The organism is Neisseria sp. DTU_2021_1001991_1_SI_NGA_ILE_055, assembly GCF_032342915.1.
Lineage (GTDB): Bacteria > Pseudomonadota > Gammaproteobacteria > Burkholderiales > Neisseriaceae > Neisseria.
This window is the reverse complement of record NZ_CP135440.1, coordinates 749731-807401: the sequence shown is the minus strand read 5'-3', so window position 1 is coordinate 807401 and position 57671 is coordinate 749731. Positions and strand designations below refer to the sequence as shown.

Genomic DNA, 57671 nt, shown 5'->3' with positions numbered 1-57671 from the left:
TCGTTCAGGGTTGCATCGGCACGTTTTTGTTCAATCAAGGTCAGGGATTGCGCCAAGCCGTCTACCGGTACGAGTTCTGCGCCTGCCGCTTTGGCTTTTTCGCCATAGTTGCTGGTCAGGGATTGTGCGGTTTTCACGCCTTTGATGTCGTCGATGGATTTGATGTTGCTGTCTTTGCGCGCAACCAAAACGGCACCGCTCCAGCTGTAAGGCTCGGATTTGTCAAAAGTCGCTTGACGCTCAGGGCTGGTCAGGCCGACTTGGTTGGCAACCACGTCGAAACGGCCGGCTTTCAAACCTGCCATCATGGAGTCCCATTGTGTTTCTTTAAATTCGACTTTTACGCCCAGTTTGTCGGCAACGGCGCGGGTAACTTCGACATCGTAGCCGGTCAATTTGCCGTCTTTATCATGGTAGGTGAAGGGTGCGTAAGTACCTTCTGTGCCGACAGTGATGGTGCCTTTGTTGTTGATACGCTCAATCAGTGAGCCGGAGGCCGCGCCGGATTGGGCCGATGCAGAAGAAGCTGAGTTGCTGCCTTCGCCGCCGCAAGCAGCCAAAACTACTGCAGCGATGGTGCCGAGTACGAATTTTTTCAACATGGATTTTTACTCCTGATTTTTAGTGTGTCATCTAGTATTAAAGCATGCATTCTAAGCGAAACTGCCCAAAATACAAAATACATCTTAGTTTCTTAAAAGGCCGTCTGAACGCTGATTTGTTCAGACGGCCTTGAGTGGTGTATCAAAATTTCGGCTTATGCAATTTCAAGCCACATGACTTGATAGGGTTGCAGTACCAAATCCTGATTCAGGGAAACGGTTTGACCGCTGATCAAATCGTGCGCTTTAAACGGCATGGCCTGCAGCGTATGCGCACTGATGGTTTGCGGATGTTCGCTGAAGTTGCCGAATGCCAAAAGCGCGTTGTTGCGCATATAGCCGATGATGTGTTTATTGTTGGTATTGAAGGTAACCAACTTGCCGCCGTCAAAGCGCGGATTGCTTTGGCGGATGGTAATCATATGGCGCAAACCTTGGAAGATTTGACCGGCAGTGGTCGAGCTGTCATGGCGTTGGTTGTACAACTCTTCATTATAACGAGGACGGTGTGCCCAGCGGCTGTCGTCACTCTTATTGCTGTCTTGCGACCAGTCGTCATCATTGAGTGTACCGACTTCGTCGCCCAAGTAAATCAGCGGCAGACCGCCGGTACTCAAAGCAATGCTGTACAAAAGTTTGATGCGGTCAACGGCGTACGGGTCATTTTGAGCCAAACCAACCAATGCTGCGGCTGTACCGCTGACACGGCAGTCGCCAGTGTTGGGGTTGTATTGGAAGGGGACGCCGCGCGCGAAGCTGCCGTCAAAATGGTTGACGAAGAAACGGTTGAGGAATTGTCGGTGGTCGTAGCCGTGGATGCCGAACTGCCATGCGTCTTCGTCGGCAAAGGTCCAGCCGATGTCGTCATGGCTGCGGACGTAGTTAACCCATGCTGTGTGGTTGGGCAGGTTGTGGCGGTAGGTCAATGCCTGATGGAGCAGGTTGACTTCGCGCGTGGCAAGCGTGTTCCACAACAATGCCATTTGCAATGGGTTGTAGCCGATTTGGCATTCATCTTGGCTGATGTATTGGACAACTTGGTCAGGATGGACGATGGCTTCGGATTTGAAGAACACGGCCGGGGCGGCAATACGCATTACGGAGTTAAACGCACGAATCAGAGCGTGTGCCTGAGGCAGGTTTTCGCAGCTTGTGCCCATTTGCTTCCAAATAAAGGCAACGGCATCCATGCGCAGAATATCAACGCCCAAGTTGGCAAGGAACATCATTTCGCCTGCCATAGCGCGGAATACCCACGGGTTGCTGTAATTCAAGTCCCATTGGAAGGAATTGAACGTTGTCCATACCCAGCGTCCGTCTTCCAGTTGGGAGAAGCCGCCCGGGTGTTGGTCGGGGAAGATTTCACGCAGGGTGCGGTCGTATTGGTCGGGCATCCAACGGTCAGGGAAAATGTAGTAGAAATTGTCGTAGAGCGGATCGCCGGCGGCGCAGCGTTTTGCCCATTCGTGTTCGTTGGAAGTGTGGTTGAAGATGAAATCGACAACGGCGGAAATGCCTGCTTCGTGCAAAGCGGCAATGACATCGCGTAAGTCGTCTATCGTACCCAAAGCCGGATTGACATCGCGGTAGCTGCTGACCGCATAGCCGCCGTCGCTTTTGCCTTCAGGACATTTAAACAGGGGCATCAGGTGCAGATAGGTCAGGCCCAATTCTTGGAAATAAGGAATTTTGGCTTTCAAGCCTTGCAGATCGCCTGCAAATAAATCGACGTAGCACACGCCGCCGACCTGTTTGTTGGACAAAATCCAGTCAGGATCGTTTTCGCGCGCGATATCAATATCTTTTAAAGATGCGTTGCGTTGGGAATAGCTTTGCCATGCTTGGGCAATCAGTTGCTCCAGCATGGGGAGGACGGCTTCGTTGTTGTTGTAAACGTTGTCCAGCTCGTGCATCAGTTTGGGAAAGTGTTCTTCAAGCCGTCTGTCAAACTGTTTCCAGTCTTCAGATGCCTCGATGCTTGCACGCTGTTCGGGAGTGTATATCGATAGGGTGCGTTCTTTAAGGTGATGCAAGGTCAAATCAACCTGTTGAGTCTGGGTCAACATAATGCCTACTCCGAAATTAAGGTGAAATTGTTTTGAAGCTTGGTTTCACTTCTTTTGCAAATCCATGCCGATTATGGGCGGCCAAGACTGTAATTTTGCGTCAAGAAACTGCCTCAATGATACTGGAAGTGCTTGAGTGTGCCTAGGGTTTTCAAGGTTATTGAACAGGATTTTTCAAGTGTTTGATTTTGATTGAAAGTAAGGTTGAATAAAAAGAATATGGCCTTTTGCCGCAGTCATGTTTCAGACGGCCTGAACTTTTAAGAAAAACTTTTATTTTTATTGCCTTAGATATCCTTTGTTCTCATATGGCCGTCTGAAACATAAGCACGGCATAGAGGGTCATCTGTCTTCTCGAAATTTGGGAAATATCGATTATTTTCATGACTTCTGATGTAAATCAAGATTGTATGGTTGGCAGGGTATCTTATTGCAAAGAAGAAACTCAAGAAGATGCTTGTTTATTATTGAATGAATCCATAATTTATCTTATTGATATTGGTTATTATGTAGATTATCAAGTTAATAAGGGAAAGCCCTCTGTCTGATTTGTCATGCTTGTTTAATATTATTTTTTAAAATTAGACTTGACCCGTTACAAGCAATTACTTAAAGTACCCATCTTAATTTTTACACAAGAAAACGGGTTGTCCCGTTCCAAAAAAATGAGCGCAATCAAACCACCACAAATCACTGTATACGACAGCAAGCCGACCGATGTTTATTTCTTCGGTACTTGCGTTCTCGATATCTTTATGCCGGAAGCGGGTATGGATGCCATCACCTTAATCGAGCAACAAGGCATCCGCGTCCATTATCCAATGGAGCAAAGCTGCTGCGGCCAACCTGCCTATTCGTCCGGCCATCCGAAAGAAGCTTTTGATGTGGCCAAAGCCCAATTGGATTTATTCCCGGAAAATTGGCCGATTGTCGTACCGTCCGGTTCTTGCGGTGGCATGATGAAACACCACTGGCCGACTTTGTTCAAAGGTACCGAGTACGAGCAAAAAGCCATTGATTGCGCCAACCGTATCATTGAATTTACCCACTTCCTGCTGGCCATCGGCTACAAACCTGAAGATAAAGGCGAGCCGGTTAAAGTGGCCGTTCATACTTCTTGCGCGGCGCGTCGTGAGATGAATGTCCATTTGTCAGGCTGGCAGCTGATTGACGGCATGGAAAATGTCGAGCGTATCGTTCACGACCATGAAAGCGAGTGTTGCGGTTTTGGCGGTACATTCTCTGTCAAACAAGCCGATATTTCCGGCGCAATGGTAACCGACAAAGTTGCCGCGCTGAAAGAAACCGGCGCGACTGAAATCATCAGCGCGGACTGCGGCTGCATGATGAATATCGGCGGCAAAATCGCTAAAGACGAACCGAATATGCCACGTCCGAAACACATTGCATCCTTCCTGTTGGAACGCACCGGAGGTAAAGCATGAGCGCGCGCGAAAATATTTTGGCGAAATTGAAAAAAGCCGATGCCTTACCGATGGAAGAGCCGCCGGTTTTCGATTATTACCGTGAAATGGGTGTTTCTTGGGCAAATGATGTCGAACGCTTGAAACATTGGGTGGCTGCCATGCGTGCCGTTAAAACAGAAATCTATTGGGTTACTAAAACCAACTGGCCGCAAGTATTCCGTCAAGCAGCCGAAGGCAAAGGCTTGAAAAACATTCTGTTGCCATTGGAAACAGAACACGGACAGCTGGCTCGTGCAGCTTTGGCCGATACCGATATCGAACCGCGCGGTTTTGAGCGAAAAATCGACGACTGGAAAAACGAATTTTTTGCCGATATTGAGGCCGGATTTAGCGGCTCTAAATGCGGTATTGCCCGTACCGGTACGATTATGCTGGAATCCAGTCCTCTGGAGCCGCGTAGTTTGAGTTTGGTACCGCCTGTGCATTTCTGCCTGTTTGACACCAGCAAAATGTACAACGAATTCCATAATGCTGTTGAAGGCGAAAAACTGGTAGAAAAAGGTATGCCTACCAACGTTATTTTGATTTCCGGCCCGTCTAAGACTGCCGATATCCAATTGACTTTGGCCTATGGTGCACACGGCCCGCGTGATTTGGTGGTTTTGGCCGTCCTGCCTGATCATATTTCCCCTGCCGATTTGGAGGAAAAAGCATGAGTTCTCAAACCATTAAATTCCATATGAAGCCGGAAACGTTCAAGCGAAACGCCGCGATTTCTTTGCAAGACAAGCCTCTGCGTAAAAGCTTGCGTACGGCGATGGATATGCTGATGACCAAGCGCAAAGCCGTTTTGACAGATGAAGAAGAGCTGCAAAGCCTGCGTGACTTGTGTGAGCACGTCCGTCAACGTTCGTTGTCCAAATTGCCTGCATTGTTGGAGCAATTGGAAGCAAACCTGACCAAGCTGGGCGTTAAAGTCCACTGGGCGGAAACACCGGCCGAAGCCTGCCAAATCATTCACAACATCATTACCGATAAAAACGGTAAGCTGATGGTGAAAGGCAAATCTATGGTCAGCGAAGAAATTGAGTTGAACCATTATCTGCAAGACCGGGGCATCAAAGCGATTGAAAGCGACTTGGGCGAGTTTATCGTACAAATGGCCGGCGAGAAACCAACCCATATCGTGATGCCTGCCATTCACAAGACCAAAGAGCAGGTGAGCGAGCTTTTCCATCAAAACCTCGGTACGCCGTTAACTGACGACGTGGACCAACTGACCGGATTTGCGCGTAAAGCCTTACGCGATATTTACAGCACTGCCGACGTCGGTTTGAGTGGTGTGAACTTTGCCGTTGCAGAAACAGGCACTTTGTGTCTGGTTGAAAACGAAGGTAACGGCCGCTTGAGTACCACTGTGCCGCCTGTGCACATCGCCATTACCGGTATTGAAAAAGTGGTTGCGAAACTGTCGGATGTGCCGCCTTTGTACAGCCTGTTGCCACGCTCCGCCATCGGTCAGAACATTACCACTTATTTCAATATGATTACCGGTCCTCGCCGTAGCGAAGAACTGGACGGTCCTCAAGAAATGCACTTGGTACTGCTCGACAACGGCCGTAGCCAAGCGTATGCAGAAGACCAAATGCGCCGCACCTTGCAATGTATCCGTTGTGGCGCGTGTATGAACCACTGCCCGGTTTACACCCGTATCGGTGGCGCGGCTTACGGAACGACTTATCCCGGTCCGATTGGCGAGATTATCTCTCCGCATTTGTTGGGCTTGGATGCGACACGCGATCTGCCGACTGCATGTACCATGTGCGGCGCCTGTGTCGAAGTTTGCCCGGTACGCATTCCGATTACCGAACAAATGCAACGTCTGCGCGTTGAAGCACAACGTTCGCCAACAGAAACCGTTCCTCATCCTATCCGTGGTCAAGGCGCATCGCATACCTTCGGCGAGCAAATGGCGTGGCGTACGTTTAACGGCATTTTTAGCGGCAGTAAGGCTTATCGAGCATTCGGTTGGGCGGCTACCAAATTCCGTGCATTGACGCCAAGCAAGCAGTTAAGCTGGACCAATAACCATGTTCCGATGAAACCTGCCAAGCAAACATTGCATGAGATGATGGCAGAAAGAAAACGTCAGCAAGAAAAAGCATAAGGCTTGATAAATAAAACCTGGGGGATAAAAGCCTCAGGTTTTATTTTTTATTAAATATTACTGGTGTTGAATGAATGATAGTAATTGATTTCATTAGCTTATTTTTATTTCTATTAAATAAGAGGCCGTCTGAAAATGAATTTCAGACGGCCTTGTAAATATCAATATTCTACTTTTCTAAATGAACATTCTCATAAATCTGTTTTGCCAAGCGGCGACAGACTTTATGTTTAATTTGTGGGTTATTCAGTACTTTAGCTACACTTTCACCAAATTGCTCGAATAGTCCAACCAGTAAATCATCAATCCTTGTATTGAAATAATCCATAAAGGATGACAGTGGATTGTTGTTGGCAGCATCGACAATATCCGGATTCTCGCGGGCAAATTTTTCGACAGACTCAAAAAATAGTTGATCTGCTAATGTAAACTCAGTTGTAAAGGCTTCGTTCAGTTCTTTGATGAGTTTATCTAATTCTTCAGTAAGACTCACTTGGCCTGTACCTACATCAGTAGAGCCTTTTTGCGGCTCCGCTTCGCCTTTGTTCAGCTTGATAGAGCCTTCGCCGATTTGTTGCAAGCGGTAGTATTGCAAAATCGCCATTTTGGATAAATCCAATTTTTCGCTTTGCTTGCCTCGCGGGAGTTTCATCATCAAGGCTTTGAGATAGACATAGCGTTTTTCATGAATAGAATCAGCATAGGGCAGAATCTGCGAAACAAACAAATAGAGATTCAAATAACTTTGAAGCTGGCTTTTAAAGAGCTTTTGCTGCTCTTCATTATGCTCGGGGTCGTCTGAAATATGCTGATATTTCTCAATTGCCTTATCAATGATCGCATTAAGCCTTTTATGCTCGTTATTGGTAGGCGTTGTTCGTCCGCTAAACCAAATATTTGCAAATTCATCAATATCACTTTGCGTATAAATTTTCCATTCATCCAACGTGTTGCCTAAACTGGCCAGCTTCTCATCACTCGGGATATCGCCTAATGCTGTGCGTTGGTAATAAGGTTTAAAGGCGTCATAGATTGCTTCATGATCATTGACAAAGTCCAGTACAAACGTATCTTCCTTACCTTTTGCCGTACGGTTTAAACGAGAAAGCGTTTGTACTGCCTGTACGCCAGACAACACTTTATCGACAAACATGGTGTGCAATAAGGGTTGGTCAAAGCCTGTTTGATATTTATCGGCAACCAAAAGCACCTGATAATTATCGCTGTCAAACTGTTCCGGCAACTCCGTTTCTTTAATACCGCCATTCATGCTTGGTTCAGAATATTCTTTTTCGGTTTGTTCCGGCAGAATCACTTTGCCGGAGAACGCCACCAGTGATTTGATCCCTTCATAACCTTTTTCAGCAATATACTCATCAAATGCCAATTTATAGCGAACGGCAGCTTCACGCGAACTCGTGACTACCATCGCTTTAGCATAGCCACCAATTTTATGGCGGGTTACCGATTGGAAATGCTCAATAATAATTTCCACCTTCTGACTGATCACGCTCGGATGCAAATTCACAAAACGCATCAGCTCTTTTTTTGCTTTATGCTTCGGAAGCTCGATATCGCTATCAGCAGTCCGCAATAAACGGAAATATTGTTTATAGGTCGCATAATTTGCCAATACATCCAAAATAAAACCTTCTTCGATCGCCTGTTTCATGCTGTAGCTATGGAATGGGGTTTCACCTTGCTCGTTCGGCTCATCAAACAACGCCAAGGTTTTCCATTTTGGAGTAGCGGTAAAGGCAAAAAAGCTTAAATTATTTTGGCGACTGCGTTTGAATTGTTCGCGCAGGATATTTTTTTGCACTTCAATATCGGCTTGTTCATCTTCATCCAAATCTAAAAATTCAGCAGCAATCGCGGCTTCAATCCCACTTTTATTCAAGACTTGACGCAATTCGCCGGCGGTTTCGCCGGTTTGCGAACTGTGCGCTTCATCCACGATGACCGCAAAGCGTTTGCCCTCGGTATCAAGTGAAATATGTTCGCCCTGTTTTGCTTTGGTTTGAATGCTGTGCATCACATAAGGGAATTTTTGAATCGTCGTGATGATAATCGGCACATTTGCAGCCAGGGCTGCCGTAAGCTGATGGGTATCTTTATCAATTTTTTGCACCACGCCATCGGTTTGCTCAAATTGCGCGACGGTTTCTTGCAACTGTCTGTCCAATACCACGCGGTCGGTAACGATAATCACCGAATTAAAAATCTTTTCATCATCGGCATTATGCAAAGAAGCCAAATGATGCGCCAGCCATGCAATCGTATTGGATTTACCGGAGCCTGCCGAATGCTGAATCAGATAGTTTTTCCCTGCGCCGTGCGTTTTAGTATGGGCAATCAATTTTCTTACCGCATCAAGCTGATGGAAACGCGGAAAAATCATACTTTCACTGGTAATATAGCGAAAACCTGAATCCGTGCGGATTTTTCGTTCTTCACGGCTCAAATGTAAAAAACGTCCAATCAATTCCATTAAACTATCTTTACGCAACACCTCGCGCCACAAATAAGCGGTTCGCACATCGTTTTCAACTGGCGGATTCCCTTTACCATCGTTAAAACCACGGTTAAACGGCAAGAAGCGCGTATTCTCGCCCTCAAGCTTGGTGGTCATATAAACTTCTTGTGTATCCACCGCAAAATGCACCAACGCGCGTTTTTTAAATTCAAATAACTTGCCTTGAGGATTGCGCTCTTTACGGTATTGATACTTTGCATCTTCCACCGTCCAGCCGGTTGCCGACATCTCGTTTTTCAGCTCAATCGTGCTGACAGGAATACCGTTTACCGAAATCACCATATCAATCCGCTCATTATATTCAGTGATGACTTGGCGGGTAATTTTGACGATATTCGCATCGTATTGCTGTTGTGAGGTTTCATTTAAAGTGGAATTGGGGGCAAAATACGCCATTTTTGCCGTGCGGTTTGCCACGCGGAAACCATTACGCAGCACATTCAGACTGCCTTTAATGTTTAATTCTTGATTCAGCGCTTTGATCAGCTCATCTTGCGCTTTATCTTTAAACAGCATTTCCAAACGCGCCCATAATTTTGGTTGGGTCGTCTGAATAAATGCCACTACATCAGCCGGGAAAAGAGCGGTCGATTTTTCATAATCTTTTGCCAAACCCTGTTGATAACCGCCTTCCGTTAACAGGCTGTGTTCGATTTCATTTTCAAAGTGTTGTTCGGTGTGCATCCGTTTGCTCCCATTTTATTGATTGCGAGGTGGGCTTGAATCCACCTAGATCCTTTATTCATCGGTAACTTTAATTTTCCCGGTTACCGCCTGCGTAATTAACGCCGTGCGGTATTCTTTCAGACGGCCTATGGTTTGATTGACCGTTTCACACAAGCGGTCGATTTTGGCGGTTTCTTGGTCTAGGTATTCTGCAATGGAAGTTTGTTCAGCCTTAGGGGGAGTAGAGATTTTTAACATTGCAAATTTTTCTCTTGGTAATTCCATGAATGTTGAACCTTGACCAAAACTATTTAATGTCGTCTTATTGGCATATAACCAATAATATAAATAATTCACATCATTAGGAGCTAATACTTCCAATAAAAAACAGCCTTGATTAACTACAGCAGGAAGCAACGTAATTGCTAAATGCCCAATTGGTGCACGTTTGGATAAAGCAATACTTTTTGCAGGAGCCAATGAAACACCACAATTTTCATACCCTTCCTTTGTGATCATTTTCAGACTGGTTGAAATTTCCTTGTTTTGGTTATCTCCTAAATCTTTTGGAGTAAACCACACGATTTCATCTCCCCAGTAATCAGGCTCAGAAGTTTTTGGTGTTGCTCCGTTATGAATCTTGAAAATTTGGTTGCTATGTTTTATATCCCAATGTGCCGGCACATCCCCCAACCATTCCACGCCGCTTTTTTTCATCGGGGCTGCAGGGTTTAAGCCTTTGGTTACGGCATGGGTAATCACGGCGGTGCGCTGTTCCGCGAGCTTTTCAAGCAGCGTTTGCTGCTTGTCAATCAGCGCATCGATTTCACCGAGTTTGGTGTCAAGGTAGTGGGTGATGGCGGTTTGTTCGTCAGTTGGTGGCACTACTACTCTTATATTGGATAAGATACCCATTCCAATATTCTGTTGCGTTCCCATATTCCATTTTAGTTGAACAGAGGTATTAAAATAATCTGACTTAATTGCATAAAATAAAAAGTCTGTAGAAATTCTATTTTTATTAGGACGCATTACAGCCAATGGTGACCAAATATTAAAGACTTCGTCAGTCTCAACCTTTGCTACATTTCCTGTCGTTGCACCTGATTTAACCATATAAATATCACCTTTTTGAGGAGAATATTTTCTAGAAAATCTTGCATTATCCTCTTCCGAAATATAACCACGCTTTTTATTAAAATCTAATTTATCATTTTTGACAGCTTCTGCTGAAATAAATGGGACTCCGTCTGATAAAATCTCAGGCGTTTCATGCGGACCATCTGTTATCGGCATTGCCAGTGAAAATTTTATTGGCATGATTATCCAATGCTCCGGCACTTCCCCCAACCAAGGAATACCGCTGTCTTTGTATCTTTCGTATCTGTTCATTTTTATATCTCGTTGTCGATATCATCGTAGGACGGTTTCCACTGTCCCTACGATGATATTTTGCAAAATCCGGAAAATTTCCGACCGCTTGTTATTGCAAATTCCCCAGCATTTGCATGATTTCTTGTTCCAAAGCGTTGATTTCGGCTTTGATAACCGCTAAATCACGCGGCGGCTGGTATTCATAAAAATGACGGTTAATCGGAATTTCAAACCCCAGTTTGGTTTTGCTTTCATCCAACCACGCATCCGGCACATGCGGCAAGACTTCGGCTTTCATATACTCTTGCACGGTTGGACGAAGTGCGGTCAATAATTCGTCCAAATTCGTTTCGTTGTCATAGCCCAAACTTAATGGGAATGGCATTTCAGACGGCATCGGTACTAATTCGGTATCGCGCAGTTGTGAATCGGCCTCTTTATTGCCTTTACTGTCTGTGCAGATATCAGCGGTTTGGTCACGCTCGCTTAAGGCTTCTAAAATCGCTTTTTTCAGCGGTGCGCCAATGGTGAAATCCAAGGCTTTTAACGCCGGATTCAACACTTTTAAAAATGCCTCACGATTTTTATATAATTCATCGCCCAAGCCATTTAATGCGGCAATAATGGCTTGTTGCTGCGCTGCGCCGATGGCTTCATCGGCTTTAATCTGCGCTTCGTCTTTGAGTTTTTTGCTTTTGGCTAAATTTACAAAGGCGGTTTGTTCCCACAGTTTTTCAATGCGTTCTGCGCTGGCTTGGAAATTGAGGCGCAGCGGACGTTCTACCGTGATTTTCAAATAAGCAAAATCTTGGTTGCTAAAAATCTTGCTGTCTTTGGTTTCGGCAAAATTGGCATACAGTTTGGTAATCTCTGCTATATGCTGTTCTGATAATTCGTTGCGTTTATTGCCGAGCGATTTTTGCATTTTTTGGAAATACTGCGTGGCGTTAATCAACTGCACTTTGCCTTGTCGTTTCGCGCTTTTCTTATTCGATAAAATCCAAATGTAGGTATAAATGCCGGTGTTGTAGAACATTTGATCCGGCAGCGCGATAACGGCTTCAAGCAGGTCGTTTTCAATCACATAACGACGGATATTGCTTTCACCGCTTCCGGCATCACCGGTAAACAACGGCGAGCCGTTAAATACTACGGCAATTCGCGAGCCTTGACCGTCTTTTTCAGGCTGCTTCATTTTGCTCATCATGTGTTGCAAAAAGAGAAGCGATCCATCGTTGATACGCGGCAGACCAGCGCCGAAACGCCCGTTAAAGCCTTTATCGGCGTATTCTTCTTTGACGTAATCTTCTTGGATTTTCCATTCCACACCAAAAGGCGGATTGGCAAACATATAATCAAAACGTTTGCTTGGGTGTCCATCATGCGGGGTAAAGCCGTTTCCTTTATCTTTGGCATTTTTTACCCCTAAAGTATCGCCGAAAATAATGTTCTCAGCAGGTTCATCTTTAATCAACAAATCAGCACAACAGATGGCATAAGATTCGTTGTTATATTCCTGCCCGTATAAGCCCAGATGGATTTTTTGATTGAATCCTTTCAAGGCTTTTTCAGATTCGGAAAGCATACCGCCGGTACCGCAGGTCGGGTCGTAGATTTCGCGGTACACGTTGGGTTTAGACAATTCTTGATGATCTTCTTCAAACGCAATATTGACCATCAGTCGGATGACTTCACGCGGGGTAAAGTGATCCCCTGCCTCTTCATTTGCTTGTTCGTTAAATTTACGAATCAATTCTTCAAACAAATAGCCCATTTGCGTATTTGAAATGACATCCGGCGACAGTGTTAATCCGTGCGATTGCAAATCGCCGATAAAGGTTTGCAAAACTTTATACAGACGATTGGCTTCATCGAGTTTGTCGATTTCTTTTTCAAATTCAAATTTGTCAAAAATATCTTTGGCTTTGTAAGAAAAACCGTTGATGTATTGAATTAAATTAGTACGGATGTGGTCCGGGTCATCCAATAAACGAGCAAGATTAAAACCGCTGACGTTATACAGCGTTTGATTGCGGTTTGAACCAATAATTGCGGTAAGTTTTTTATCTAATAACGTCTGTGGGAGCTTAACTGTTTCGGTTTTCTGCTGGTTTTCATCAAATAAAGCCTTCATCGCATCTGTATGCTTGCTCAAAATCGCATCAAAGCGGGCAAGCACAATCAAAGGCAGCATCACGCGGCGATATTGCGGCGGACGGTAAGTCCCGCGAAGACCATTAGCGATGTTCCAGATAATTGAAACAAGAGTACTGTGATGAGGGTGTTGTTGGATATTTTCAGTATTCATGATAATTCCTTAATTTAGTTTTTCATTAAAAGTTGTTCGGCTAAAGCATTGTTGTATTCATGACGTAGTTGAATCAATTGCTCTAAGTGTTGTTTTTCTTTCTGCATGTGCAAGTGGCGATAAATAATCTCTTGTTGCTGGGCTAATGGAGGTACTATTACAGGAAGCTCTTTCAAAGCTCCGATCGTGGTAATAGGCAACGAGCTTCCTCGGGAGACTGAGTTCAAATAATTTTTAGCCGTTATCGCATTATTAAGATACCAAACCATGAATTCAGGCAAAATTGTCTTATCGTTCAAGTAAATAATAATAAAAGGATTACTTGCTACCACTTTTTCATTTATATCGCCTGTAAAAAGATAAGCGGCAGGTTCACCACGAGAAACAAATAAAATTGCATTATGCGATAAATATTGTGGTTTAGAGTCATATCGCCACTCAATATCTGTGAGTAAATCAGTGTTGATTTGGTGGCTATGCTTAGGTAAATCTTTTATTTGAACAGCTTTAACCTCACCAACATCGAGAAAATCCAATGATTCTCTTATGGTAAAGCCAGAACTCAACTGAGCCAAATATTTTAGTGCTATGGCTTTCATATAAAAATATCCTTTCTAAAAATATAGTTGAATAAACAAGAAATAAGCAGATTAAATTCCCCTTGACTATTTCTTGTTTCTAAAAATCATTTCATCTTGCAGTAGGTGAAAAAATGAAATTTAATCGAATAATATATTCAATCTGACTTTATGTCAACTCATTTTTTATTCTACTGCAAATTTTAAATTCTATGTGTATATAATGAAAAAACTGTCTGAAAATCTTCCAGACGGCTTGTGAGTAAAGCCATTTGAATGTTATGTGCTTGAATTTGTTGAAAGCCGTAAACAGGTTAAGTACGCCCGTTTATACCTAAAAACAGCCCGGATACCTGATTATCGGGTATCCGGGGAGGATTAATGGGGGATTTGGAACGGAAACAGCTGAAAATCTGAACTTGTATTTCGGATGTCGGGTAAAAGGGCTTTTTGCAAAAGCCTCAGCCGGCAAAGTCTTCAGCCGCCAAAGGTTTTCTGCCCAATAAAGCTGCAAAATTAGAATAATCGGCGCATGAACCTTGCTTGAGCAGGGCAAAGCTGTCGCGGCTGATGATGCCGTTGCTGAGGAGGTTGGCCAACGGCAATGCTGGGTCAATCAGGCGTAGGGGGAAAGACAGAATACATTGTGGCGGTTTGTGGTGCAGGGTTTGGCGGAGGGTGGTCAGGTATTCCGCCAAGGTCAGGGTTTGGCTGCCGGTCATGTTAATGATGCTGTGGTCGATGTCGGGTTGAGCGGCAAGTTTTGCCAAGCCTTCGGCAACATCGGCAAGATGGACGGGCTGCAAATGAAAGCGGCCGCCTTCCGGCAGGGGAAGCAAAGGGAAGCGGGCTAATTTGATGAACAATTCGCAGCTGGTTCCCCCTCGTCCGTAAACGACGGATGGTCTGGCTATGGCAATCGGTATGCCGCTTTGGGCGACAGCATCATCTCCACGTCCTTTGCTGCCAACAAAGTTGATGGATTGAGATGGGTCGGCACCCAGTGCGGATAGTTGCACCCAGCGTTTGATGTCTGCTGCTTTCGCCCATACGGCGAGCTGTTTGGGTGTGTGGTGGTGTACGGTTTCGAGTATTTCGGCATGACGGCTCATGATGCCGATGCAGTTGATGAGGACGTCTTGCCCCTCTAATAAACGGCGTGCTGCTGTTTCATTGGGATGAAGAAAGTCGAAGGCGCGGCGGTCGGGTGTGCAAACTTGGTGACCTTGTTCTTTGAGGATTTGAACGGTACGGCTGCCGATAAAGCCGCTGCCTCCGAAAATGATGATGTTCATATGTTTTTCTTTATATTGTTGCTGAGGCCGTCTGAAAACCTTTAAATCGGTTTCATCACCATTAGGAAGTAAATCACGATAGTGGCGCAAAAGGCGGGATAGCCCAGCAATTCCCAGCGTCTGGCATAACGCCAATAGGGCTCAGGAATGGTGTCTGCGTTTTCTTTATGCGCTTTTTCGGCAATCTTGGCCATGCGGATTTGCAGCCAGACAACGGGCAGCCAGCAAATGCCTGCAAGAATGTATAAACCGAGTGTTATCCATACCCAATTTTGTTCCAGCATGGTGGAAACGGTATAGCCACGTTCGTAAAGCATCCATAAACCGGACAAGGGTTGGAAAATGACGGCGGGTGTCGTAAACCACCAATCTGCTTTGATGACCCAATGCGAGACCACCGACTGCGCGGCGACCGAACCGCTGCGGTTTGCCCAAAAGAGGTAAAACGCTGTACCAAAACCGGTGCCGACCATTAAGGTAGCCGAGATGATGTGCAAGGTTTTAACGATTAAATAGGTGTTCATTTTTTATCTCCTACGGATTGATACAGGAAAAATAAAGTAGCCATAATCGGCAGGTTTTTTACCAAAGGCGCAAACGGATGCGCCCACATTTCAGGCAGCCTGAAGGCAATAATCAGGCTGTATGCCGCGACGGTTATCAATTGCAGCAGCCATATTGCGGAACGGAAGCGAAAGCGGCTGAAGCATAAAAAGGCAAAACCGATGTCCAACAGTGAAGCAGAAATCAATGTCGGCCATTGCAATGGATCGGGAATGCCGACCGAACGCAGCAAATCCAAAGACATTTCAGGCATGAAAAACAGAGGTTGGGTACCGCTCCAAAGCCATAGCAGCCCCATTGAGAAAGACAAGTAGGTGGAAGGAGGGCGTTTAATATTGTCGAGCATACCGAGCTCCTATTTCATCAGTTAAGCCTGTTTAATCTTTAATTTCTAAAATTTCTGTTGAAAGAGAAATTTTAGGGTAAAAAATTTTGGTTATACATGCCCATGTAAAACCAACATGAGCATGTCTCCATATTTCTAAATAGCATCGGCTGCATTTATTGAACAAATGCCCATTGCCATTAACGGAAAAATTTTTGTATTCCTGCGCCGACTTTCAAGATTTTTACCATGGTTGAAGTAGATAGCTTCAGCATTTCATTTGCCCATATAGTCAGCGTACTGATGAAATCATGGGTTTGTTGGATTCGCTGCTTGGCGGTTTCATTTTCCTGGCCAAATTCTGGGCTGTCGATCAAGCTTTGCAAAAATTGCCGCGTCGGTTCGATTTCGCGCTGCATACGCACTTCAGCAATGGTGCGGAACAAAGTCCAGACATCATTCGAAGTTTCAAAATGATCGCGCCTGTCGCCCAAAATATGTACGGTATGCACCAGTCTCAGATTTTGCAGCTCTTTAATACTGTTGCTGACATTGGAGCGCGCCACGCCGAGCGTTTCGGTAATTTCCTCAGCATTCATCGGCCTGCCTAAGATATAGAGCAGGGCATGGATTTGCGCAACGGTACGGTTGACCCCCCATTTGGTACCCATTTCGCCCCAGTGGAGGATAAATTTTTCAGTGGTCGGATTTAGTTTCATAGTGATGGTATTCTATTTTTATCTTTTATTTCTGTCAATACAGAAATAAAGAAATTTTAGCGTATGAAGTAAAAATGTTTAGACGGCCTTTTGAATCAACCTTTTTTCTATATATCCTCTCAGAATCTCTAGACCTTATCAGTCATGATTTCTTATGAGGAAAAGATGTTGTTCGTAAACCGGTATTTTTTGAATAAAAATTTATCCGTACAATCTGCCGTATTAGATAGCGAGGAGTAAATCATGAAAAAAATGCCTGTATTGTTTGTCGGGCATGGCAGCCCGATGAATGTGTTGGATAAAGAAAACCTGTTCAATCAGAATTTCAGCCTAATTACGCAAAGGTTTGCCAAACCAAAAGCTATTTTGATGATTTCAGCGCATTGGTACAGCAGCCGTTTGCAGGTAACTTCAGGCGCGCATCCTAAAATGATTTACGATTTCTACGGCTTTCCAGATGAACTCAGCCAAGTGCAATATCCTGCGCCCGGTTCGCCTGAGCTGGCGGCGCAAGTGAAGTCATTATTACAGCCGGAAAATGTCGAGCTGAACCCAACGCGTGGTTTTGATCATGGCGCTTGGACAGTGTTGAAATATCTCTATCCCAATGCCGATATTCCTGTGGTGCAACTTAGCCTTAACCGTTTGCAATCGGCAGAATGGCATTTCAATTTGGCGAAAAAGTTAGCTGCTTTGCGCGAACAAGGCGTGTTGATTATCGGCAGCGGCAATATTGTGCATAATCTAAGGGCGATAAGCTGGGAACATATCGATCAAATCGGTGCGGGGTATGAATGGGCGTTTGCATTTCGAGAAACGGTCAATCAAGCGATTGCAACACGAGATGATGAAACCTTGGTACATTATCAGCAACTAGGCGAAAAAGCCGAGCTTTCCGTGCCAACACCGGATCATTACTTGCCCTTGCTTTACATCATAGCATTGCGCGAACCGCAAGATCAGGTTACGTTTTTCAATGATAAGCTGCTTGCAGGCTCGCTCAGCATGACGTCGGTTTTAGTGGGGTAAAAAGGGAAAAATATAGTAAAAGAAATTATCTTTTATTGGCTTTATCTGTTTAAGACGGCGTTTTATAGCTATATAAACCATAACCTATTCAGCAAAGATGAGATTGAGTTTATAATCTTCAAATATAAATAATTCGAGCATAGCAAGTGATTAAAGCTGAATTTTATTTGCAGTTGGGATGATTAGGTGGGAATGGTTTGATTATATTATAGATAAAAGTTATATCTAATAAAGTAGAGGACCATGGTATATTATTTATGAAATTTTATATTTTTTTTAGGTACATAATTTTTTTATTACTATGTGTATTCTCTTTTTTCCTTAGTAAGCAAAATTTCTATATTTCAGATTATATTGTTTACGGGGATGTCTATAAGTTATCTGAGCTACAGGGCGAGATAGAGGGTAATGAAGTTTTTATGAAATTATTTTTTATTTTGAATAATATTCCTATTTTGCTTTTTCTACTCAATAGGAAAATAATTGGATTGAGACCTTTGCAAAATTCCCCAAAATCCCCTAAATTCCCACAAAGACATTTAGGGGATTTTTCATGAGTACCTTCTTCCAGCAAACCGCACAAGCCATGATTGCCAAACACATCGACCGCTTCCCGCTATTGAAGTTGGATCAGGTGATTGATTGGCAACCGATCGAACAATACCTGAATCGTCAAAAAATCCGTTACCTCCGAGACCACCGCGGCCGTCCCGCCTATCCCCTGTTGTCCATGTTCAAAGCCGTCCTGCTCGGACAATGGCACAGCCTCTCCGATCCCGAACTCGAACACAGCCTCATCACCCGCATCGATTTCAACCTGTTTTGCCGTTTTGACGAACTGAGCATCCCCGATTACAGCACCTTATGCCGCTACCGCAACTGGCTGGCGCAAGACAACACCCTGTCCGAACTACTGGAACTGATCAACCGCCAACTGACCGAAAAAGGCCTAAAAATAGAGAAAGCATCCGCCGCCGTCGTTGATGCCACTATTATTCAGACCGCCGGCAGCAAACAGCGCCAGGCCATAGAAGTCGACGAGGAAGGACAAGTCAGCGGCCAAGCCACACCGAGTAAAGACAGCGATGCCCGTTGGATAAAGAAAAACGGCCTCTACAAACTCGGTTACAAACAACATACCCGTACCGATGCGGAAGGCTATATCGAGAAACTGCACATTACCCCAGCCAATGCCCATGAGTGCAAACACCTGTCGCCTTTGTTGGAAGGTCTGCCCAAAGGTACGACCGTCTATGCCGATAAAGGCTATGACAGTGAGGAAAACCGGCAACATCTGGAAGAGCATCGGTTACAGGACGGCATTATGCGCAAAGCCTACCGCAACCGTCCGCTGACGGAAGCGCAAACCAAACGTAACCGATATTTGTCGAAGACCCGTTATGTGGTCGAACAAAGCTTCGGTACGCTGCACCGTAAATTCCGCTATGCGCGGGCAGCCTATTTCGGGCTGATCAAAGTGAGTGCGCAAAGCCATCTGAAGGCGATGTGTTTGAACCTGTTGAAAGCCGCCAACAGGCTAAGTGTGCCTGTTGCTGCCTAAAAGGCGGCCCGGATGCCTGATTAATCAGGTATCCAAGGGGGGATTAAGGGGGGATTTGGGTAGAATCAGTGGATATTTGAAACAAAAACAGCCGAAAATCTTTGTTTGGATCTCGGCTGTCGGAAGGAAAGGAATTTTGCAAAGGTCTCGGATTAATATTCTTAGCTTTATTTTTATATTTTATCCATAAATTAGTAGGATTAGATCTATTTTTTATCATTGTCTTCAGTACAATAAAAGCAGGTAATTATGGATTAATCATTATATTTTTCCTATATGTGATACTTTTGTTAAGTAATATATATTTTTATCTTTGCACACATAAATTGAGATAAGTATGTAGTTTAGAGAAACCCGAATAAGAAAGGCCGTCTGTAAGATATTCAGACGGCCTTTGCAGTTGTCTTATTTTGCGATTCAGTTGCGCTTTCATGGTATGAATATGATAATGAACACATATTCCAGATTTTAGAAAGCTAGTTTCTCATGAAAGATTTTGCCCGCTTGCTCAACCATCCCGATATTTCCTTTTCTCCGATTCCAGAAGCCATTAAAGTTGATAACCCTGCAACAGGTGAGGCTTTGGCGTTTGTCCGTAAGACCGATTCAGACGGACTGAAGCTTTTGATTCAAAAGGCGGAGGCGGCACAAAAATTGTGGGCGGCAAAAACTGCGTTGGAACGCGCCGATGTGTTGTGGCGCTGGTATTTTCTGATTAAAGAAAACAAAGAAGAACTGGCGCGCATCATGACGATGGAACAGGGCAAAAGCTTGACCGAGGCGCGCGGCGAGATTGATTATGCGGCTTCGTTTGTGCGCTGGTTTGCGGAAGAGGCGCGGCGGATTGACGGTGATGTGCTGACAAGCGTGAAGGCGTCGCAAAAACTGGTCGTGTTGAAACAGCCTGTCGGCGTTACCGCTGCGATTACGCCGTGGAACTTCCCGTCCGCGATGATTGCGCGCAAGGCCGCGCCTGCTTTGGCGGTGGGCTGCGCGATGATCGTCAAACCCGCGTCGCTCACGCCCTTGAGCGCGTATGCGCTGGCGCTATTGGCTTACGAAGCGGGTGTGCCGCAGGATTTGCTTCCCGTCGTCAGCGGTAGCGCTTCGGAAATCAGCCATGAATTTGCTACAAATCCGATTGTGCGCAAAATCAGCTTTACCGGCTCGACCGAAGTCGGCGCTAAAATTTTTGCCGACAGCGCGGCGGACATTAAAAAACTCAGTTTGGAACTGGGCGGCAACGCGCCGTTTATCGTGTTTGACGATGCCGATTTGGACAAAGCCGTCGAAGGCGCGCTCGCCAGCAAGTTCCGCAACAGCGGCCAGACCTGTGTCTGCACCAACCGCGTTTACGCTCAATCCGGCATTTACGACGAATTTTGCCGCAAATTAAGCGAAAAAGTAGCCGCGCTCAAATTGGGCAACGGCTTGGATGAAGGCGTGAACCAAGGGCCGCTGATTGAGGAAAAAGCGGTAGAAAAAGTTGAGCAACACATCGCCGACGCATTAGCTAAAGGTGCAAGTTGTCTGACCGGCGGCAAACGCAGCGCATTGGGCGGAACGTTTTTCGAGCCGACCGTCTTAAGCGGCGTTACGGCGCAAATGGCGGTGGCGCGCGAAGAAACCTTCGGGCCGTTGTGTCCGGTGTTCCGTTTTGAAACCGAAGCCGAAGTCATCGAGGCTGCGAACAATACGGAATACGGTTTGGCAGCTTACCTTTTCACCTCCGATACCGCCCGCCAATGGCGCGTCGGCGAAGCCTTGGAATACGGTATGGTCGGCATCAATACGGGCTTAATCAGTAATGAAGTAGCACCGTTTGGCGGTGTAAAACGCAGCGGTTTGGGACGTGAAGGCAGCAAATACGGTGCGGACGAATATTTGGAATTGAAATATTTGTGCATTGATGTAGCGGAATAAGGCTGCACAGTAAAGGCCGTCTGAAATTCGGTTTTCAGACGGCCTTTTTTAAACGCAGAAAAGGTATTGGATAATTTTCATATTGTGAGAACGATCTTTATAAAAAAGCAAAACCATAAGAAACAAAGTTGCAAAAATTTTGTCACATGTTTATAAAATTAGTTTGATAACTATTTTGATGTTTTTAATCTTGTTGGATGTGTATTTCAAGTTTCTAGCTGTAGTTTTTTGAGTGATGGCAGCGGAAATTTTGGATAATACAACCGTGAGCAAGGAAGGATTGTTTTTTTGCTCACACAGTGTGGCTCATATCGATAGCGTGGGAACTTTATCTAGGCTGCAATTTTGTGGTGTGACTTTTATAAAAAAGGTGATGTGAATGTTGAAGAAATTTTTAATCCTGTTTTGCATAGCTTTTATCGGCGCATGCAGTTCCTTTAATGGGGACGGTTTGTCAAATGGCTCATATTCTCAAGGGAAACGGCTTGATCCGAATTGTGATCATTATGCTGTCGGCGGTAGTGGCGGCGGTTGTACACCGGCAGGTCAATGGCATCTTAAAGATAAACAAGGACAAAGAGTTCCATTCTAGCTTTTAAAAATGATTGTAGAACGGGCATTTAATTATTTAGGCCGTCTGAAATTTGGTTTTCAGACGGCCTTTGTTTTAGAGTAGATCCTGGATGGCTGAACGTTCTTCTTCCAATTCGGCCAGTGTGGCGGCAATACGGTTTTGGCTGAATTCGTCTGACAAATCTAAGCCTTGGACGATGCGGTAGCTGCCTTCGTCACAAATGACGGGGAAGCCGAAAATCAAACCTTCGGGAATGCCGTAAGAGCCGTCTGACGGAACGCCCATGGTTATCCATTTACCGCTGCTGCCGAGCAACCAGTCGCGCAGGTGGTAGATGGCGGCATTGGCGGCGGAGGCTGCGGATGATGAGCCGCGCGCGGCGATAATGGCGGCACCGCGTCCGGCGATTTTCGGCATGAAGACTTCGGTGTTCCAGTCGGGTTCGGTAATCATGTCTTGGACGGACTCGCCGTTGCTGGTGGCGTAGCGGTAGTCGGCGTACATGGTCGGGCTATGGTTGCCCCAGACGCACATTTGCTCGATGGAAGTAATCGGGCGGTTGATTTTTTCGGCAATTTGGCTGACGGCGCGGTGGTGGTCGAGACGCATCAGGGCGGTGAAGTTTTCCGGCGGGATGTCGGGTGCGGACTTCATGGCGATGTAGGCGTTGGTATTGGCCGGGTTGCCGACGACGAGGACTTTGACGTTGCGATGGGCAACTTTGTTCAACGCCGCGCCTTGTACTTTGAAAATTTCGGCGTTGGCGTGCAGTAAGTCGGCGCGTTCCATGCCTTGCGTACGCGGACGTGCGCCAATCAAGAGGGCGATGTCGGCATCTTTGAAGGCGACTTCGGGGTCGTCTGTGGCGAAGATATCGGCTAGGAGGGGAAAGGCGCAATCCTGCATTTCCATAATCACGCCGCGCAATGCTTGTTGCGCCTGCGGTAGGTCGAGCAGTTGCAGGATAACGGGTTGGTCGCGTCCGAGCATGATGCCGCCGGCGATACGGAAGAGGGTGGCGTAGGCGATTTGGCCTGCTGCGCCGGTTACGGCGATTCGGACGGGTGGCTTGAGGGTCATATTTTTCCTTTTGAAGTCGTTGTTTTACTTGGTTTTCGGATTATAGCAGTATTATGTGGCGAATGATGTAGTAAGACCGTCTGAAATTTGATTTTCAGACGGCCTTCAGTGTTTGAAAAGATTATTCGCCGTTTTTCTTTTCAGCTTGTTCTTCTGCTGCTTCATAGGCTTCGACGATTTTCTGTACCAAAGGATGGCGGACAACGTCTTCGCTGGTGAAGGTGTGGAAATACAGGCCTTCTACGTCGCGCAGCTTTTCGCGTGCATCTTTCAAGCCGGATTTGATGTTGCGCGGCAGGTCGATTTGGCTGATGTCGCCGGTAATGACTGCTTTGGCACCGAAGCCGATACGGGTCAGGAACATTTTCATTTGTTCGGGGGTGGTGTTTTGTGCTTCGTCCAAAATGACATATGCGCCATTTAAGGTACGGCCGCGCATATAGGCCAGCGGTGCAATTTCAATTAAACCTTTTTCCATCAGTTTGGTCACGCGGTCGAACCCCATCAAGTCATAAAGCGCATCGTAAAGCGGTCGCAGGTAGGGGTCGACTTTTTGCGCTAAATCGCCCGGCAGGAAGCCTAATTTTTCGCCTGCTTCGACTGCTGGGCGCACCAAAACGATGCGTTCGATTTGGTGCTTTTCCATGGCATCGACGGCGGCAGCAACGGCAAGATAGGTTTTGCCCGTACCGGCAGGGCCTAAGCCGAACACGACATCGTGGTTGAGCAAGGCGCGGATATAGCCGTTTTGGCGCGGGGTACGGCCGCCGATGCTGCCGCGTTTGGTGCGGAAATAGTATTGTTGGTCGTGGTGTTTTTCTTCGTGTTTTTCATCTGCGGTTTTGGCTTCAACGGCCGCGAGGCTGATGGCGTTGTCGTCCAAGTCGCCTTTTTCTGCGGCTTCTGCAAGCGATAGCAAGGCACGGCGGCCGGCATGTGCCAGTTCGCCCATGAAGGTGAAATGTTCGAAGCGGCGGCTGATTTGGATATCAAGGGCTTTGCCTAAGGCTTCGAGATTGCTGTCGAGTGCGCCGCACAGGCGTTGCAACACGGTATTGTCAATTTCTTCAAACTGCAGATGGACGGTGTGGGTCATATCGGTTTCCGTAATAAATCTATTTTTCCGTATTATACCCTTGTTCAGACGGCATGCTTTATAATACGTCGCTTCTTTTTGATAAACCGTTTCAATTAAAATGAATCACACTGCTTCTCCCCAATCGGAATTTCTGCGCGGTATCAAAGAAACCTCGCCCATGTTAATCGGCCTGTTGCCGTGGGCGCTGATTTTGGGTATGCAGGGCGGGCAGAAGGGCATGAGTTGGCTGGAAATGCTGCTGATGACGGGCATGAACTTTGCCGGAGGCTCGGAATTTGCCGCAGTCAATTTGTGGGCAAATCCTTTGCCGATTCTGCTGATTGCAACGGTAACGTTTATGATCAATTCGCGCCATATCCTGATGGGTGCGGCGATTGCGCCCTATATGAGGGATATACCGCTGAAAAAGGCGATGCCTGCGCTGTTTGTGATGTGTGATGAAAGCTGGGCAATGGCGTTTGCTGAAATTCAAAAGCGTAAGGCGGCAGGTTTGCCTGCGTTCAACATGCCGTTTTATGCCGGTGTGTGTTTTATTTTGTATGTAATGTGGATTGGTTTTGCGGCGTTTGGCGCGGCAGTCGGTCCGATGTTTGGCGATGTGGCGGCTTGGGGCTTCGGCATGGCGTTTCCTGCGGTGTTTTTGGTGTTGCTGCGCGGTATGTGGAAGAGCTTTGCGGCTTCACGCCCTTGGTTTGTCAGCCTGATTGTGGCGTGCGTAACCTATTTGACCGTGGACGGCGCATGGTATGTTCCGGCCGGAGCGTTGTCGGGTTTGTTGGCGGCGTATTTTTGGGGAGAGCAAAAATGAAGGATTTGTTGTCGCTGCAATCGTTTTTGCTGTTTTTGAGTATGTTGGCCGTTACCTATTCGACCCGATTAATCGGCTTTTTTGCATTGCGCAACCGTACGTTAAGCCGTCGTGCGCAAGTGGTGATGGAGGCCGCACCGGGCTGCGTGTTGATTTCCGTGATTGCGCCTTATTTTGTATCGGACAAACCGCATGAGCTGATTGCCATTGCTTTGACGGTATTGGCCGCCAGCCGGTTTTCGATGTTGGTGACGGTATTAATCGGCGTTGGTACTTCGGGCATACTCGGTTATTTGATGAAATAAAAAATTTTCAGACGGCCTTACTTGTTATAATGGCCGTCTGAATTTTTTGATAAAGCAAAAACATGACAAACCAACGACTCATCTATGGCTTTCACGCTGTCAATGCCCGTTTGTGGCAAAACCCGAAATCGATTACCGAACTCTATATCCAAGAGGGCAAATCCGATGCACGCACCCGCGATGTATTGGATAAAGCGGCCTCTGAAAACGTACGCGTGCATTTTGCCGATTCCGACCGCCTGAATGCCATCAGTAAAGGGGCGCGTCATCAGGGCGTGGTCGGATTTATCGATGCTTCCAAAAACCATGTTCACTTGGAAGATGTATTGGAAAACCTGAGCGAACCGCCGTTTTTGCTGGTATTGGACGGCATTACCGATCCGCACAACCTCGGCGCGTGTCTGCGTACTGCCGATGCGATGGGTGTACATGCCGTGATTGCACCCAAAGACAAAAGTGCCGGCCTGAATGCGACCGTCAGCAAAGTTGCCTGTGGTGCGGCGGAAACTGTGCCGTATATTACTGTAACCAATCTTGCCCGTACTTTGCGTGAGCTGAAAGAATACGGCATTTGGATTGTCGGCACGGACATGGGCGGCGACTCTGACCTTTACCACTGCGACCTGCCCGACAGTGTGGCCTGGGTAATGGGCAACGAAGGCGAAGGCATGCGCCGTCTGACGCGCGAACATTGCGATATGCTGGTATCGATTCCGATGTTTGGCACAGTTGAAAGCATGAACGTTTCCGTCAGTGCAGGCATGGTATTGAGCGAAACCCGCCGTCAACGCGTGTTGAAATCGGAAAAATAAAAAGTGTAATTAAAAGGCCGTCTGAATGTTTTTCAGACGGCCTTTTTCAGGTTTATTCTTTAACCAAAGGACCTGATTGCTTTTCATTACCGGCGGCAATGCGAACCAATTGGAGAAATTCCGATTTCAGCTCAAACGGATCGTCGCCTTGGACTTGCTGTACCATTTTTTCAATGTCGCTCCAGCCAAGTTTGCCGTTGTATTCGCCGCCGCGCAGGGCTTGGGCATAGGAAGCTGCGGCAAGGGCGAGAAGGGTGTCTTTATCGGCTTGTTCCAGCGGTTTGCTGCCAACGGGAATTGCGTGTTCCATCAGCTTGCTGTCTTTTTTTCCAGGCAGTTTGTAGCGTACTTTGACAAAGGCGTATTCGTTTTTACTGCCTTTGGCGGCCGGGGCTTTTTGATAGCGTGATTCGTTCAGCCAGCCGTTTTTGCCTGCCGGAATGATTTCATAGATGGCGGTCACGCTGTGGCCTGAGCCGATATCGCCCGCATCTACTTTGTCATTGTTGAAGTCTTCATTGCGCAGGGTACGGTTGGTGTAGCCGACCAAGCGGTATTCTTTGACGGTGGCAGGATTGAATTCGACTTGGATTTTGACATCCTGCGCAACGGTGGCGAGTGTGGAGGTCAGCTGCTGTTGCAGGACTTTTTTCGCTTCTTTTTCGTTGTCGATGTAGCTGTAATTGCCGTCACCCGCATCGGCGATTTGTTCCATCATGTCTTCGTTGTAATTGTCCGTACCGAAGCCTAGCGTACTGAGTGAAACACCGGTTTTACGCTTTTCGGCAACCATGGATTTGAGGGTTTCGGTATCAGATACGCCAACGTTAAAGTCGCCATCGGTCGCCAGCAGGATACGGTTGATGCCATTGGGTACAAAGGCCTTTTGTGCTTCTTCGTAGGCCATGCGTAAAGCGGATTCGCCCGAAGTCGAACCTTCGGCTTTCAGTTTGTCGATGGCTTTCAGGATGGTTTCTTTATCTGAACCTGATGTGGGCGGAAGCACCAGCTCTTCGCCTGATGAATAGGTAATCAGGGTAACCTTGTCTTGCGGGCGTAATTGTTGGGTCAAGATACGCAACGTTTTTTGAACCAACGGAAGTTTATTTTCTTCATCCATACTGCCGGATACGTCCACGAGGAACACAAGATTGGCGGGCGGCAGGTCTTTCTTTGCCGTGTCTTGTGCTTGAATGCCGATTTTGATCAGCTTGGCTTCCGGTTGCCATGGAGAATCAATAGTTTCAGTGTGAACGGCAAAGGGACGACCGTCAGTAGGCAGTGGATAGCTGTAAGGGAAATAATTGACGATTTCCTCAATGCGCACGGCATCTTTGGGCGGCTGTTTGCCGCTGTTCAGAAATCGGCGGACGTTGGCGTAGCTGCCGGTATCGACATCGATGCTGAATGTGGAAACAGGTTCTTGAGCAACGGATTTGACCGGTTGGTCAGGTTGGTCTTGGTAGCGTTCGGTGTTTTCTGTAAGAGACAGATTTTCTTCAGCAACGGCAGTAGCAGGCAATGCTGAGTCCGGTGCGCCATGAAGATTTTCGGTTGACGAGTCTGATCGGTCGAGAGGACCGGAACACGCGGTCAAAGCTGCCAAAGTGAGTATGGAAACGGTTTTTAGGAAGAAACGGGGCATGATTTAAGCTCCAGGGAAATATCATATGCTGATTATTAAAAGTGTTGATGGCAGTGTATTGGCAGAGTTAACGCTGGTGCTGAGTCACTTTTTTTGAATTTTAATGTGTGAATAGTGGGTTAAGTTTAAATCAGGACAAGGCGGAGCAACGCGGTACTGGTCTAAACTTAACCCACTATTTTTATGACTTAGGCAAGATTTTGTCGGGCTGAGACGATTTTGTAAAGGCCTCAGCCCCGATTTATCTTACATTAACTTTTCTTCCGGCGACGTTCGCCCGGCAGCAGCATATCCGCCCATTTGATGATGTTGGCGACTTCTGCCGGATTGAGTTCGTAGAACTGGCCGCGTTTGAGGCGGTTTGGCAGGCCGATGGGGCCGAAGCCTACGCGGACGAGGCGGCTGACGGTCAGGCCTTGGCTTTCAAAAATGCGGCGTACTTCGCGGTTGCGGCCTTCTTTGATGACGACGTTGTACCATTTGTTTGCGCCTTCGCCGCCTTGTTCGTAGATGCGTTCTACTTTTGCCAAACCGTCTTCGAGCATGACGCCTTCTTCGGTCAGGACGCGCATTTGTTCGGTGGTCAACTCGCCCAATACGCGCACGGCGTATTCGCGTTCGACTTCAAAGCTGGGGTGGGCGAAGCGTTGAACGAGTTCGCCTGAAGTGGTCAGGATCAACAGGCCGCTGGTATTGATGTCCAAACGGCCGATGGCTACCCAGCGGCTGCTGGCTGCTTGCGGCAGACGGTCGAAGATGCTGACGCGGCCTTGCGGATCGTCGCGGGAAACGATTTCGCCTTCTTGTTTGTAGTAGAGGATGATGCGTGGCAGGCGGTCGGCCCATTTGAGTTTGATGATGCTGCCTTTGACGGTAACGTGGTCGTCGGGCGTAACTTTGTCGCCCAGTTGGGCGACGCGGCCGTTGACCGTTACCCAGCCGTTGCTGATCCATTCTTCCATTTCGCGGCGTGAGCCGACGCCGGATGCGGCCAGGACTTTTTGCAGGCGCTCGGGTTCGAAGCGAGAAAGGTCGCTGCGGCGTTCTTTCAAATCACGGGCATGCTCCATGATTTTTTGGTTGGGGTTGCGGACAACCAGTTTTTTGGCTTTGGCGGCACGTTGTTTTGGCGTGGTATTTTGAGCTTTATGGCCGTCTGAAACTTTTTGGCCGTAAGGTTTGCCAGATGTTTTGCGTTCGTCGTCAGGACGTTTTTTATTGGCAAAGGCTTTGGCCGGTTTGGAAGGTTTCTTGGCGGTAGATGATACGCCGTCGCGCCATTGGCGTTTGCTGGAAGGCTGTTTAGACATGATTTTTCCTAACTCGCTTGAAAAAGCGGTTCTTCTGCGGCAGTTGCGGCAGGGGTTGGATTGGGGGAAAAGGCCGTCTGAAAATCAGATTCAGACGGCCTGCCGATGAAAGCTTGTATTGTAACTCAACCAGTAATTTTTTGTTTGAAAATCCGAAAATTATGGTGAAAGGCGTTCGCGTATCCAGTTGCCGTCAACCAGGCGGTATTGGATGCGGTCATGCAGGCGGCTGGGGCGGCCTTGCCAGAATTCGATGCGGTCGGGAATAACGAGGTATCCGCCCCAATGCGGCGGGCGGGGAACATGCAGGGGATGTTTGACACCGACGGCTGCGGCTTTGGCCACCAAGACGGCTTTGCTGGAAATCACTTCGCTTTGTTCGCTTGCCCATGCACCGATACGGCTGGTGTAGGGGCGGCTTTCAAAATATTCGTCCGAAGCGGCGGCGTCGAGTTTTTCGATGCGTCCTTCAATGCGCACTTGGCGCTCGAGTTCCGGCCAGAAAAAAGTCATGGCGGCAAAAGGGTGTGCCGTATAGGAGCGGCCTTTGCGGCTGTGGTAATTGGTAAAGAAAACAAAGCCTTTGGGGTTGACTTCTTTCAGCAGCACCATGCGGCTGTTGGGTCTGCCGTCTTCACCTACGGCGGCAACGTTGACCGCAGTCGGCTCGTTGACTTCGGCGTGAATCGCTTCGTTCAGCCATTGCTCGAATTGGACAATCGGGTCGGCATGGCACTCGGCTTCAGAAAGCTCGCGTTTGCTGTAATCTTCGCGGATATTGTGTAAATCCATGATTTTTCTCCTTAGGTTTGACCGAATCATACTCCGTTTTTTCAGACGGCCTCAAGGGCATTGTGTATAATCGTAGCCCTTTCTAATTTAGAACCATACGGAGTCCTGTCATGCAAACCGAAGTTGAACTGAAAATCTTAAATCCGAAAATGGCCGATTCCCTGCCTGCTTATGCAACGCCCGGTTCTGCCGGTTTGGACTTGCGTGCTTGCTTGGATGAAGCCGTTGTATTGCAACCGGGCGATGTGTATCTCGTGCCGACCGGTTTGGCGGTGCATTTGGCCAACCCTGCTTACGCAGCCGTTTTGCTGCCGCGTTCCGGTTTGGGTCATAAACACGGTATTGTTTTGGGTAATTTGGTCGGTTTGATTGACTCGGATTATCAAGGCGAATTGAAGGTTTCTTTGTGGAACCGTGGTAAAGAAGCGTTTACCATCGAGCCGATGGAGCGCATTGCGCAAATGGTGATTGTGCCGGTTGTCCAAGCTGCGTTTAAGGTTGTGGACGAGTTTGCCGCCAGCGAGCGCGGTGAAGGCGGATTCGGCAGCACCGGCAAAGCCTGATGATTTGAAAGGCCGTCTGAAACAGGATAAATTGAAATATTTGATTTCGGTTTGCTGTTGTTCAGACGGCCTTTTTGTTGTGCCAACCTTTGCATAATCACACACAAGATTGCATTTTTATATCTTGTCTGTATGACCGGCGCACCCAATAATACAGGCCGTCTGAAACCTTTACGGAGCGTTGTTATGTCCCGTCCTTCACTTTTTCTGCCTTTATTTTTGATTATCTTTGGCGCAGTTTGGTTTTTACGCGCCACGGATATTTTACCTGCGACATCGACCATGATTGCCGGCGCATTAATTATTTTGGGCTTTGCCGTGTTGATTATGGACGGCATCAACAAACAGTCCATCGTTTCCGGCCCGATGCTGGTTTATATCGGTACAGCCATTTATCTGCACATGAGCTACTGGATTTACCTCTCGCCGTTGCTGGCCATCGGCATGGTGGTGTTGGGTTGCTTGCTGTTGCTCTCGCGCAGCAATATGATTCCTGATAAACACACAAAATAGAAAGATGAGAGATTTGGGTTTTACCCTATAAAGGCCGTCTGAACAATGGTATAATTCGCCGATTCAGACGGCCTTTTTTATTGTGGTTTAAATTTGAAATTTACCCTCCCGGCCGCACCGTTTTCTTACATTTTGCAAAGTTTCCGCCATGACCCAAGACAAAATCCTCATCCTCGACTTCGGCTCGCAAGTTACCCAGCTGATCGCCCGCCGCGTGCGTGAAGCCCACGTTTACTGCGAACTGCATTCTTTCGACATGCCTTTGGAAGAAATCAAAGCCTTCAATCCGAAAGGCATCATTCTCTCCGGCGGCCCTAATTCCGTTTACGAATCCGATTATCAAGCCGATACCGGTATTTTTGATTTGGGTATTCCGGTTTTGGGCATTTGCTACGGTATGCAATTTATGGCGCACCACTTGGGCGGCGAAGTTAGCCCGGGCAACCAACGCGAATTCGGTTATGCGCAAGTGAAAACCATCGACAGCGAGCTGACACGCGGCATTCAAGATGATGCACCTAATACGCTCGACGTTTGGATGAGCCATGGCGATAAAGTTTCCAAACTGCCTACCGGCTTTTCTGTTATCGGCGATACGCCGTCTTGCCCGATTGCCATGATGGAAAATGCTGAGAAACAATTCTACGGCATCCAATTCCACCCTGAAGTGACCCACACCAAGCAAGGCCGAGCGCTGTTGAATCGCTTTGTCTTGGATATTTGCGGCGCACAACCCAGCTGGACCATGCCGAACTACATCGAAGAAGCCGTTGCCAAAATTCGCGAACAAGTCGGCAGCGACGAAGTGATTTTAGGTTTGTCCGGCGGCGTGGACTCTTCCGTAGCGGCCGCGCTGATTCACCGCGCCATCGGTGACCAACTGACCTGCGTGTTTGTTGACCACGGTCTGTTGCGTCTGAACGAAGGCAAAATGGTAATGGACATGTTTGCCCGCAACTTGGGCGTACGCGTGATTCACGTTGATGCCGAAGAGCAGTTTTTGGCGAAACTTGCCGGCGTGACCGATCCGGAGAAAAAACGCAAAATCATCGGTGCAGAATTTATCGAAGTCTTTGATGCAGAAGAGAAAAAACTCACCAACGCCAAATGGTTGGCGCAAGGCACGATTTACCCTGACGTAATCGAATCCGCAGGCGCAAAAACCAAAAAAGCCCACGCCATTAAATCCCACCACAACGTCGGCGGCCTGCCTGAAAACATGAAGCTCAAATTGCTTGAGCCATTGCGCGACTTATTCAAAGATGAAGTACGCGAATTGGGCGTCGCTTTGGGTCTGCCGCGTGAAATGGTGTACCGTCATCCGTTCCCTGGCCCGGGTTTGGGCGTGCGTATTTTGGGCGAAGTGAAAAAAGAATACGCCGACTTGCTCCGTCAAGCAGACGATATTTTCATTCAAGAATTGCGCAATACTACCGATGAAAACGGTACATCTTGGTACGACCTGACCAGCCAAGCCTTTGCCGTATTCCTGCCTGTGAAATCCGTCGGCGTAATGGGCGACGGCCGTACTTACGATTACGTCGTTGCTTTGCGTGCCGTGATTACCAGCGACTTTATGACTGCGCACTGGGCTGAGTTGCCTTACTCGCTGCTTGGCCGCGTGTCCAACCGCATCATCAACGAAGTCAAAGGCATCAACCGCGTGGTTTATGATGTCAGCGGCAAACCGCCTGCCACGATTGAGTGGGAATAATCCCTAAATAATAAAGGCCGTCTGAACGGATATTGTTCAGACGGCCTTTTTGCACGGATGAGCTTGGTTAACGCATACAATGAAATCAATCAGCAAGCTTTCTGTTAGCGGTTTAAGCAAATATCTTAATCAATACGGCCGAATTTGCCGCTTTTGAAATCGCTGATGGCTTGTCGGATTTCTTCGGCAGTATTCATCACAAATGGGCCGTAACCGACTACGGGTTCATCAATCGGAACGCCTGAAAGCAGCAAGATTTTGGCTTCTTCGCTACCGGCTTTCGCGCGAACTTTACCGCCGGTTTGCTCAAAATTGACCAATTCTCTGGCTGTCGCCTGTTCTTTGTCATTAAACGTCACCACTCCGCGCAGGACAACCATAGACAGATTGTGATTGTCGGGTACTGCCAACTCAGCTTCTTGATCGGCATGGAGCACAATATCCCAAACATTCATTTCGGTGAACGTGTCCGCCGCGCCTTTTACGCCGTCATGTTCGCCTGCAATCAGACGTAAGTAGCCGGCTTCGTCTGGAAATTCGACGACGGGAATATTCGCTTTGGCAAGATGCTGATAGCGTGGCGGAGTATTTTTGTCTTTGGCCGGCAGGTTGACCCAGAGTTGCACCATTTCAAAGAGTCCGCCTTTTTTGCTGAAGTTTTCAGAGTGGAATTCTTCATGAATGATGCCTGAACCTGCGGTCATCCATTGCACGTCGCCTTCGTAAATAATGCCGCCGCCTCCGCTGGAGTCGCGGTGTGCCACTTCGCCGTGGTAGGAGATGGTAACGGTTTCAAAGCCTTTGTGCGGATGCTGTCCGACACCGCGCGGACCGTGCGTTTCGTTGGGGGCAAATTCATACGGTGCGGCATAGTCCAACATCAGGAATGGATTGGTGCCACGGTCGTCAGCCATGTGGGAGAACAAAGGTTGCACGAGGAATCCGTTGCCTACCCAGTGTTGGTCATCGGCTCGGAAGATTTGTTTGATGTTGCGCATGATAAAGTTCCTTTTTTTATGGCCGTCTGAAGTCTTTCAGACGGCCTTTTGTTACGGAATGCTTGTATTATAGGAGGTACAAACTTTATAACAAGTACGCACATTTTTGATACTGTGGTTTGGAGATTTTGTATGTCGGAAACAGAACACGCACACGGCTCTTGCTGTCCGGTTGTCAATACTTTGGATATTATCGGCGGCAAATGGAAGGTATTGATTTTATATTATTTAAATGAAGAAACCCGACGTTTCAATGAGTTGCAGCGTTTGCTTGCGGGCATTACCCAGCGGATGCTGACGCTGCAACTGCGCGAATTGGAAAACGACGGTATCGTTCATCGGGAAGTGTATCCGCAGGTACCGCCGAAGGTCGAATATTCGCTGACTGAGTTTGGGCGGACGCTGATGCCTGTGATCGAAGCCATGCACCGTTGGGGCGAGCAATATGCTGCGGAATGTGCGAAACATAAAAAGCAGCCGTAGGCTTTTATGGTTGCGATATTGATGAAGGCTTTAAGGCCGTCTGAACAGGTGTGATTCAAGGTTTCACGCTTATTCAGACGGCCTTATTCTTTGGGGACTAAGCCCAATCAAAATTGATTTTTTAATTCACGCAAAGCGGCGAAGACTTCGAGTTCGCTGTTTAATTTTCGTCCGCTCAATTCTTCGGCGCGTACCCGAACTTGGGGCAGGTGTACGCGGAAAAACGGATTGACTTTGCGTTCGTGCGCCAGGCTGACAGGCAGTGTCGGCGTGTGTTCGGCTGCGGCCAAGGCAGTCTGAATGTCGGCATTGTCCGGCTCGATGTGCTGGGCAAAGCGCAGATTGGAGGCGGTATATTCGTGCGCCGGATAAAACAGCGTTTCTTCGGGCAGCTGGTTGAATCGGTGGAAGCTGTCGTAAAGCTGCTCGATTGTGCCGGTAAATACGCGGCCGCAACCGGCGGAGAACAAGGTATCGCCGCAGAAAACGTGCAGGCCGTCTGAATTTTCCAGCAGATAGCTGATGTGTCGGTCGGTATGGCCGGGAGTTGCCCAAACGGTAACCAAGCCTTCGCCAAACGGGAACTGCGTACCTGCAGTGACGGTATGCGTCGCCACGTCGATGTCGCTTTCGCCATAGATTGGGGATTCTAAGAAGCCGTTGTGCAGCGCTTTTGCGCCGCCGGTATGGTCATGATGGGGATGGGTAATCCATGTTTGTGCCAGCATCAAGTGGTTGTGAACAAGGAATTTTAAGACTGGCGTGGCATCGGACGGATCAACGCAGACGGCATGATTGCCTTCTTGAATCATCCAGATGTAGTTGTCGTTTAGGGCTTGGATTGGTGTGATTTTCATATGCTTTCTTCTGGTTTGGGGTTTCAGACGGCCTCTAAATAATCTTTGATATTCGGACTTTGGCCGAACACGGCTTCATGGGCTTGCTGGATGCACAGTCGGTTGAACAGCAATCTTTGGGTTTGGTTGCCGTCGATAATCCGCACTTGGCCTTGCAGTTTGGGCGCGTCGTGATGAAAGGTGTCTTTAAACGCGTGCCAACGGCCGGTTTGCAGATGGACGATGGCAAACATATCGTGCGAAATATTGACGCCGACGCTCAATAGCTTGGCCGAGGCTTGCAGGCAGAAACTGCTGTCGCCAAACAGGCACAGCCCCGTGTTTTCCGGATAGCGGAACAATTCGATTTTCACGGCTTCGGGTTCGGCAAAGATATTGCAAAACAGCCGTTCAAACAACGACGGTTGCGCCACGCCTTCGCTCAACATACCGTAAAGCCCGCCCAGCCAATCGACATAGCCGAGAAAAGTGAAACGGTAGTCCTGCATAATGGCTTCGATGCGCTTGGGGTCGCGTTTGCTGATTAAGCGGACAAATTCAAAACCGACTTCCGGCAGCCGCGCCCGAAGTGTTTGGTGCAGGCGGTGGGCAAACAGGTTTTTATGGTTGTGTGGATTGCGCAGAATACCGAGGAATTTCAGCCGCAATATCCGCCACAAGGCATCCGGTACTTTGACGGTATCGGCATTTGCCGTAGGTGTTTTCAAACGGCCTGAAGGCAGGGTGCGCAGATGGTCGCAGGCATCTTCGTAGCCGCTTTCATGACGGTTGAACCAGCTTTCCAAATTGTATTGGTTGGCGGAGTCTTCGACAAAGGTCAGTGTATAGAGGTTTTTCGCCGCCAAGTTGCCGATGATGTTGACGCTTATCGCTTCGCTGCGGTTTTGTTCTTTGCCGCGGGCTTTTTCGCCAGTGTGGAACATGGACAAGGGCAGCTTGTAAACATTCTGATTCTGCGGGCTTACCTGCGGATTATGCGCATGCTGCCGTTGCTCGGTCTGGGCGACGAAGTGGTGTTCCTTAGTCGGATTCGCGGTCAATAGGGCGTAAGGCTTTTCGCCGCATTCGGCAAATTCGCAATCGCTGAGGATAAAGGCTTGTCGGGTCATAATGTCGGGAAAGGCCGTCTGAATATGTCGATTATAGTTTAAAAGAGGGAAATACAGAATGACGGCAGCCGGTTTCTATAAATAAAGCAAACTTAAAGGCCGTCCGAAAACAGGAGGCGGAAAATTCTGCCTTTCCTGTTTCAGACGGCCTTGCTTAAAGCCTGATCAAATCAAGCTTTTCATTAGCCCAAAGCTTTTCGTGCACCGGCAAAGAGGCGGTACCAGCCGGACAATTCCGTCCAGTCTTCCGGTTTCCAGCTCATTTGTGCGGCGCGGTATACGCGTTCCGGATGCGGCATCATGATGGTAACGCGGCCGTCGGCGTTGGTTACACCGGCAATACCTTGAGGTGAGCCGTTAGGGTTGAGCGGATAAGTTTGGGTCACTTGGTTTTGACCGTCCACATATTGCAGCGCAATGCCCAAATCGGCGGAAATATTGCCGCCGTGAAGCGCGAAGTCGGCGCGGCCTTCGCCGTGGCTGACGACGACGGGCAGGCTGGAGCCTTGCATTTCGTTCAGAATCAGGGAGGCTGATTTGGGGACGTGAACCATGCTCAGGCGCGCTTCAAACTGCTCGCTCAAGTTGCGTTTGAATTTAGGCCATGCTTCTGCGCCCGGGATAATCTCGGCAAGGTTGCTGACCATTTGACAGCCGTTGCACACGCCCAATGTCAGCGTGTTTGGGTCGGCGAAGAAGGCGGCAAATTGGTCGCGCAGAGCAGGGTGGAACAGGATGGATTTCGCCCAGCCTTCGCCCGCACCGAGTACGTCGCCGTAGCTGAAGCCGCCGCACGCCGCCAGCATTTTGAAGTCGGCAAGGTGAACACGGCCTGCCATCAGGTCGGACATATGCACGTCGTAGGCATCAAATCCGGCGCGGGTAAAGGCGGCGGCCATTTCGATTTGTCCGTTCACGCCCTGTTCGCGCAGGATGGCGATTTTGGGTTTCGCGCCGCTGTTGACGAAAGGCGCGGCGATGTCTTCGTTCACGTCGAACTTCACGTCGGCAAACAATGCGCTGCGGTCGTTGTCGTCAATCAGGGCAAACTCACTGTCGGCGCAGGCAGGGTTGTCGCGCAGACGTTGAATGGCGTGGCTGGTTTCCTGCCATGTGCGTTGCAGGTCGGCGCGAGTTTGTTCCAACACGATGCCTGCCTGATTGCGGATAACGATTTTTTCGTCAGAACCGATGGTGGCAACGGTATGCAGTGCCAAATCAGCTTCTTTAAACAAGGCTTCTACTGCCGCAACATCTTGTTTGGCAATTTGAATCACTGCGCCCAGTTCTTCATTGAACAATGCACGGATGCTGGCTTCGTTGACGTCGGCTTGGTTGGCAACCAGTGAAGTCAAATCCACGTTCAAGCCGCATCGTGCCGCAAACGCCATTTCCACTAACGTGGCAAACAGGCCGCCGTCGCTGCGGTCGTGGTATGCCAAGAGTTTGTCTTCGGCGACAAGCTGCTGAATCACGCTGTAAAAGGCTTTCAGACGGCCTGTATCGTCCAAATCAGGCGCATCGCCGGTCATGTTGTTGTAAACCTGACCGAATGCCGAGCCACCCATGCGCGCTTTGCCGTTGCCCAAGTCAACCAGCAGCAATACGCTGTCTTCGACGTTTTTCAACTCAGGTGTCACGGTTTTGCGCACGTCTTTGACAGGAGCGAACGCGGAGATAATCAGGCTCAACGGAGAGACGACGGATTTTTTCTCTTCGCCGTCTTGCCACACGGTTTTCATCGACAGGCTGTCTTTGCCTACGGGGATGCTCAAGTCCAATGCCTGACAGGCTTTAGAAACGGCTTCGACGGTGCGGTAGAGTTTTTCGTCTTCGCCCTCGTTGCCGCACGCCGCCATCCAGTTGGCGGAAAGTTTGATATTGCCGATGTCGCCGATGTTGACCGCCGCGATGTTGGTGATGGCTTCGCCGACGCACATTCTGCCTGACGCGGGTGCGTCAAACAGGGCGACGGTCGGTTTTTCGCCCATAGACATCGCTTCGCCGCGATAGGTATTGAAGCCCATCATGGTAACGGCACAGTCGGCTACGGGGGTTTGGTATTTGCCAACCATTTGGTCGCGGTGGGTCATGCCACCGACGCTGCGGTCGCCGATGGTAATCAGGAAGTTTTTGGCGGCTACGGTGGGCAGGCGCAAAATGCGGTAGGCGGCTTCGGTAATGTCGATATCGCCGGCGTTAAACGGTTTTTCAGACGGCGTAACTGTTTTGTCGCTGCGCGTGGTTTTGGGCGGTTTGCCGAGCAAAACGTTCAACGGTAAATCGACAGGATTGTTGGAGAACAAATCGTCGCGCACTTTCAAATGGCCGTCGTCGGTCGCTGTGCCGACCACGGCAAACGGACAGCGTTCGCGTTCGCAGATGGAGCGGAAGATGTCTAAATCTTTTTCCAAAATCGATAATACATAACGCTCTTGCGATTCGTTACACCAAATCTGCAATGGGCTGAGGCCGTGTTCTTCCAGCGGCACTTCGCGCAGCTTGAATACCGCGCCGCGTCCGGCATCGTTGACGAGCTCAGGGAAGGCGTTGGACAGGCCGCCCGCGCCGACGTCGTGGATGGAGATAATCGGGTTTTTGTCGCCAAGCTGCCAGCAGCGGTCGATGACTTCCTGCGCGCGGCGTTCGATTTCGGGGTTGCCGCGTTGTACGGAGTTGAAGTCCAAAGACGCATCGTTTGTACCAGTATTCATGGAAGAAGCCGCGCCGCCGCCCAAGCCGATCAGCATGCCCGGGCCGCCCAGTTGGATCAGTAACGCGCCTTCGGGGATTTCGTCTTTGTGTGTCTGCTGCGCCTGAATGCTGCCCAAACCGCCGGCAATCATAATCGGTTTGTGATAGCCGCGGACTTGGCCGTCAAATTTTTCTTCAAAGGTGCGGAAGTAGCCCAAGAGGTTCGGGCGGCCGAATTCGTTGTTGAACGCCGCACCACCGATCGGGCCTTCAATCATGATGTCTAAAGGAGAAGCAATATGGCCGGGTTTGCCGTAGGCTTGTTCCCAAGGCTGCTCCAAGCCAGGGATATTTAGGTTGGAGACGGTAAAGCCGGTCAAGCCTGCTTTCGGACGTGAGCCTTTGCCCGTTGCGCCTTCATCGCGGATTTCACCGCCCGCGCCCGTTGCCGCGCCCGCAAATGGAGCGATGGCGGTCGGGTGGTTGTGCGTTTCCACTTTCATGATGATATGGGTGTCTTCCTCGTGGAAACGGTAGCCTTGGTTTTCTGCCGCATTTGGATAGAAACGCTCGATTTTCGCGCCTTCGATCACGGACGAATTGTCTTTATAGGCAACGACTGTGCCTTCAGGATGCGCGTTGTGCGTGTCGCGTATCATGCCGAAAAGGGATTTCGGTTGTTTTTCGCCGTTGAGGATGAAATCGGCGTTAAAGATTTTGTGGCGGCAGTGTTCGCTGTTTGCCTGCGCGAACATCATCAGCTCCACATCGGACGGATTGCGGTTTAAAGCCTGATAGTTTTCAACCAGATAATCGATTTCGTCGGCTGAAAGCGCCAAGCCCATTTCGTTATTGGCTTTGACCAAAGCCTCTTTACCGCCGCCCAATACATCTACGCTGGAGAAGGTCTCCGATTGGATGTGGTGGAACAGTTGCGCCGCTGCATCGATGTCGGTCAACACGCTTTCGGTCATGCGGTCATGCAACAGGGCTGCCCATTGTTGTTTTTGCCCGTCGGTAAGCGCACCTTCCAACCATACGGCCATGCCGCGCTCGATGCGCTCAATGCCTTCCAAACCGCAGTTTTCGGCGATATTGGTTGCTTTGGAAGCCCAAGGCGAAATGGTGCCCAAACGGGGCGTTACCAAAAATAAATGCAAGCCCTCGCGCGCTTTGGGCGTTTGTTCAACGCTTTGCGCCGCCAGTAAGGCTTGCAGTTTTTCGACTGTCGCGGCATCAAGTGCTTTTTCGCTACCGACAAAATACCAAAATTCGCTGCTTAATTTGACTTCGGGCAGGCCGAGTGCGGCTGCTTTTTGAAAGAGTTTTTCAACACGGAAATCGGAAAGGGCGGTTACACCGCGCAAGGGCAGAACAACAGACATGGATTCAGCTCACAAAATGCAGTTGGGGAATCCGTTATTATACCTGAAAAATGCAATTTTGCTTGTGAATTTATACTTGAAATGTTGACAATTTTTACTTGTGAACAGAAGACGGAAGAAGCCGTCTTTCCGGCCTTTTGTTTATTTTATATCTGATTATTCAGCTATTTTTATTTATTTTTGAAGGATTGGGCGAAATGGGGTCGGATAGGTGCGACGACATAAAGTGAGGATTATTGGATGGTTGTTTGTGATTTTTTGCTGACAATAAGGCCGTCTGAAACCTTGTTTTCAGACGGCCTTGCGTTATCCTTTCTTTTTATTCCCCAGCATATCCAACAAGCCTGCTAAGTTACTTTTTCCTTCTTCCTTGCTCACAATCGGATCGCCGCCTTTGCGTCCTAAAATTTTGATGTCTTCCTGCGGCATTTCGTCTATGAAGCGGCTTGGCTCGGGGAATTGCCATGTGCCTTGTTTTTTGCGTTTGAGGCAGTGGGTCAGTGTAAGCTGGCGTTTGGCGCGTGTGATGCCGACGTACATCAGGCGGCGTTCTTCTTCGACGTTATCTTCTTCAATGCTGTCGTTGTGCGGCAAGATACCTTCTTCGCAACCGACAAGGAAAACGTAGGGGTATTCCAAACCTTTGGAAGCGTGCAGGGTGGAGAGTTTGACGGCATCGACTTCTTCTTCGCTTTTACCTTCCAAAAGCGTCATCAGGGCGATGGTTTGGGCGAGTTCGATGATGTTTTTACCGTCTTGCTCGCCTTTGCGTTCCAGCCAGCCGGTCAGGTCGGTAACGTTGCGCCATTTGATTTCGCCTGCTTTGCCTTCTTCGTTGGCCAACAGGTGGTTTTCGTAGTCGATTTCTTTCAGCAGGTTATGAATAAGCTCGCCTGCTTCGCTGGTTTCGGCTTTGGCGCGGTAGTTTTCAATCATATCCATGAAGGCTTGCAGGTGTTGGCGGTTGGTATGGTTCAACAGGGCAAGCGCTTCTTCAGTTTGCGCGGTTTCATACAGGCTGCATTCGTGTTCATGCGCGTAGGTATTGAGTTTGCCCAGCGTTACATCGCCAATACCACGTTTGGGCGTGGTTACGGCGCGCAAGAAGGCAGGATCGTCGTTGGGGTTGGCAAGCAGGCGCAAATAGGACAAAACGTCTTTGATTTCGGCTTTGTCGAAAAAACTCTGCCCGCCGGAGAGTTGGTAAGGAACGCGCGCGCTGCGCAGGGCTTCTTCAAAAATCCGCGCCTGATGGTTGCCGCGGTATAACACGGCGAAATCGGCGTATTGGGTTTTGTCGCCGCCGACCAGTTTCTGCTTGACGATTTGGCTGACAACCCAGTCGGCTTCGTGCTGCTCGCTTTGACAGGCAACGACTTTGACGATTTCGCCTTCGCCAAACTGAGACCAAAGTTTTTTGGTAAAGAGTTTGGGGTTGTTTTCGATGACTTTGTTGGCGATTTTGAGAATCCGCGCAGTGGAGCGGTAGTTTTGCTCCAGTTTGATGACTTTCATCTGCGGATAGTCTTCCTGCATTTTGCGCAGGTTTTCCATGTTTGCGCCGCGCCAGGCGTAGATGGACTGGTCGTCGTCGCCGACGGCGGTAAACATGCCTTCCGCGCCGGTCAAGAGTTTCATCAGCGTAAATTGACAGGTATTGGTGTCCTGACATTCGTCAACCAACAGATAACGCAGCCGCCGCTGCCATTTGTTGCGCACTTCGCTGTTTTGCTGCAACAGCACGGCGGGCAGGCGGATTAAGTCGTCGAAGTCCACTGCCTGATAGCTTTGCAGGGTTTCCTGATAGCTCGCATACACGCGCGCTGTTTGCTGTTCCCACACATTGGAGGCCGTCTGAACTACTTCTTCAGGCGTTTTTAAATCGTTTTTCCAAAGGGAAATTTGGTGTTGCGCTTTGAATATGGCTTCTTTGCCCGTACCGCCCAAAAGTTCGCCGATAATTTTCGCGCTGTCGGTGGAATCGAGGATGGAGAAGTTTTTTTTGTAACCGATATGGTTCGCCTCTTCGCGCAGAATCTTCATGCCCAAAGAGTGGAAGGTGCAAATCGTCAGCCCGCGCGTTTGCGATTTGGGCAGCATTTTGGAGACGCGTTCCTGCATTTCCGTGGCGGCTTTATTGGTAAAGGTAATTGCAGCGACGGTATGCGGCAGATAGCCGACATTGACGATCAAATGCTTGATTTTTTGCGTAATCACGCCGGTTTTACCGCTGCCGGCGCCGGCAAGGACGAGCAGGGGGCCGCCAAGATATTGGACTGCGGCTTGCTGTTGGGGGTTGAGTTTCATTGAAGGGGGGAAGACGGGTAATGTGGGGAGCAATTATACAACAAGGCCGTCTGAAATTTTCAGACGGCCTTGGGCGTTTTTTAGCGTAAACCTTATGCCAAATATTTCAATTTACCCTTGAAGTCTTCCAGTTTTTCGTAGCCTTTTTGCGCCATGATGGCTTTTAATTCAAGGGAAACCCGTTCAAAAATACCTACGCCTTGCTGGTGTAGCGCCGTGCCGATCTGCACCATGCTTGCGCCGCACAAGATGTGTTCAAACGCATCCCGGCCGCTGTAAACGCCGCCCGTTCCGATGATTTGGATAGACGGATCCAGTCTTTGATAGAACGCGTGGACATTGGCAAGCGCGGTCGGTTTGATGTATTGGCCGCCTATGCCGCCGAAGCCGTTTTTCGGGCGGATGACGACGGATTCGTCTTCGATATATATGCCGTTGCCGATGGAGTTGACACAGTTGACGAATTTTAAGGGATGACGGTTGAACACTTCTGCCGCTTGATCGAAATGGACGATATCGAAATACGGTGGCAGTTTGATGCCTAAAGGTTTATCGAAGTAGCTGAAGGCTTCGCTCAAAATCCGCTCGGTGGTTTCAAAATCGTAGGCGATTTGCGGTTTACCGGGGACGTTTGGGCAGGAAAGATTGAGTTCGGTAATGCCGTTGAATCCGCTGTTTTGCACTTTTTTTAACAACATATGCGTTTCATCGGGCGACATACCGACCAGTGAGAGGAAAAAAGCCCTTTTGGGATGCACCTCTTGAAGGGTAAGCAGGTAATCCAGATAGTAATCAATGCCTTGGTTTGGCAAGCCCATCGAATTGATGCTGCCGAGAGGAACATCATGATAGCGCGGTTCGGGGTTGCCTTGGCGGGGGGTAAGCGTTGCGGTTTTGGTAACGAAAGTGCCTGCTGAAGACTGTCTGACCTCTTCCAATTCCTCAACAGTCATGCATGACACCCCAGCGGCATTCATCAGGCAGTTGTCAAAGGAAAAACCGGCGATTTGGGTTTTCAACGATACCATCTCCTGCTCCTTTTCTTCGTAAAATCAAATTGTTTGCCAAGCGTAACATGAAGAGGCGGTACGATTTTTAACAAACATCAAATGACAGGGAATGTAGGAACATGTTGTTTTATAGAATAAAGTAAAGACGTAAAAAGGTCGTCTGAAAGCAAGGTTTCAACAAAGTTAAAGCCTAAATGTTTTTCAGACGACCTCTATCAAGACAAACATGGCTATCTCAATCAAATAAAGTCAGTCGGCCATTAGTTTCCAACTGACCAAGCTATCAACGTTTTTTGAAGCTTTTCAGAGTACCGTCATTGTTAAATTCAAATTCGTATTCCGCACGATCGGTTTTGAGGAAACCGGTGATCCACTCTTTCTTACCGGTCGATACGAACAAGGAGTAATACACATGAGGCAAGTCTGTTTCTTTGGCTTCCACTTCTTTGGCTTTTTCGCCGTAGGCTTGAGCAATTTTCGCGATATCGGCAAATTTGATTTCATCCAACGGGAAAACGTTGTCTTTCATATTTCCGTTGCCGGAAATGCGGACAGGTTGAGGCTCGCTCCATTTACCGTCTTCAAATTCGTAGTGGTCGATATTTTCAGGTTTATTAGGGTCTTGAATTTCCACGGTAATGCGCGGACGTTTGCCGCCGTAGAAATGGATGTTTTGGAAAATATTGAGTGGTTTGCCACCGAATTGCGGCAGTGCTTTCAGCGCATCTTCAGCAGCTTGCAGAGCGGTTGCATCCGCCAAAAAATTGCCTGAAGAAACTACAGGTTTTACCTCAGGTTTTGCTTCTTCAGCAGGTTTTTCAGCATCTTTAGGGGCTTCTGCCGTATTACCTGCAACAGCTTTTACAGGCTCATCGGAAGCCTGTTTGTTTTTATCACCACAAGCAGTCAAACTCAATGCAGCAGCGGTCACGAGGGCAAGCCATTTCATTTTCATTTATCAATCCTAACTTTGAAAATATGCGATATTGCATATATTTCACATTATAACAAACAAAGCAAAAATGTGTGAAAAATTAATAATTTTTGTATTATGGCTGATATTTTCGAAGTTAATAATAAGTTTTATTTTGAATCTTTTATATGCCTGTTTTCATACTGGTCTCAGGCAGGAATCCAAGGGTTTGAACACTTTTATGAATAAGAAAGGTCAAAGGTCAGCGGATTGGGATTTGAAGTGCAATAATCTTAGCTCATTATCTTGCTAGGTTAGGCTGTCCACTCTTTTAACGCCGCTTCAAAACGTTTCAAGCCTTCGGCCATGTCTTCGTCGTTCAGCAACAGGCTGGGGGCAAAGCGCACTACATTGGCTCCGGCAACCAGTACCATCAGGCCATGTTTTAAAGCGGCGGCGGTAATTTCCGATGCCTTGCCTGCGTATTTGTCTGCCAATACGCAGCCAAGCAGCAGGCCCATGCCGCGGACTTCTTTAAATACGCCGGTTTTTAGGCCCAATTCACGCAAGGCCGTCTGAAGTTTTTGGCCTTGTTGTTTAACGTGCGCCAATGTTTCGGGCGCATTGATGATGTCAAACGCACGGCTGCCGACTGCACACGCCATCGGATTGCCGCCAAAGGTTGAACCATGCGTTCCAGGGCCGAAGGTTGGGGCGATTTTATCGGTGGTCAGTATCGCGCCAATCGGGAAACCGCAACCCAAGGCTTTGGCGGAGCTGATGATGTCGGGTGTGATGCCGTAATGCTCGTAGGCAAACAGTTTACCCGTATGACCCATGCCGGTTTGCACTTCGTCCAAAATCAGCAAGGCGCCGTGTTTGTCGCACAAACGGCGTGCAGCTTGCAGGTATTCTTGAGTGGCAGGCAGGATGCCGCTTTCGCCTTGAATCGGCTCGATAATCACGGCGCAGGTTTTGTCGCTGACGGCGGCTTCCAATGCGGCAATATCATTAAATGGAACATGGGTAATATCTGACGGCAGCGGCGCGTAATCTTTGCTGTATTTGGGCTGGCCGCCGACGGACACGGTAAACAGGGTACGGCCGTGGAAGCTGTTGAGGCAGGAGATGATTTCGGTTTTGTGTTCGCCAAAATGATCGCGGCCGTATTTGCGCGCCAGTTTTAACGCGGCTTCATTGGCTTCTGCGCCAGAGTTGCAGAAAAACACTTTGTCGGCAAAGGTGTTTTCGACCAATTTTTTGGCCAATTCTTGTGCCGGTTGGGTGGTGTAGATATTAGAAATGTGCCAGAGTTTTTGCGATTGTTCGGCCAAGGCCGCGACCAAATTGGGATGGCAATGGCCCAGCGCGTTCACAGCAATACCGCCTGACAGGTCAATGTATTCTCGTCCTTCGGTATCCCAAACCCGGCTGCCGAGCGCGCGTTCCGGAATCATGGGGGCGAATGAGAAATTGGGCGTCAGGTAGTTTTGCATGTTCTTTTCCTTTTAATATTGTCAACAATTTCTTGAATTATGCGCCTATTGATTGAGAGATTCAATATGGCAATCAGGCCGTCTGAAAACTGGCTTTCAGACGGCCTGATGCTTATTTATGCTTGATTTCCCAGCATTGATGGATTTTTTTGTTGCGGAAATCGTCGGGAACGGACTGCTTGGAAATGTCTTTGATGGCGTATTGTTCCGCGACCGAATCGTCCAATACAAAACTTCGCAAGTTGTTGGAAAAATAAAGAATGCCGTCTGAAGCGAGCAGGTTCATCGCGCCGGCTATGAGTTTTGGGTGGTCGCGCTGGATGTCGAGGATGTCGAGCATCTTTTTGCTGTTGGAAAAGCTGGGCGGATCCATGACGATGAGGTCGAACTGTTTGCCTTCGTCTGCGGCGTTTTGCAGGTATTGGAACACGTCGGCGCGGACGATTTTGTGTTGTTCGGGGTCGATGTTGTTGAGTTCGAAATTGCGTTTCGCCCACTCGAGATAAGTGTTGGACAAATCGACGGTTTCGCTGGATACCGCGCCGCCGGTTGCGGCATAGACGGTAAAGCTGCCGGTGTAGGAAAACAGGTTGAGGAAGCGTTTGCCCGCTGCGGTTTCGCTGACTTTTTTGCGTGTGTTGCGGTGGTCGAGGAAAAGACCGGTGTCGAGGTATTTGTCGAGGTTGACCCAAAACTTGCGGCCGTTTTCAGTGATGACGAAATCGTCGCCGATTTTGCCGGTTTTCTCGTATTGCTGCAAACCCTTTTGACGTTCTCGGCGTTTGAGGTGGATTTGTTCGGGTGCAAAACCGGTCACAAAACCGATGGCTTCCAATACATCGGCAAGCCATGCTTCGTATTCTTCGGGCTGCATCAGCCAGCCGGTATCGTATTCCTGAAGATGGATTTGGTCGCCGTAAACATCGACGGCAAAGGGAAATTGGGGAATATCGCGGTCGTAAATGCGCCAGGCTTCGATATTGTTGCGTTTGGTCCATTTCATAAGATGTTTGATGTTTTTGCCCAAGCGGTTGGCAAAGGGGGTAATGTCGGTCATGGTTTCAGACGGCCTTATTGGGGAAGTTTCCAGAATTGATCAGCAGGGACGTAGGCGTGGCGGTCAAGCATATAGAGAATTGTATCGTCAGGCGCAACCATGGTGGCGCGGTCAGTCTTGCCTTTAAAGGGGAACACGATTCGTGCTTCTGAGGCGTTTTTGATGTCGATACCGTAGCTGGTTCTGCCGCTTTCTAGTTTGTATTGGTTTTGAGTGTATTCGTAAACGGTTTCTTTGCCTTTTTCGTCTTTGACGGTAAAGCTTTTTTCGGCAAAGGTGATTTCGGCTTTGCTACCGTCGGACGCAACGGCCTTCCATTCGCCGCGATAACTCTCCGATCCGCTGCACGCGCCGATCAACAGGGCGGTAGCAAGTGCAGGTAATAAGGCGGCGGTTTTGAAAAACTTCATGTCGGCTTCATCCGTGCTGATTCAATAAAACGGCATTATAGCTTGATTTTGCAGTTGCAGCCTGTTTTGCTTGACCTGGGCAGTTTTCTCCTTTATTATCCGCCGTTCGCCTTTTGATACGAAGCCATCGTCATCCAACCTAAACCGCCGTTCCGGGCGCGTTTCTTTTATTGCTTGCATATTTGCAAAGCCTTTTCTGTGCAGGTTGTCGTCGATGTTAACCACAAGCAAGATGCTTGCGACAACCCTGTAACTTCACATTTCCCGTATCGTTACTTTCCTTTGCTTCAGGTCGTCTGAAATTGTTCAGGCGTGCGCGTTGTTGTCTCTTTAGGATAGCCATGTCTATTAAATTTGCCGATTTGAACCTTGATAAAAACATTTTGTCTGCCGTACGCAGCGAGGGTTACGAAAGCCCGACGCCGATTCAGGCGCAAGCGATTCCGTTTGCTTTGGACGGCCGCGACATCATGGCTTCGGCGCAAACCGGTTCCGGTAAAACCGCAGCCTTCCTGCTGCCTACCTTGCAAAAACTGACCAAACGCAGCGAAAAACCAGGCAAAGGCCCGCGCGCGTTGGTATTGACGCCGACCCGCGAACTGGCGGCTCAGGTGGAAAAAAACGCGCTGGCGTATGCTAAAAATATGCGTTGGTTCCGTACTGTCAGCATTGTCGGCGGCGCATCTTTCGGCTACCAAACCCGTGCTCTGAGCAAACCGGTTGACCTGATTGTCGCCACTCCGGGCCGTCTGATGGACTTGATGCAAAGCGGCAAAGTTGATTTCGCCCGTTTGGAAGTGCTGATTCTGGACGAAGCCGACCGTATGTTGGACATGGGCTTTATCGACGACATCGAAACCATCGTCGAAGCCACCCCGACTGACCGTCAGACTTTGTTGTTCTCCGCCACTTGGGACGGCGCAGTGGGCAAACTGGCGCGCAAATTGACCAAAGATCCTGAAACCATCGAAGTTGAGCGTGTGGATGATCAAGGCAAAATCGAAGAGCAGTTGTTGTACTGTGATGATATGCGCCATAAAAACCGCCTGCTCGACCACATCTTGCGCGATGCTAATATCGACCAATGCGTGATTTTCACGTCCACCAAAGCCATGACCGAAGTCATCGCGGATGAATTGTACGAAAAAGGTTTTGCCGCCAACTGCCTGCACGGCGACATGCCGCAAGGCTGGCGCAACCGCACGCTGATGGATTTGCGCAAAGGCCGCTGCAAAATTTTGGTTGCCACCGACGTTGCCGCACGCGGTATCGACGTACCGACCATTACCCATGTTATCAACTACGACTTGCCGAAACAGGCGGAAGACTACATTCACCGCATCGGCCGTACCGGTCGCGCTGGCCGTACCGGTATTGCGATTACTTTTGCGGAAGTGAATGAATACGTCAAAGTACACAAAATTGAAAAATACATCGGCCGCAAATTGCCTGAGCTGACCATCGAAGGCATGGAACCGACCCGCAAGCGCAAATCCGCAGGCGGCAAGCCGAAAGGCAAAGGCGGCTGGGGCGATCGTAAATCCGGCGGTTGGCGCGGTGATAAGAAACCGGCTAAAGAAGGCTTCGGCGGCAAATCACGTGGCGAAGGCCATAAAAAAGACGGTTTCAAAAAAGATGGCTTTAAAAAAGACGGTTTCAAGAAGTCTGACGGTTTCAAAAAAGGCGGCGAAGGCTTTAAAGGCAAACGTAAGTCTAACGACGGCTTTGGCGGCAAACATAAAAGAGGTTGATTGCTTCAATCTTAAGGCCGTCTGAATAAGACGAAAGGGCGTGTGAAGACACGCCCTTTTTTATGGTTTCGAGTTTTCGCATATAAAAAAGCGCGGGATTGCCCCCACGCTTTTTTCAGACGGCCTCTTACAAAGCAGCCAATACGGCATCGCCCATTTCTGAGCAGGAGACCAGTTTGGTACCTTCTTCGTAAATGTCACCGGTACGCAAACCTTGTTGCAGTACTTTTTGTACAGCGTTTTCAACTTGTTGCGCGCGTGCTTCGTCGTTCAGGCTGTAACGCAGCAACATGGCAAGAGACAATACGGTTGCCAGCGGATTGGCTTTGTTTTGACCGGCAATATCGGGAGCAGAGCCGTGGGACGGTTCGTACAGGCCTTTGCCGTTTTCGTCCAATGAAGCGGAAGGCAGCATACCGATGGAGCCGGTCAGCATGGAGGCCTCGTCAGAGAGGATGTCGCCGAAAATGTTGCCGGTGGCAATCACGTCAAATTGTTTGGGCGCACGTACCAACTGCATGGCGGCGTTGTCCACGTACATATGGGAAAGCTCGACATCAGGATATTGCTTGCCGATTTCCTCAAAGATTTCGCGCCACAGTTCGGTGGTTTCCAAAACGTTGGCTTTGCCTACGGAGCAGACTTTTTTGCTGCGTTTTTGGGCGGATTGGAAGGCAACGTGGGCAATACGGCGGATTTCGCTTTCGCTGTATTTCATGGTGTTGTAGCCTTCGCGTTCGCCGTTTTCCAAAACACGGATGCCGCGCGGTTCGCCAAAGTAAATATCGCCGGTCAGTTCGCGTACGATAAGGATGTCGAGGCCGGCTACGATTTCAGGTTTAAGCGTGGAGGCGTTGGCCAGCTCGGGATAAAGGATGGCAGGGCGCAGGTTGGCAAACAGATTCAAGTCTTTACGGATGGCCAACAAGCCGCGCTCAGGACGCAACGGACGGTCGAGATTGTCGTATTGAGGAGAACCGACTGCACCAAGCAGGACCGCATCGGCTTTACGGCAAAGGTTTTGCGTGAATTCTGGATAAGGATGGCCGTATTCGTCATAGGCTTCGCCGCCCAAAGGCGCATATTCGTAGCTGACATCCAAACCTTGTTCGATAAGTTTGTCGAGTACACGGACGGTTTCTGCAACGATTTCAGGGCCGATGCCGTCGCCGCGCAAGATAGCGATATGTTTGGTCATTTCGGGTTTCCTTATGGGAAGGTTTTAGGTAAAGGGCAGGTCGCCTGTTTTTCAGACGGCCTTAAATCAATTTGCTCTGAAAACGCTGATTGTACCATTATGGTACTGGTAAAGCTGGGTAGAAATTGCGTAGGCAGAGTCTTCAAATGCCTGCAGGGCAATATTTGCCATCGCTTGCAAAGCCTCTTCATCGGACGGGCTGCAAACGAGCAGGGCATTGCGTGCCGGGACTGCAAAAACGGGATTGGCCGGCAGCATAGGATCGTCTTTAAGTACTTCGTCCAAAAGCAAAATCAGGGAAGCATCATAGTCGTTGTCCAAATGGATTTGAGCCAATGACCAACCTTCGGCATGATGAATTTGAACACGTCCATTCATCCGTTGGCGCAAATTATCCATGGCGGTACGATATAAGGCGTCTTCATCTTCAATACCGGCCTCTTTCATATGCTCACGATTGAGCGTATGCATGGATTCGTCCGTATCCACCATATAAAGCAACATGATATCGCCTGCAATCGGTTTGTATACCAAGTAATCGGCAGGCTCGTCTTCGTCCGTATTTGTAATCAGTCTGACGTTTTCCAGATAAATCGTATTTTTAATCGTCGGAAGAATTTGTTGTGCTGAAACACTGGCATCAGTGTCTTGAATCTTATCGATAACCGCTAAATTGGCAGCAACAATAGCTTCCAAGGCCTCGGGATTCTGCAGATAACTTGTGTAATGGTTGCTCAAATATGTGCTGAACGATGCTTCATCATCTTCGGAAAACTGGACGATGATAGGCGAAGAAGCAATGTTTTCGCCCCAGTCGATTTGCGCCTCAAGATCCAATTTTTCTTGGATGCGACGGGCAAAGTATTCGACAAATTCCTGCCAAGTCATTAATTTAGGTTTGGAGCGGAACAACCTGCTGAAAAAAGACATATCGTGTCCTGAATAAGGGGATAAGGCCGTCTGAAATATTATAGGCGTTCGGTTTCAACACGGATTTTAAAAACAACTTTGCGTATGTTTGCCCTGTCGCCGACCAATGGGGCATGCGCATCATTTGGGAAAAATAGCGCAAATTCGCCGGGCTCCAAGGTCAGCCAAGTTTCCGGCTCGCAGTTGAAAAACTCAATATCGCGCTTTTCGTTGTAGCCTAAACCGTTTTTCAGACGGCCTCTGTCTATCCAGCCATATGTTTCGCTGCCATCAATCGGCGTTTGAATATCAATATGTTTTAAGTGAGCTTCAGGCTGGGCTTCGCATTTAGCCCTCATCGTCTCGCTGCCGATAAAAATACGGATATTGGGATTCTCGCATGGCATTTGGCCGTCTGGCAGATTGGCAAAATCTAGGGTCTGCAACAGATGGAAGGCCTCGGCAAAGTCGGGATGTAGGGCTGCGTAGCGGGTGGCATTGCTTATGGTGTCGGTAATCATGGTGTGGTTAGGTAGAATTAAACTTCAGACCAATACGTTTTTAAGGATGCTTTATTTGAATTGTAACAACAAGGCCGTCTGAAAATGCTTTTTATGGAGTTGTGTTTTGCAAATCCAAAGTAGAAGCATAATGTTCCGCTATGGGAACACGCTTACGGCTGACTTGGTTTATATCGCTGCCTTCTTCAGTCCATAAAAACGGAAAGAACGTGTAAACGCTGTCGCCATTCAAATTACGAATTTCTTCGCGCCAATTTTCCCAACGCAGGTTTTCGTAAAACAACTGCAAATCGCCGGTCAATGCCCAATTTAAGAAGTCACCATAACCTTTACCGCAATCTTCCCATTCCAAGGTATCCGGTGGCAGGTAGAAAACATTACCTACTTTGCCATCTAATCCCCCACCGTTTATGGCAAAGTAGCCGCCCGTGGCATCATCGGCAAACAGATAATAGGGAGCAGGGCCTGCTGGCTCGGATTGTGTGCGGCTCAGATTCCAACTTCCCAGACCACGGGGTAGCTTCGCACTGCCGGAACCAAGTATCCGTAACCAGCCGTTATCAATCAGGATGCCGCCGGTTTCATAAACGACAGCGCCCATAAACGAACGTGTTGTTACTTGGGTTTTGACAAGTTCTTCCTTTGCCTTTTCAAGCGTGCGGGGTAAAACTTCAACGCTGTTTACCGCTTCTGTAAGCCACTCTTGAATCAATGGCCATGCAGGGTCTTGGGTTTGGATTAATTCGTCGAATGATCTCATGGACTATCTCAAAACATTCAGTAAAGGCCGTCTGAAACACTTAAATTTTTCAGACGGCCTTTTGTATATCAACCGTTAAACAGCCAAGGCTGGCTTTGGCGGCGTTTTTCTTCGAAATCGCGGATTTCGTCGGCGTGTTGAAGGGTCAGGCCGATTTCGTCCAAGCCGTTTAAGAGGCAGTGTTTGCGGTGTTCGGTAATGTCGAATGTGAATGTTTCGCCGCTAGGGGTGGTCAGGGTTTGCTCGGCAAGGTCGATGGAGAGCTGATAGCCTTCGTTGGCTTCAACTTCTTTGAAAAGCTGGTCAACCTGTTCTTCTGTCAAAACGATAGGCAAAAGGCCGTTTTTGTAGCAGTTGTTGAAGAAGATGTCGGCAAAACTGGGGGCAATGACGGCGCGGAAGCCGTAGTCGTCCAATGCCCAAGGGGCGTGTTCGCGTGAAGAGCCGCAACCGAAGTTTTTACGCGTCAACAGGATTTGTGCGCCTTGATAGCGTGGTTGGTTCAGGGAGAAATCCGGATTCAACGGGCGTTTGCTATTGTCCATGCCCGGTTCGCCGTGGTCGAGGTAACGCCATTCATCAAAGGCATTGGGGCCGAAGCCGCTGCGTTTGATGGATTTCAGAAATTGTTTGGGGATGATGGCATCGGTATCGACGTTGCTGCGGTCGAGCGGGGCGACGATGGCGGTAATTTTGGTAAAGGCTTTCATGTCAGATTCTTATAGTAATAATAGGAAATTTTATGGCTATTCAGGTTAGCGTGTGCTGTGCAAACCGATTCGGTTGCCTTCTGTGTCTTCGATAAATGCTGCAAAGCCGTTGGCAATGCGGAATTTCTCTTGTAACAGTTTGCCGCCTACTGCAACGGCTTTTTCTACTGTTTCGGCACAATCCGGGCAATTGAAGAAAATAGTCGTTCCACCGTGGCCGGGCTGGGCATTACTGTCGTGCCAAATCATGCCGGCCGTACCGTGTTGGGTGTAATCGGCTGGAAAAATGATGAAACGGAATCCGTTGCCGCCAACGTCTTGCAGGGGCTTGTCGAATACGGATTCGTAAAAGGCTTTGGCGCGATCCAAATCATGAGCGTGAATACCAAACCAGCTTGACGGATTACTCATTGTTTCTTCCTTTGCTTGGAATCGTGAAAATGTCTGAAAAATTAATAATGTATCAGGCCGTCTGAAACGGAGTCAGGAGCTTCAGACGGCCTAATTTACCGAATTATTCGGTAGCGGCTTCAATTTTGTTGCCAACATGGCTCATGCCGCGGCCTACTGCATTGCCGCCTTTTTTAACGGCTTCGCCGGTTTTGTCGGCAACGTGTTCAGCGGTTTCTTTGGTTTTATCGGCTACGCGCTCGGCAGTCTCTTTGGTTTTGTCCCAATTGCGGTTGGCATCATCTTTTGCGCCGGACCAAGTGCTGGAACAAGCTGACAGGATGAGGGCTGCGGCAGCCAATGCAAACAGTTTTTTCATACTAGATTCCTTTCAAGTTATCGATGATTGAGAAGGTTTTCGGACGTTTTGCGCAATAGGAAAACTTACTTGAGCAAGGTATTGTTTCAGACGGCCTGATGAATAAAGGCCGCCTGAAAATACTTTAAGCCATAGTGCGGATGTCGGTAAAGTGGCCGGTAACTGCGGCTGCGGCTGCCATAGCCGGGCTGACGAGATGGGTGCGTCCGCCGTTGCCTTGACGGCCTTCAAAGTTACGGTTGGAAGTGGAGGCGCAGCGTTGTCCCGGGGTCAGGCGGTCGGCATTCATGGCGAGGCACATCGAGCAGCCCGGTTCGCGCCATTCAAAGCCGGCATCGATGAAAATTTTGTCCAAGCCTTCTTTTTCAGCTTGTTCTTTAACCAAGCCGGAGCCGGGAACGATTAACACGCGTTGTACATTGTCCGCTTTTTTACGGCCTTTGGCGATGGCGGCGGCTTCGCGCAAATCTTCGATACGGCTATTGGTACAAGAACCGATAAAGACGATATCGACAGGGATTTCGTTTAATGGAGTACCGGCTTCCAAGCCCATGTATTCAAGGGCGCGTTCCATGCCGCTGCGTTTGACCGGATCGGCTTCTTCGGCAGGATTAGGCACTTTGCCGCTGATGTCTAAAACCATTTCAGGCGATGTACCCCAGGTTACTTGAGGCTCGATGTCTTCGGCTTTGAAGTGGTATTCTTTATCAAAAACTGCGCCTTCGTCAGACACCAGCGTGCGCCAGTATTCGACGGCTTTGTCCCATGCTTCGCCTTTAGGTGCGAAAGGTTTGCCTTTTACATAGTCGATGGTGGTTTGGTCGACGGCAACCATACCTGAGCGCGCACCGGCTTCGATTGCCATATTACACAGGGTCATGCGGCCTTCCATAGAAAGGCTGCGGATGGCTTCGCCGCCAAACTCGATGGCGTAGCCCGTACCGCCGGCCGTACCGATTTGGCCGATGATGTAGAGGGCGACGTCTTTGGCAGTAACGCTGGGTTTTAGACGGCCTTCAACGGAAATCAGCATGGATTTGGATTTTTTTGCGGTAATACACTGTGTCGCCATGGTGTGTTCGACTTCGGAAGTGCCGATACCGTGCGCCAATGCACCAAATGCGCCGTGGGTAGAAGTGTGCGAGTCGCCGCAGACAACGGTCATGCCGGGCAGGGTAGCGCCTTGTTCCGGACCCATAACGTGTACGATGCCTTGGCCTTTATCCATAAACGGGAAGTAGGCGAGTGCGCCAAACTCTTTAATGTTTTTGTCCAAAGTATCGACTTGCAGTTTGGAAATTGGGTCTTGGATACCTTTGTCCCAGTCGCCGGTCGGGGTGTTGTGGTCGGCTGTGGAGACCACGCTGTCGATACGCCAGAGTTTGCGGCCGGCCATTTTCAAGCCTTCAAATGCTTGCGGGCTGGTTACTTCGTGAACCAGGTGGCGGTCGATGTAAAGCAGGACAGTGCCGTCTTCTTCTTCGCGGACGACGTGGCTGTTCCAAAGTTTATCGTAAAGGGTTTGTGCGCTCATGATGAGTTTCTTTGCTAATTGGTAAGTATGAATGATGGTTTGTGTTTATGGGCGGATTTTAGGCTTTTTATAGGGGCTGTGCAATAGAAATTTGTCCAATTTTTAAAATTTGTCGTAAAGTTTCAAAAATTCTTATTAAAAATTAGACAAATTGTAGAATTGTTGACAAAAAGATGCATTTTATCTGAAAGAATGCTTGTCGAAATGCACTAAAAAGTTCTATCATTCTCACTTAATATCCACATTTACCAAGAGGTATAGAGAATGAAATTACCGGTTCTGGCTCCTGAGTACCTGACTCAATTTCAGGAATTCGAGAGAAAAATTCTTGCCAATCATGCCAAAATCGAAGCATGGTTTCGTTCGCATTGGAACGAACACCGTCCGCCGTTTTATGGTTCGGTTGACATCCGCAATGCCGGTTACAAAATTTCATCTATCGATATGAATTTGTTTCCGGGCGGCTTCAATAATTTGAATCCAAACTTTATCCCGCTGGCGGCGGTTGCCGCGCAAGATGCGGTACAGCGCGCCTGTGAAACGGCAAAATCCGTATTGATTATTCCTGAAAACCACACGCGCAACACATTCTATCTTCAAAACGTTTACGCACTCAGCGAGATTTTGTGTTCGGCAGGGTATGAAGTCCGTTTGGGCAGTCTGAATCCGGAAGTTACCGAGCCGACTGAGTTTGAAACTGCCTTGGGCGACAAAATCCTGCTGGAGCCTCTATTGCGTACCCGCGAGCGCGTCCACCTTGCCGACGGTTTTTCGCCTTGCGTCGTCTTGTTGAATAACGACTTGTCCGCCGGCGTTCCCGATATTCTCAAAGGCATCAGCCAAACCGTATTGCCTCCATTGCACGGCGGTTGGACGACGCGCCGTAAAACTGAGCATTTCGGCGCATACAACCAAGTTGCCGCCGAATTTGCCAAGCTGATTGACATCGACGAATGGCAAATCAATCCTTATTTTGAAAAAATCGGCGGTTTGGATTTCCAAGAGCGTGAAGGCGAAGATGCGTTGGCGAGTGCGGTAGAGCGCGTGCTGGCGAAAATTCAAGCCAAATACGATGAATTGGGTATTACCGACCAGCCTTTCGTTATTGTGAAAGCCGACGCAGGCACTTACGGCATGGGCGTGATGAGCGTTAAATCTGCCGATGAAGTGCGCGGATTGAACCGTAAGAACCGTAATAAAATGGCGAAAGTCAAAGAGGGTTTGGAAGTTAGCGAAGTTATTGTCCAAGAAGGTATTTATACCTACGAAACCATGAATGGTGCCGTGTGCGAACCCGTTGTGTATATGATGGACCGTTTCGTAATCGGCGGTTTCTTCCGTGTACACGAAGGTCGTGGTGCAGACGAAAACCTCAACGCCGGCGGTATGGTGTTTGTTCCGCTGTCCAACAGCATCCCCACCGGCAGCGGCGACAATTCTCAAGAAGCCCCCGAAGCCTGCAAACGAGTATTTGAACAATGGGACTCGCTCGGTATGCCGCGCTCTGAAAAAGACTGCGACGTGGACAACGAACACAACCGCCTCTATGTTTACGGCGTAATGGCGCGCCTGTCCTTGCTTGCCGCTGCATTGGAGTTGGAGAAAACCGCGCCTCAAGCCTAATCAAGCATTGATCGATATTGTCAGGCCGTCTGAAAATTAGTTTTCAGACGGCCTTTTCTGTCTGTACAATTCATTCTAACTAAAAAAACATGATTTATTTTTATGAGCAAACCAGCCAATCCAGTTGAGACAAACGACACTCTGCAAGATCAAGCCATGCAGCGCAGCAATACCGACAATGCGCCGCGTTCTGCCATTCACCAAACCCTGTATTCTGCCGATACCTTTGTTCAGCATGATTATCTTGCCGGAAAAAACTTGCCCGATATTGTCCGTCCGCAAGAAGGCCAAATCAACTGGCTGCATTTTGTCGGCATCAATGATGTTGCCTTGCTCAAACACGCGCTTGAGCCTTATGGTATCCATGAGCTGGTTATTGAGGATATTCTCAGCCGCAAGCAACGTCCGAAAATCGAAGACTACGGCAGCTATGTTTTTACTGCCGCACAGGTTTACCACTACACCTCCACAGGCAAGCTCCATTCCGACCAAGTGTATGTGATTATCGGCAAAGATTTTGTGCTGTCTTTCCAACAAAAACCGTTGGGCTTGTTCAGCCATCTCCGCCGTCAGATGCACGAAAATCCGCACAATATTTTGAACAAAAATACAGCGTTTCTTGCTTATTGCCTGCTAGACCGCATTGTGGACGACTATTTCATTGTTTTGGAGTCGTACAACAACCGTGTAGAAGTAATAGACAAGTCCCTGTTTAAAAATGAAAACAGCGATATTCTCAGTAAGATTCACCGCCTCAAGCGCGATGCCGTCCGTCTGCGGCGCACGCTTTTGCCATTGCGCGATGTGTTCTACCAGCTGGCC

The 57671-nt window shown here is 48.6% G+C and carries 51 protein-coding genes (2 of these 51 only partly in view); 17 read left to right on the top strand and 34 right to left on the bottom strand.

The genetic code is table 11. From position 1 onward, the window contains the following. On the bottom strand, positions 1 to 602 hold the 5' portion of the coding sequence (locus RRV97_RS03720; protein ID WP_063069012.1) for an amino acid ABC transporter substrate-binding protein. Its footprint begins 223 nt before the window's first position; the window shows 602 of its 825 coding nt (coding positions 1–602); the start codon lies at positions 600 to 602; its stop codon lies off the left edge, out of view. A gap of 155 nt (positions 603 to 757) precedes the next feature. Next, positions 758 to 2668 carry an alpha-amylase family protein gene (locus tag RRV97_RS03715; RefSeq protein ID WP_315612017.1) on the bottom strand — a complete coding sequence of 637 codons (1911 nt, stop codon included), beginning with the start codon at positions 2666 to 2668 and terminating at the stop codon, positions 758 to 760. A gap of 665 nt (positions 2669 to 3333) precedes the next feature. Between RRV97_RS03715 and RRV97_RS03710 the strand changes: the two genes are divergently transcribed. The 3 genes from RRV97_RS03710 to RRV97_RS03700 are packed head-to-tail and all read left to right on the top strand — an operon-like array spanning position 3334 to position 6262. After that, the gene (locus tag RRV97_RS03710; protein ID WP_049336155.1) at positions 3334 to 4113 is read left to right on the top strand and encodes a (Fe-S)-binding protein; all 780 of its coding nucleotides are present in this window, start codon (positions 3334 to 3336) and stop codon (positions 4111 to 4113) included. Next, the gene (locus tag RRV97_RS03705) at positions 4110 to 4811 is read left to right on the top strand and encodes a lactate utilization protein C (protein WP_315612016.1); all 702 of its coding nucleotides are present in this window, start codon (positions 4110 to 4112) and stop codon (positions 4809 to 4811) included. Before RRV97_RS03710 ends, RRV97_RS03705 begins: the two co-directional genes overlap by 4 nt. Continuing rightward, entirely contained in the window at positions 4808 to 6262 is a 1455-nt protein-coding gene (locus tag RRV97_RS03700; RefSeq protein ID WP_315612015.1) for a LutB/LldF family L-lactate oxidation iron-sulfur protein, read from the top strand. The genes RRV97_RS03705 and RRV97_RS03700 overlap by 4 nt, the downstream gene beginning before the upstream one ends. Positions 6263 to 6431: 169 nt before the next feature. Here the strand turns inward: RRV97_RS03700 and RRV97_RS03695 are convergent, their stop codons facing one another. From RRV97_RS03695 to RRV97_RS03660, 8 genes are all read right to left on the bottom strand, one after another. Beyond that, positions 6432 to 9482 carry a type I restriction endonuclease subunit R gene (locus RRV97_RS03695; protein ID WP_315612014.1) on the bottom strand — a complete coding sequence of 1017 codons (3051 nt, stop codon included), beginning with the start codon at positions 9480 to 9482 and terminating at the stop codon, positions 6432 to 6434. Positions 9483 to 9536: 54 nt separating this feature from the next. After that, a complete protein-coding gene (locus tag RRV97_RS03690) occupies positions 9537 to 10856 on the bottom strand; it encodes a restriction endonuclease subunit S (RefSeq protein ID WP_315612013.1) in 1320 nt (439 codons plus the stop codon). 91 nt (positions 10857 to 10947) lie between these two features. Next, positions 10948 to 13146, bottom strand: a complete 2199-nt coding sequence (locus RRV97_RS03685) for an N-6 DNA methylase (protein WP_315612012.1) — start codon at positions 13144 to 13146, stop codon at positions 10948 to 10950. 14 nt (positions 13147 to 13160) lie between these two features. After that, the gene (locus RRV97_RS03680) at positions 13161 to 13745 is read right to left on the bottom strand and encodes a restriction endonuclease subunit S (RefSeq protein WP_311476171.1); all 585 of its coding nucleotides are present in this window, start codon (positions 13743 to 13745) and stop codon (positions 13161 to 13163) included. Between the two features lie 440 nt (positions 13746 to 14185). After that, positions 14186 to 15019, bottom strand: a complete 834-nt coding sequence (locus RRV97_RS03675; RefSeq protein ID WP_315612011.1) for an NAD-dependent epimerase/dehydratase family protein — start codon at positions 15017 to 15019, stop codon at positions 14186 to 14188. A gap of 41 nt (positions 15020 to 15060) precedes the next feature. Then, a complete protein-coding gene (locus RRV97_RS03670) occupies positions 15061 to 15543 on the bottom strand; it encodes a DUF2269 family protein (RefSeq protein ID WP_296117533.1) in 483 nt (160 codons plus the stop codon). Continuing rightward, a complete protein-coding gene (locus RRV97_RS03665; RefSeq protein ID WP_296117532.1) occupies positions 15540 to 15929 on the bottom strand; it encodes a DoxX-like family protein in 390 nt (129 codons plus the stop codon). Before RRV97_RS03665 ends, RRV97_RS03670 begins: the two co-directional genes overlap by 4 nt. A 179-nt stretch (positions 15930 to 16108) precedes the next feature. Then, positions 16109 to 16627, bottom strand: coding sequence for a GbsR/MarR family transcriptional regulator (locus RRV97_RS03660; RefSeq protein ID WP_296117529.1), 519 nt, complete (start codon positions 16625 to 16627; stop codon positions 16109 to 16111). A gap of 243 nt (positions 16628 to 16870) precedes the next feature. Here RRV97_RS03660 and ygiD point away from each other — a divergent pair, with 243 nt between their 5' ends. The 4 genes from ygiD to RRV97_RS03640 all read left to right on the top strand — a co-directional run bounded on the left by ygiD (position 16871) and on the right by RRV97_RS03640 (position 21732). After that, positions 16871 to 17656, top strand: a complete 786-nt coding sequence (gene ygiD / locus RRV97_RS03655; protein ID WP_315612010.1) for a 4,5-DOPA dioxygenase extradiol — start codon at positions 16871 to 16873, stop codon at positions 17654 to 17656. Positions 17657 to 18209: 553 nt separating this feature from the next. Continuing rightward, positions 18210 to 19217 carry an IS5 family transposase gene (locus tag RRV97_RS03650; RefSeq protein ID WP_315611182.1) on the top strand — a complete coding sequence of 336 codons (1008 nt, stop codon included), beginning with the start codon at positions 18210 to 18212 and terminating at the stop codon, positions 19215 to 19217. A 486-nt stretch (positions 19218 to 19703) separates the two neighbouring features. Beyond that, positions 19704 to 21140, top strand: coding sequence for an NAD-dependent succinate-semialdehyde dehydrogenase (locus RRV97_RS03645; protein WP_315612009.1), 1437 nt, complete (start codon positions 19704 to 19706; stop codon positions 21138 to 21140). A 379-nt stretch (positions 21141 to 21519) separates the two neighbouring features. Further along, a complete protein-coding gene (locus RRV97_RS03640) occupies positions 21520 to 21732 on the top strand; it encodes a hypothetical protein (protein ID WP_315612008.1) in 213 nt (70 codons plus the stop codon). Positions 21733 to 21807: 75 nt separating this feature from the next. On the opposite strand, the gene RRV97_RS03635 is transcribed toward RRV97_RS03640, so the two are convergent. Both RRV97_RS03635 and RRV97_RS03630 read right to left on the bottom strand, forming a co-directional pair. Next, a complete protein-coding gene (locus RRV97_RS03635; RefSeq protein WP_315612007.1) occupies positions 21808 to 22794 on the bottom strand; it encodes a malate dehydrogenase in 987 nt (328 codons plus the stop codon). Between the two features lie 121 nt (positions 22795 to 22915). Further along, complete coding sequence (locus tag RRV97_RS03630) at positions 22916 to 23890, bottom strand: PhoH family protein (protein WP_004520317.1); 975 nt, start codon at positions 23888 to 23890, stop codon at positions 22916 to 22918. A gap of 100 nt (positions 23891 to 23990) precedes the next feature. On the opposite strand from RRV97_RS03630, the gene RRV97_RS03625 reads away from it, so the two are divergent. The 3 genes from RRV97_RS03625 to rlmB all read left to right on the top strand — a co-directional run bounded on the left by RRV97_RS03625 (position 23991) and on the right by rlmB (position 25818). Beyond that, positions 23991 to 24701 carry an AzlC family ABC transporter permease gene (locus RRV97_RS03625; protein ID WP_315612006.1) on the top strand — a complete coding sequence of 237 codons (711 nt, stop codon included), beginning with the start codon at positions 23991 to 23993 and terminating at the stop codon, positions 24699 to 24701. Then, positions 24698 to 25006, top strand: coding sequence for an AzlD family protein (locus RRV97_RS03620; RefSeq protein ID WP_003680717.1), 309 nt, complete (start codon positions 24698 to 24700; stop codon positions 25004 to 25006). Before RRV97_RS03625 ends, RRV97_RS03620 begins: the two co-directional genes overlap by 4 nt. A 62-nt stretch (positions 25007 to 25068) precedes the next feature. Next, positions 25069 to 25818, top strand: coding sequence for a 23S rRNA (guanosine(2251)-2'-O)-methyltransferase RlmB (rlmB, locus tag RRV97_RS03615; protein WP_315612005.1), 750 nt, complete (start codon positions 25069 to 25071; stop codon positions 25816 to 25818). Between the two features lie 52 nt (positions 25819 to 25870). Here the strand turns inward: rlmB and RRV97_RS03610 are convergent, their stop codons facing one another. From RRV97_RS03610 to pdxH, 3 genes are all read right to left on the bottom strand, one after another. After that, complete coding sequence (locus RRV97_RS03610) at positions 25871 to 27463, bottom strand: VWA domain-containing protein (protein WP_315612004.1); 1593 nt, start codon at positions 27461 to 27463, stop codon at positions 25871 to 25873. A 251-nt stretch (positions 27464 to 27714) separates the two neighbouring features. After that, on the bottom strand, positions 27715 to 28773 hold the full coding sequence (locus RRV97_RS03605; protein WP_315612003.1) for a pseudouridine synthase: 1059 nt from the start codon (positions 28771 to 28773) through the stop codon (positions 27715 to 27717). Between the two features lie 159 nt (positions 28774 to 28932). Continuing rightward, on the bottom strand, positions 28933 to 29565 hold the full coding sequence (gene pdxH / locus RRV97_RS03600) for a pyridoxamine 5'-phosphate oxidase (protein WP_049335246.1): 633 nt from the start codon (positions 29563 to 29565) through the stop codon (positions 28933 to 28935). Positions 29566 to 29675: 110 nt separating this feature from the next. Here pdxH and dut point away from each other — a divergent pair, with 110 nt between their 5' ends. The 3 genes from dut (at position 29676) to guaA (ending at position 32355) form a co-directional block, all read left to right on the top strand. After that, positions 29676 to 30128, top strand: coding sequence for a dUTP diphosphatase (gene dut, locus RRV97_RS03595; protein WP_003680707.1), 453 nt, complete (start codon positions 29676 to 29678; stop codon positions 30126 to 30128). A 186-nt stretch (positions 30129 to 30314) separates the two neighbouring features. Further along, positions 30315 to 30641 carry a hypothetical protein gene (locus tag RRV97_RS03590; protein ID WP_315612002.1) on the top strand — a complete coding sequence of 109 codons (327 nt, stop codon included), beginning with the start codon at positions 30315 to 30317 and terminating at the stop codon, positions 30639 to 30641. 148 nt (positions 30642 to 30789) lie between these two features. Beyond that, a complete protein-coding gene (gene guaA / locus RRV97_RS03585; protein WP_003686344.1) occupies positions 30790 to 32355 on the top strand; it encodes a glutamine-hydrolyzing GMP synthase in 1566 nt (521 codons plus the stop codon). Positions 32356 to 32480: 125 nt separating this feature from the next. Here the strand turns inward: guaA and RRV97_RS03580 are convergent, their stop codons facing one another. After that, positions 32481 to 33353: a pirin family protein gene (locus tag RRV97_RS03580; protein ID WP_315612001.1), complete on the bottom strand. Its 873-nt coding sequence runs from the start codon at positions 33351 to 33353 to the stop codon at positions 32481 to 32483. A gap of 132 nt (positions 33354 to 33485) precedes the next feature. Between RRV97_RS03580 and RRV97_RS03575 the strand changes: the two genes are divergently transcribed. Continuing rightward, positions 33486 to 33836 carry a winged helix-turn-helix transcriptional regulator gene (locus RRV97_RS03575; RefSeq protein ID WP_049322082.1) on the top strand — a complete coding sequence of 117 codons (351 nt, stop codon included), beginning with the start codon at positions 33486 to 33488 and terminating at the stop codon, positions 33834 to 33836. Between the two features lie 107 nt (positions 33837 to 33943). On the opposite strand, the gene gloB is transcribed toward RRV97_RS03575, so the two are convergent. The 10 genes from gloB to RRV97_RS03525 all read right to left on the bottom strand — a co-directional run bounded on the left by gloB (position 33944) and on the right by RRV97_RS03525 (position 47299). Further along, positions 33944 to 34693 carry a hydroxyacylglutathione hydrolase gene (gloB, locus tag RRV97_RS03570; protein ID WP_315612000.1) on the bottom strand — a complete coding sequence of 250 codons (750 nt, stop codon included), beginning with the start codon at positions 34691 to 34693 and terminating at the stop codon, positions 33944 to 33946. A gap of 23 nt (positions 34694 to 34716) precedes the next feature. Next, on the bottom strand, positions 34717 to 35802 hold the full coding sequence (locus RRV97_RS03565; protein WP_315611999.1) for a hypothetical protein: 1086 nt from the start codon (positions 35800 to 35802) through the stop codon (positions 34717 to 34719). Positions 35803 to 35984: 182 nt separating this feature from the next. Further along, positions 35985 to 39881, bottom strand: coding sequence for a phosphoribosylformylglycinamidine synthase (gene purL, locus RRV97_RS03560; RefSeq protein ID WP_315611998.1), 3897 nt, complete (start codon positions 39879 to 39881; stop codon positions 35985 to 35987). Positions 39882 to 40187: 306 nt separating this feature from the next. Continuing rightward, positions 40188 to 42188 carry a DNA helicase Rep gene (rep, locus tag RRV97_RS03555; RefSeq protein WP_315611997.1) on the bottom strand — a complete coding sequence of 667 codons (2001 nt, stop codon included), beginning with the start codon at positions 42186 to 42188 and terminating at the stop codon, positions 40188 to 40190. A 92-nt stretch (positions 42189 to 42280) separates the two neighbouring features. Then, entirely contained in the window at positions 42281 to 43216 is a 936-nt protein-coding gene (locus tag RRV97_RS03550) for a dihydroorotate oxidase (RefSeq protein WP_315611996.1), read from the bottom strand. A gap of 265 nt (positions 43217 to 43481) precedes the next feature. After that, positions 43482 to 44153, bottom strand: coding sequence for a hypothetical protein (locus tag RRV97_RS03545; protein ID WP_101756236.1), 672 nt, complete (start codon positions 44151 to 44153; stop codon positions 43482 to 43484). 272 nt (positions 44154 to 44425) lie between these two features. Next, the gene (locus RRV97_RS03540; protein WP_315611995.1) at positions 44426 to 45607 is read right to left on the bottom strand and encodes an aspartate aminotransferase family protein; all 1182 of its coding nucleotides are present in this window, start codon (positions 45605 to 45607) and stop codon (positions 44426 to 44428) included. Positions 45608 to 45719: 112 nt separating this feature from the next. Further along, positions 45720 to 46664 (bottom strand): class I SAM-dependent methyltransferase, encoded by a 945-nt coding sequence (locus RRV97_RS03535; RefSeq protein ID WP_315611994.1) that lies wholly within the window; start codon positions 46662 to 46664, stop codon positions 45720 to 45722. A 14-nt stretch (positions 46665 to 46678) separates the two neighbouring features. Continuing rightward, positions 46679 to 47074, bottom strand: coding sequence for a glycosyl transferase (locus tag RRV97_RS03530; protein WP_070849955.1), 396 nt, complete (start codon positions 47072 to 47074; stop codon positions 46679 to 46681). Between the two features lie 21 nt (positions 47075 to 47095). Continuing rightward, positions 47096 to 47299, bottom strand: coding sequence for a hypothetical protein (locus RRV97_RS03525; RefSeq protein ID WP_150537816.1), 204 nt, complete (start codon positions 47297 to 47299; stop codon positions 47096 to 47098). Positions 47300 to 47415: 116 nt separating this feature from the next. Between RRV97_RS03525 and RRV97_RS03520 the strand changes: the two genes are divergently transcribed. Continuing rightward, complete coding sequence (locus RRV97_RS03520) at positions 47416 to 48825, top strand: DEAD/DEAH box helicase (protein WP_315611993.1); 1410 nt, start codon at positions 47416 to 47418, stop codon at positions 48823 to 48825. A gap of 127 nt (positions 48826 to 48952) precedes the next feature. Here RRV97_RS03520 and leuB read toward each other — a convergent pair whose 3' ends face one another. From leuB to leuC, 8 genes are all read right to left on the bottom strand, one after another. Beyond that, a complete protein-coding gene (gene leuB / locus RRV97_RS03515; RefSeq protein ID WP_036490965.1) occupies positions 48953 to 50023 on the bottom strand; it encodes a 3-isopropylmalate dehydrogenase in 1071 nt (356 codons plus the stop codon). A gap of 66 nt (positions 50024 to 50089) precedes the next feature. After that, positions 50090 to 50953: a DUF1444 family protein gene (locus RRV97_RS03510; RefSeq protein ID WP_315611992.1), complete on the bottom strand. Its 864-nt coding sequence runs from the start codon at positions 50951 to 50953 to the stop codon at positions 50090 to 50092. Positions 50954 to 50991: 38 nt separating this feature from the next. After that, positions 50992 to 51453, bottom strand: a complete 462-nt coding sequence (locus RRV97_RS03505) for a YhcH/YjgK/YiaL family protein (protein WP_315611991.1) — start codon at positions 51451 to 51453, stop codon at positions 50992 to 50994. Positions 51454 to 51544: 91 nt separating this feature from the next. Further along, positions 51545 to 52213 (bottom strand): DUF2625 domain-containing protein, encoded by a 669-nt coding sequence (locus RRV97_RS03500; RefSeq protein ID WP_315611990.1) that lies wholly within the window; start codon positions 52211 to 52213, stop codon positions 51545 to 51547. Between the two features lie 68 nt (positions 52214 to 52281). Continuing rightward, positions 52282 to 52923, bottom strand: a complete 642-nt coding sequence (gene leuD / locus RRV97_RS03495; RefSeq protein ID WP_254322005.1) for a 3-isopropylmalate dehydratase small subunit — start codon at positions 52921 to 52923, stop codon at positions 52282 to 52284. Between the two features lie 45 nt (positions 52924 to 52968). After that, entirely contained in the window at positions 52969 to 53334 is a 366-nt protein-coding gene (locus RRV97_RS03490; RefSeq protein WP_315611989.1) for a VOC family protein, read from the bottom strand. 103 nt (positions 53335 to 53437) lie between these two features. Next, on the bottom strand, positions 53438 to 53692 hold the full coding sequence (locus tag RRV97_RS03485; protein WP_070843525.1) for a hypothetical protein: 255 nt from the start codon (positions 53690 to 53692) through the stop codon (positions 53438 to 53440). A gap of 124 nt (positions 53693 to 53816) precedes the next feature. Further along, positions 53817 to 55226 carry a 3-isopropylmalate dehydratase large subunit gene (gene leuC / locus RRV97_RS03480; RefSeq protein ID WP_315611988.1) on the bottom strand — a complete coding sequence of 470 codons (1410 nt, stop codon included), beginning with the start codon at positions 55224 to 55226 and terminating at the stop codon, positions 53817 to 53819. Between the two features lie 264 nt (positions 55227 to 55490). Here leuC and gshA point away from each other — a divergent pair, with 264 nt between their 5' ends. Both gshA and corA read left to right on the top strand, forming a co-directional pair. Beyond that, positions 55491 to 56849 carry a glutamate--cysteine ligase gene (gene gshA / locus RRV97_RS03475; RefSeq protein WP_315611987.1) on the top strand — a complete coding sequence of 453 codons (1359 nt, stop codon included), beginning with the start codon at positions 55491 to 55493 and terminating at the stop codon, positions 56847 to 56849. Between the two features lie 102 nt (positions 56850 to 56951). Further along, on the top strand, positions 56952 to 57671 hold the 5' portion of the coding sequence (gene corA / locus RRV97_RS03470; protein ID WP_315611986.1) for a magnesium/cobalt transporter CorA. Its footprint extends 351 nt past the window's final position; only the first 720 of its 1071 coding nucleotides appear in the window; it begins with the start codon at positions 56952 to 56954; the stop codon falls past the right edge of the window.

Coding starts and splice junctions, on each gene's coding strand:
- RRV97_RS03715 (WP_315612017.1), bottom strand. CDS start 2,668: ATGTTGACCCAGACTCAACAGGTTGATTTGACCTTGCATCACCTTAAA.
- RRV97_RS03710 (WP_049336155.1), top strand. CDS start 3,334: ATGAGCGCAATCAAACCACCACAAATCACTGTATACGACAGCAAGCCG.
- RRV97_RS03705 (WP_315612016.1), top strand. CDS start 4,110: ATGAGCGCGCGCGAAAATATTTTGGCGAAATTGAAAAAAGCCGATGCC.
- RRV97_RS03700 (WP_315612015.1), top strand. CDS start 4,808: ATGAGTTCTCAAACCATTAAATTCCATATGAAGCCGGAAACGTTCAAG.
- RRV97_RS03695 (WP_315612014.1), bottom strand. CDS start 9,482: ATGCACACCGAACAACACTTTGAAAATGAAATCGAACACAGCCTGTTA.
- RRV97_RS03690 (WP_315612013.1), bottom strand. CDS start 10,856: ATGAACAGATACGAAAGATACAAAGACAGCGGTATTCCTTGGTTGGGG.
- RRV97_RS03685 (WP_315612012.1), bottom strand. CDS start 13,146: ATGAATACTGAAAATATCCAACAACACCCTCATCACAGTACTCTTGTT.
- RRV97_RS03680 (WP_311476171.1), bottom strand. CDS start 13,745: ATGAAAGCCATAGCACTAAAATATTTGGCTCAGTTGAGTTCTGGCTTT.
- RRV97_RS03675 (WP_315612011.1), bottom strand. CDS start 15,019: ATGAACATCATCATTTTCGGAGGCAGCGGCTTTATCGGCAGCCGTACC.
- RRV97_RS03670 (WP_296117533.1), bottom strand. CDS start 15,543: ATGAACACCTATTTAATCGTTAAAACCTTGCACATCATCTCGGCTACC.
- RRV97_RS03665 (WP_296117532.1), bottom strand. CDS start 15,929: ATGCTCGACAATATTAAACGCCCTCCTTCCACCTACTTGTCTTTCTCA.
- RRV97_RS03660 (WP_296117529.1), bottom strand. CDS start 16,627: ATGAAACTAAATCCGACCACTGAAAAATTTATCCTCCACTGGGGCGAA.
- ygiD (WP_315612010.1), top strand. CDS start 16,871: ATGAAAAAAATGCCTGTATTGTTTGTCGGGCATGGCAGCCCGATGAAT.
- RRV97_RS03650 (WP_315611182.1), top strand. CDS start 18,210: ATGAGTACCTTCTTCCAGCAAACCGCACAAGCCATGATTGCCAAACAC.
- RRV97_RS03645 (WP_315612009.1), top strand. CDS start 19,704: ATGAAAGATTTTGCCCGCTTGCTCAACCATCCCGATATTTCCTTTTCT.
- RRV97_RS03640 (WP_315612008.1), top strand. CDS start 21,520: ATGTTGAAGAAATTTTTAATCCTGTTTTGCATAGCTTTTATCGGCGCA.
- RRV97_RS03635 (WP_315612007.1), bottom strand. CDS start 22,794: ATGACCCTCAAGCCACCCGTCCGAATCGCCGTAACCGGCGCAGCAGGC.
- RRV97_RS03630 (WP_004520317.1), bottom strand. CDS start 23,890: ATGACCCACACCGTCCATCTGCAGTTTGAAGAAATTGACAATACCGTG.
- RRV97_RS03625 (WP_315612006.1), top strand. CDS start 23,991: ATGAATCACACTGCTTCTCCCCAATCGGAATTTCTGCGCGGTATCAAA.
- RRV97_RS03620 (WP_003680717.1), top strand. CDS start 24,698: ATGAAGGATTTGTTGTCGCTGCAATCGTTTTTGCTGTTTTTGAGTATG.
- rlmB (WP_315612005.1), top strand. CDS start 25,069: ATGACAAACCAACGACTCATCTATGGCTTTCACGCTGTCAATGCCCGT.
- RRV97_RS03610 (WP_315612004.1), bottom strand. CDS start 27,463: ATGCCCCGTTTCTTCCTAAAAACCGTTTCCATACTCACTTTGGCAGCT.
- RRV97_RS03605 (WP_315612003.1), bottom strand. CDS start 28,773: ATGTCTAAACAGCCTTCCAGCAAACGCCAATGGCGCGACGGCGTATCA.
- pdxH (WP_049335246.1), bottom strand. CDS start 29,565: ATGGATTTACACAATATCCGCGAAGATTACAGCAAACGCGAGCTTTCT.
- dut (WP_003680707.1), top strand. CDS start 29,676: ATGCAAACCGAAGTTGAACTGAAAATCTTAAATCCGAAAATGGCCGAT.
- RRV97_RS03590 (WP_315612002.1), top strand. CDS start 30,315: ATGTCCCGTCCTTCACTTTTTCTGCCTTTATTTTTGATTATCTTTGGC.
- guaA (WP_003686344.1), top strand. CDS start 30,790: ATGACCCAAGACAAAATCCTCATCCTCGACTTCGGCTCGCAAGTTACC.
- RRV97_RS03580 (WP_315612001.1), bottom strand. CDS start 33,353: ATGCGCAACATCAAACAAATCTTCCGAGCCGATGACCAACACTGGGTA.
- RRV97_RS03575 (WP_049322082.1), top strand. CDS start 33,486: ATGTCGGAAACAGAACACGCACACGGCTCTTGCTGTCCGGTTGTCAAT.
- gloB (WP_315612000.1), bottom strand. CDS start 34,693: ATGAAAATCACACCAATCCAAGCCCTAAACGACAACTACATCTGGATG.
- RRV97_RS03565 (WP_315611999.1), bottom strand. CDS start 35,802: ATGACCCGACAAGCCTTTATCCTCAGCGATTGCGAATTTGCCGAATGC.
- purL (WP_315611998.1), bottom strand. CDS start 39,881: ATGTCTGTTGTTCTGCCCTTGCGCGGTGTAACCGCCCTTTCCGATTTC.
- rep (WP_315611997.1), bottom strand. CDS start 42,188: ATGAAACTCAACCCCCAACAGCAAGCCGCAGTCCAATATCTTGGCGGC.
- RRV97_RS03550 (WP_315611996.1), bottom strand. CDS start 43,216: ATGGTATCGTTGAAAACCCAAATCGCCGGTTTTTCCTTTGACAACTGC.
- RRV97_RS03545 (WP_101756236.1), bottom strand. CDS start 44,153: ATGAAAATGAAATGGCTTGCCCTCGTGACCGCTGCTGCATTGAGTTTG.
- RRV97_RS03540 (WP_315611995.1), bottom strand. CDS start 45,607: ATGCAAAACTACCTGACGCCCAATTTCTCATTCGCCCCCATGATTCCG.
- RRV97_RS03535 (WP_315611994.1), bottom strand. CDS start 46,664: ATGACCGACATTACCCCCTTTGCCAACCGCTTGGGCAAAAACATCAAA.
- RRV97_RS03530 (WP_070849955.1), bottom strand. CDS start 47,074: ATGAAGTTTTTCAAAACCGCCGCCTTATTACCTGCACTTGCTACCGCC.
- RRV97_RS03520 (WP_315611993.1), top strand. CDS start 47,416: ATGTCTATTAAATTTGCCGATTTGAACCTTGATAAAAACATTTTGTCT.
- leuB (WP_036490965.1), bottom strand. CDS start 50,023: ATGACCAAACATATCGCTATCTTGCGCGGCGACGGCATCGGCCCTGAA.
- RRV97_RS03510 (WP_315611992.1), bottom strand. CDS start 50,953: ATGTCTTTTTTCAGCAGGTTGTTCCGCTCCAAACCTAAATTAATGACT.
- RRV97_RS03505 (WP_315611991.1), bottom strand. CDS start 51,453: ATGATTACCGACACCATAAGCAATGCCACCCGCTACGCAGCCCTACAT.
- RRV97_RS03500 (WP_315611990.1), bottom strand. CDS start 52,213: ATGAGATCATTCGACGAATTAATCCAAACCCAAGACCCTGCATGGCCA.
- leuD (WP_254322005.1), bottom strand. CDS start 52,923: ATGAAAGCCTTTACCAAAATTACCGCCATCGTCGCCCCGCTCGACCGC.
- RRV97_RS03490 (WP_315611989.1), bottom strand. CDS start 53,334: ATGAGTAATCCGTCAAGCTGGTTTGGTATTCACGCTCATGATTTGGAT.
- RRV97_RS03485 (WP_070843525.1), bottom strand. CDS start 53,692: ATGAAAAAACTGTTTGCATTGGCTGCCGCAGCCCTCATCCTGTCAGCT.
- leuC (WP_315611988.1), bottom strand. CDS start 55,226: ATGAGCGCACAAACCCTTTACGATAAACTTTGGAACAGCCACGTCGTC.
- gshA (WP_315611987.1), top strand. CDS start 55,491: ATGAAATTACCGGTTCTGGCTCCTGAGTACCTGACTCAATTTCAGGAA.